Genomic DNA, 57,671 nt, shown 5'->3' with positions numbered 1-57,671 from the left:
AACCGTAAGTTTTCCGTTGGCTTCTACAATTCCCAGCTTTACCGTAGACAGATCAAAGATATCTTTTTCCCTGAGCATTTGCAGAATATTGTCTATAGAGTAACGTATTTGCTCAATATTCTTTAGAATAAGCACGCCGTTTTCTATAACTACCGTTGGTTCAAAAGTCATGAAATGACCGAACCAGCGTTTTTTTATGATGAAATAACTAACAATTCTCTGTAATAAAGCGATGACTAGAATCGCAACAATTGTATGTAGATGTTCGATATCTGGGTCAGCAATATCTGCCCCCGTGACGGAAGCCAAAGTAATGATAATCAGAAAATCAAATAAAGGAAGCTGTCCGATAGCCCGTTTTCCCATATACATAGTGACAATTAAAAGCAGGGGCAGAATAGTCAACACCCGCAGAATAATCCTGAAAAGTTCGTCCATCATGTCAGTGCTCACCTTTCTCAATAAAAGGAAACTAATAGAAGTAGTTTTAACAAAGAACTAAATTATATTCCGGAGAGAGACAAACTCTTCAGACATACTTGTACATTTTATGCATAGACTTGGCTTATAAAGAAGTATTGATGCCCTTTTTCCCGGGCATCCGCGGACCAGAATGGAGGAATAACATGAAATTGCCTGCACTTCTATCTATATGTATTATTCTGGCTATCTTTCCTTTTGGCTCAGAGGTATCAGCAGAACAGGTTTTTGATAAAGGCGTCTCAGCTCACGGAGCTGTACTCATGGAACAGGAAAGCGGGAGAATCCTGTTTGAAAAAGAATCCAGTACACCAATGAGGATTGCAAGTATTACAAAAATAATGACAGCTGTTTTAGCAATTGAATCTGGAAAGATGGAAGAAACCGTAACAGTATCCTCACGAGCCTTCGGAACAGAAGGGTCGTCTATCTATTTGACTGAGGGTGAACAAATCTCATTGGAAGATCTTGTCTACGGGCTGATGCTCCGGTCCGGAAATGACGCAGCTATTGCGATAGCCGAGCATGTAGGAGGCAGTGTTGAAGGGTTTGTATACATGATGAATGAAAAGGCCCGGGAAATCGGGATGGAAGAGACGCTGTTTGCAAACCCGCACGGGCTCGATGACCATGAAGACCATTATTCCACCGCTTATGATATGGCGCTTCTAACCCAATACGCTATGAAGAGTCCTCATTACAGGGAAATTTCTGCTTCTAAATCATACAGATCTGTCACAGCAGAAGACAGAATAAGGGTTTTTAATAATAAAAACAGACTTCTCACTCAATTATATAAACATTCGACAGGAGGTAAAACGGGTTATACAAAACGGGCTAAGCGGACTCTCGTTTCCACTGCTGAAAAGGATGGGATGGAATTAATAGCTGTAACAATCAATGCACCGAGTGACTGGCATGACCATATGAATTTGTTTGAATGGGGTTTTGACAGCTTTGAGATGAGTACCATTGTTAAGGAAGGAACAGTAACAAAAGTCGACGATCCCTTTTATAAAAACAAATTAAGGACAGAGTTCAGCTTCCAATATCCGCTCACAGATGAAGATTTCAAACATTTAAAACAGAGAGTGGTACTCCTTAAACCGAATGAAGAAAGATGGGAGCAAGAAGGCTATCCCTATCCTATTGGGACTGTTCAAATAGAACTGAAGGGTAATGTTATCGGGATCGTTCCATTAAAATATGTATATGAAAAAACGGAAGAGCCTTCTTTATTTAAAAAATGGCTGGGTCATTGGTTTAGAGTGAACGGAATGGTCCCAAATGGTTAATATCATCTGGGTGTTCCTTTTTTTAACAGGGTTTATTTTTGCTGCGGTTACCGGCAATATGGAAGCAGTAAATGAAGCGGTGTTCTCCGGAGCAAAAGAAGCAGTAGTCATATGTATAGGACTAATAAGCGTGTTAACTTTTTGGCTGGGTATAATGAAGATAGCTGAAAACGCCGGATTATTGAATATGGTCAGCCGCCTGATGTACCCGGTTATCTCGAAACTCTTTCCGGATATTCCAAAAGGCCATCCTGCATTAGGCTATATCGTTTCCAATATGACTGCTAATATGTTCGGATTAGGAAATGCTGCTACTCCAATGGGAATAAAGGCAATGAAAGAACTGAAAAAATTAAATAACGATAAAGATGAAGCCAGCAGGTCCATGATTACTCTGCTGGCTGTTAACACAGCAAGTATAACCCTGATTCCAACGACAGTAATCGCTCTCAGAATCGAATATGACTCTGCCGCCCCTACAGAAATTGTTATGACAACTATTTTAGCCACTGCCTGTTCGACTTTAGGAGCTATTTTAATAGACAGGTATTTTTATTATAAAAGAATGAATAAAGGACGTGGTATCTATTGAGCTGGATAACGACCATATCCGTCTGGTTGATCCCTTCCCTGATATTAACCATTTTATTAGTGGCTACTTGGAAAAGAGTTCCATCTTATGAGTCATTCGTTGACGGGGCAAAGGAAGGGGTAAATATGTCTTTTTCCATAGTCCCGTATTTAGTTGGTATGCTTGTCTCAATTAAAGTTTTCCGTGAGTCAGGAGCTATGGGGTTTTTTATAGACTTATTTAAGCCTCTCTTTTCTTTCTTTTATATACCGGCTGAAATTCTTCCTTTAGCAATGATCCGGCCATTATCCGGAACAGGAGCGTTAGGGATGACCAGTGATTTAATCGGAACATATGGACCAGACTCGTTTATTGGAAGACTGGCATCCACCATGCAAGGAAGCACGGATACGACTTTTTACGTTTTAACTGTATACTTTGGTGCTGTGGGAATTAAAAAAATGGGGGACGCACTTAAAGTGGGTCTCTCTGCCGACGTCATCGGTATAGTGGCTTCCATCATTATAGTAAGCCTTGTCTTTTTATAAGTTAGGGAGTTGTTCTTGCTTTTAGGCAGCACGTTTTCTCTCGGAAGAGGAGAGACCGCAGACAGTTTGGAGTCTTTTTCATCTTTTTTCTTAATAAAAGACATAGTTATATTATTTTCCCTTGAAGAGTTACCTTTAAGGGTTTTTTTATTTGTAAGTTTAACCGAAAAAAGATAAAATTAAAGTTTGAAACAAGGAACTTACAGTCAACACTAATGAAATGATTACAATCTAAGGTGGGAAATACATGGAGCGTTTACAAAAAGTTATTGCACAAGCAGGTGTGACTTCCAGAAGGAAAGCTGAGGGATTAATTACTGAAGGGAAAGTGTCTGTTAACGGAGTTAAGGTTACCGAACTAGGTACAAAAGTTGATCCTGAAAAAGATGATGTGGCAGTCAACGGTGTGCCTATTGATAAAGAACAGCCAGTCTATTTTTTACTATATAAACCGACAGGCGTTATTTCGAGTGTATCGGATGAGCACGGCCGTAAGGTAGTGACCGACTACATTCATTCTGAACAGAGGGTTTATCCAATCGGAAGACTGGATTCTGATACTTCAGGCCTTCTGCTTCTTACAAATGACGGGGATTTCGCCAACCTGCTCATGCACCCCAAATATAAAATTAAAAAAACATATATAGCTAAAGTAGAAGGGATGCCACTCCGGGAAACAGTTAAACAGCTTGAGAGAGGGGTCAAATTAGAAGATGGCAAGACGGCGCCGGCAAAAGTGAAAGTTAAAAAAACAGAGAAAAAGAAAAATACATCAGTCGTTGAAATAACTATACATGAAGGGAAAAACCGTCAAGTGCGCCGGATGTTTGAGCATGTGGGCCACCCTGTATTAAAATTAAAAAGGGAGACATATGGTTTTCTCACTTTGCACGGTCTGAATGCGGGGGAGAGCAGAGAATTAAAACCTCATGAAGTGAAACAGCTGAGAGAATTAGCTGTCACATAATGTTCATATTTTACAAACAAACGAGCTATTAACACTACACTGATAGTGTTAATATTATATTAGAAAAGATATAATCAGGGAGCAGCATAAAATCCTCCGGTTCAAAATTATAAACTTGATTGCTGGTTATAAGGCCTGCTGTAGGATAGACATTCTACAGCTGTTTTTCAGAAGACAGAGGGTTAGTGGATCGTTCCTCCTCAGAAGAAGGGAAGGTTTGATTTATCATTGTCCATTGGATCGTATATTCCTATACCAACACTTATGGTTTTTTCATTCTCCCGGATATATTTCAATATGAAAATGGACAAGGATTGACACACATAACACGGCTGGAACCAGAGGCTGCTGCTTTATTGAAATGAGTTAATTCCAGGGAATTAGTGGGGGATTATGATGGAGAAAGTAAAATGTGAATGCGGCCACGTGAATCCATACGGGACTTATTTATGTGAATCATGCGGAAAACCGCTTATAGAAGAAAAAGGTAAACTTGCAAATATGCGTTATGAAGGGGTAGCGAGGCGGTCCCAGACTTATACGCGAACATTCGTGGATAAAATATGGAACTTTTTTTCCTCGGTTAAAGTTGGGATTTGGATTATAGTGGTATTGCTTCTTACCTCATCTTTAGGGACGCTTTTTCCTCAGGAGATGTATATTCCGCCGGGTGAAAATGCGACTATTTATTATGAACAGGAGTATGGGACGCTAGGAAAACTTTATTATCAGCTGGGCTTCCATAATTTGTACAGCTCCTGGTGGTACATGCTGATTATTGCAGCTCTCGGAATCTCTCTTGTCATTTGCAGTCTGGACAGAGTGGTCCCATTACACAGGGCTCTTAAAACCCAGCGTGTCACCCGCCATGAAGCGTTCCTGAAACGGCAGCGTTTATTTTCTGAGACTGACAATGCTGAAAATATTGATGAAGATATGATTAAAGCGGAGAGTCTGTTGAAAGAAAAACGCTATAAGATCCGTAAAGAAAATGGTAATATTCTAGCTGAAAAAGGGCGGTTTTCCAGATGGGGCCCTTACGTCAACCATATTGGGTTGATCATATTCCTAATTGGCGGCATGCTCCGCTTCTTCCCGGAAATGTATTTAGACGAACATGTATGGGTCAGGGAAGGTGAACAGGAAGTGATCAGCGGGACAAATGGTGAATACTTTCTGAGAAATAATGAGTTTATGATCGAACTTTATGATGAAGAAGATGAAAAATACCAGCCTGCACTGGAAAGGGCTGGCGGTCCGGTTGTAAAAACGTATCAGACTTCTGCCACTTTACTTCGCCGGGAGGCCGGAGGGACAATTGGCAGTGAAACAGAGCTGGCAGAGGTTAAAGACCATGATATACGTGTGAATGACCCTCTTACATTCGAAGGATTTTCGTTGTATCAGGTAGATTATAAGCTGAATGAGCTGTCTTCTTTCACATTTACCCTTGAAAGTGAAGAAGAAAACACAGATTTAACAGACATTCAATTTGAAGTAGATTTAAACGATCCTGAGGATGTGTATGAGTTCGATAACGGTTACCGGATTGAAATAGTGGAGTATTTCCCGAACTTTGTAATAGATGACAATCGCGAACCGACTACGATTAACCGTATTCCTGATAATCCAAGAATAATTTTTGAAGTGTTTCCACCGGGAACAGATCATGAGGAAGAGCAAGGGGAACTCAGTTTAGTTGGCATCCAGGTGAATGAACCATTAAATGGGGAAAATGACTATGCCATACGCATGACTGACGTAGATATGGTAAATGTAACAGGCCTGACAATCAGAAAAGACAGAACTTTACCTATTATTTCGGTTGGCGGCTTCATTTTTATGATTGGTCTCGTTCAAGGGTCTTACTGGCATCACAGGCGTATTTGGATTCAAAACCGTAACGGGCGACTCGTATTGGCAGGCCATGCGAATAAAAACTGGCACGGGCTGAAAAAAGATTTTAAATATCTATCTGACGAGACGGCTTTTCCAATGCCTGTCGACCAGTCAGAGGAGTCCTCTGAAGAAGAGAATGAAGGAGTGAACGAAAGCCATGATCCAACTCAGCGCTAATATGCTATACGCAGCTTTCTTTTTGTATATTTTATCAGCTGTCCTGTTTGCTGTTTCAATAACAGGCGGCAAATTTAAAAACCGTAAAGGGGAAGAGGATAATAAGGCAGGATTATTCGGCTACATCACAGCAATTCTTGCTTTTGGAGCCTCGCTGACTTATTTTATTACAAGGTGGATCGCAGTCGGATATGCTCCGGTAAGTAATATGTTTGAGTATACAGCAGCTTTAGGAATCGCCCTGGGCCTGGCTTTTGTAATTATTCATCCTATCTACCGCAATAATTATTTAGGTTTATTTACAATGCCTGTAGTAATGCTTATTATTGCTTATGCATCTATGTTTCCAAGAGAAGTTCAGCCGCTGATCCCTGCCCTGCAGTCTCATTGGCTGACGATCCATGTTATTACCACCGTTATCGGCCAGGGGATTTTAGCAATTGGATTTGTAGCAGGGTTGTTATATTTAGTCCGGGTCATTGATTTTAAAAAGACTTCCAAAAAAGTAAAAGGTGTCGAATTTATCATTTACACACTTGTCGCAACAGTAGCTTATGTAGGGCTTGGTTTCGGATTTGGAGCAGCTGATTATGAGGCAAACTTTGCCTACATTAATGAGCAGGGCAATGAAGCTGAAGTCACTTATTTCCTTCCGCCGTTAATAGGGCCAAATGAAGGAGAATTAATTTCTGAACAAGGGATGTCTCCACTTGTTGAGGTACCAGCCTATATCAGAAGTGACGATCTTAATACGGTCGTTTGGTCAGTTCTTGCGGGACTGCTCCTGTACGGCTTGCTTCGGCTGGTGCTTCGTAAACCTGTTGGCGGGGCAATTCAGCCGGTTGTGAAAAATGTCAATCCGCAAACAGTAGACGAAATTAGCTACAGAGCGATTGCAATAGGATTCCCGATTTTCACTTTAGGAGGCCTCATTTTTGCGATGATCTGGGCTCAGATAGCCTGGACAAGGTTCTGGGGATGGGATCCGAAAGAAGTATGGGCGTTAATCACTTTCCTGTTTTATGCAGCTTACCTTCATTTACGTCTCTCGAGAGGGTGGCATGGTGAGAAAAGTGCCTGGCTTTGTGTTATAGGTTTTGCTCTTATTATGTTTAACTTGATATTTGTTAACCTTGTTATCGCAGGATTGCATTCTTATGCATAATAAAGCCGGCAGAAGCCCATTCTTTTAAGTAGAGTGGGCTTTTGGTATAGTAAAGTTACGGGTAATAGTGAAAGAGTATACACGTCAGGGCATCAATCTGTTACAATAAATTGTGAACAAAATAATAACTTTTTTTTTAAAACCTGACGTTTAAAATCACCTGTGCAGGTGAGCTCACTTAAGGGGGAAACGACTATGTCGGAAGAAGCAAAAATTTTAGTTGTAGATGACGAAGAACGAATCAGAAGATTGTTAAAAATGTATCTTGAGCGGGAAGAATATGACGTTGATGATGCTGAAAACGGGGAGAAAGCATTGAAAATGGCATTGGACGCCGATTATGATTTAATCGTTCTTGATTTAATGATGCCAGGCATAGATGGAATAGAAGTGTGTGAAGAAATCAGAAAGCATAAAGCTACGCCGATTATTATGCTTACTGCCAAAGGTGAAGAGGCAAACAGAGTACAAGGTTTCGAGGCAGGAACTGACGATTATATTGTAAAACCTTTCAGTCCAAGAGAAGTGGTTCTGAGAGTAAAAGCGCTCTTAAGAAGGTCCTCTTCTACTAAGTTTTTACAGACGGAAACGACTACTAAAGATGTCCTTGTGTTTCCGCATCTGACAATTGATAATGATGCTCACAGAGTGACAGCAGATGGCAAGCACATTAATTTAACACCTAAGGAATATGAGCTGCTCCATTATTTGGCCCAGGCACCAGATAAAGTTTTTGCAAGGGAGCAATTGTTAAAAGATGTCTGGAATTATGAATTCTTTGGTGACCTCCGTACAGTAGATACACATATTAAACGGCTGAGGGAAAAATTAAATAAAGTGTCCCCTGAAGCTGCCAATATGATCTCCACCGTATGGGGAGTCGGCTATAAATTCGAGGCAGTGAAGGAATAATGATGTTTTGGCGAAGTGTCGTAGGCAAACTCTGGTTTACGATTCTTCTACTGGTATCAGTGGTTTTGATCATTTTAACTATTCTGCTGCTTCAGTATTTTGAAAGGTTTCATACGGACCATGCGGAGAGCGAGTTAATGAATCATGCAAATTTAATCGTTTCTCTGCTTGAGGAAGAAGGAGCTGACGAAACGGCATTAGCAATGAGCAGAACGATCTCAGAAAATTATTCCACTGAGGCACTGATTATTTTTGATGAAGACCAGTTCTGGTATTCATCTGAAGACGGCGACCATGACCTTCCAATATATATTTTTTATGAGGATGAACTGTTATCCCGAGTGATTGAAGAGGGAGAAACTGTGGCGACTGAATCGGATTATACATTTCCTGTCAGTGGTGAACAGATCAGCCAGGAAATGATGGTAGTCGGACTTCCCGTGGAGTTTGCAGCAGGGGAAGAAGGAGCGCTGTTTTTATATCAGCCGCTTGATGTGGTAGAAGAAGCATCCAATCAAACAAAAAACATCATATATTTATCAGCAGGGATTGCTATCATCCTCACTACTGTATTTGCATTTTTCCTGACAACGAGAATTACAGCACCGTTAAGAAAAATGAGAAAAGCATCTTTAGAAGTAGCAAAAGGCAATTTTGACACTAAGGTTCCTATCTTAACCAATGATGAGATTGGCTTGCTCGCGATTGCATTTAACAGAATGGCGCGGGCACTGAATACAAATTTAAATGCTTTGAATCAAGAGAAAGAACAGCTCTCCCGTATTTTGAGTTCCATGGCTGATGGTGTTATTACTTTGGACCGGGACGGATCTGTAATGGTTACCAACCCGCCTGCAAATGAATTTATTGGAGCCTGGTTATATGAACAAGGATATGAGATTGAAGAGTCAGGCCAGTTACCTGAAGAGCTGCAGGAGTTATTTGAGAAAGTTGTTACAGAAGAAAGAGAACAGATGGGGGAAGTCGACGTCCAGGGGAGAAGCTGGGTGCTGTTAATGACGCCGCTATACGATCAGGAACATGTGCGTGGAGCAGTGGCCGTCCTCAGGGATATGACCGAAGAACGTCTTCATGATAAATTGAGAAAAGACTTTATCGCTAACGTTTCTCATGAGCTTAGGACACCGATTTCCATGCTGCAAGGCTACAGTGAGGCGATTATAGATGATATTGCCGGAAGTGAAGAAGAGAAAAAAGAACTCGCTCAGATTATTTATGATGAATCACTGCGAATGGGCAGACTGGTCAATGAATTGCTTGATCTGGCAAGAATGGAAGCAGGCCATATTCAGTTAAATACCGAACCGTTGGACCTTGAAGATTTCTCCGAAAGAATGATCCGGAAATTTCAAGGGGTGGCTAAAGATCATGCCGTCTCACTTAATGGAGATATTAATAAGATTGATAAACACGTATACGCCGATTCTGACAGAGTCGAACAGATTCTGACTAACTTAATTGATAATGCCATTCGGCATACTCCGGAAAATGGAACAGTTACCCTCCGGGCGGAGCCTTTCCATAACGGAGTTAAACTTGAAGTGGAGGACACAGGAGCCGGCATACCTGAAGAGGACTTACCCTTTGTTTTTGAAAGGTTTTATAAAGCTGATAAAGCAAGAACAAGAGGGCGATCGGGCACAGGTTTGGGGCTTGCCATAGTAAAAAATATTGTCGATGCCCATAATGGTAAAGTCTCCGCTCATAGTATCCTGGGTGAAGGAACGACATTTTCAGTGTTTTTACCATACGGTTCGCCTGAAAAATAAATAATCCCGAGAATAATCTTGTTTCATACGTAACAAAGCACTAAACAAACGGAATTTCTAAGCAGACCTGCATTCAAAGTAGCACCTGCATTCAAAGTAGCACCTACATTCAAAGTAGCACCTACATTTTTACAGTAGGTGCTACTTTAAATAGTGCTTCGTTTTATAAAACTGGTATTACTGCTGATCTTTGTAAATTTCCCGCATGACATGCGCGAGTTCAGGGATTATTAATTCTTTCATCGCGAGACGAACGGCCCCTGACGACCCCGGGGTTGAGAACACGGCTGTTGTTCCTCTGACGCCGGCAGTTGCGCGGCTGAGAATCGCTGCAGAACCGATATCTTTTTCAAAACTTAAATATCTGAACAGCTCCCCAAAGCCTGGAAGCTCTTTATCGAGCATACTGTTAACAGCTTCAAAAGTCGTGTCCCTGAATGTAATGCCTGTTCCCCCGTTAATCAGCAGAGCTTCAATTTCCTCATTCCTGTCTGCAAAGCGGATCCACTGCTGAATACCCGTCATCTCATCTTTAACAATTTCATGACGGATAATTGGGTGACCTGCTTCTTCAAGGAACTGTTTCATTAAACGGCCGCTTTTATCGGACTCGTAAGTTCTTGTATCAGAAACCGTAAGTATCATACAATTAACATTCTCCGGTGCTTCTTTTTTATGTTCATGGACGCTCATACTGTCTCCCTCCTTATCCTCTTATTTTACTAGGGCAGAGCTGGTGAAACAAACAGTAATTTCACGGGGATGCGTAAATCAGTCAATAGCTGTATAATGATTTTCAAATAGCTGCATAAATGATATAAACAATGGGGTCTGTTAAAGTCTTTTACAGCATGTAATTTCTGGACTCATAGGCACCATTCAGTAAAAACGGTCCAATTAGTATATTGAGGGCGGGTTTGCTGAAAAGGAAAGCAAGATGAGACAGGGAATTTCATGATTAAGGTTTAACAGGGCCAAACAATAATGGAGGGTTTTTAATGAAAATATATACAAAAAAAGGCGACCAGGGCATGACCCAGTTAATAGGGAAAAAAGTAAAGAAAACTCATGCCCGGGTAGAAGCTTACGGGACAGTGGACGAATTGAACAGTTTTGTTGGATTAACGAGTGTGTTATTACAGGAAGAGAAGCATGAGGATCTTGTGAAGGATCTGACAAAAATCCAACATGAATTATTTGACCTGGGCGGGGATCTAGCAAATGTCACAGAGAAACACGACTGGACGTTGTCAAATAAAGCTGTTGAGTTTCTTGAGGCAAAAATAGATCAATACTGGGAAGAGGCTCCCCCTATACGTACATTTATATTACCTGGAGGAGGAAAGGCATCAGCTAACCTTCATGTATGCAGGACAGTCGCAAGAAGGGCAGAGCGGCTGGTTGTCAATATACAGGAAGAAAGTGATGAGCTGCCCCCTGCGGCGATTAAATACTTAAACCGTTTGTCAGACTATTTTTTTGCGGCTGCAAGAGCAGTTAATGCAAGAAATGGAAGAGAAGACGTATTGTATGAGCGGGGGAAAGATGTATTTAAATAAAAGGTATTGATAGATGCGAAACCAAAAACAAAAAGAGCCCGGGACAAAACTAAATTAAATCCAGGATAACCGACCAATGAATTCACAATAGACCATAAGTTGAGGTGAGGTTCATAAATGCACTCGCTTGCCGCAGGCATCTCTTCAGCTCCTCGGCAAAAAGCGCCTGCGGGATCTTCAGAAGATGCTTTTCCTGCAGGCGTCTCGTGATTTTTGAACATCAACAATTTTCAGCTTATTTGATTAAAGGACAGAAGGCGGCGACGAAGGCTGAAGATCCAATTCAAAGAAGCTCCAGGCTGAGTTGATTTTAGTTAATCCTGTAGAAAAATCTTTCCGGTGAACGAAGGCGAGGACACCCGGAGGATAAGCGCAGTCTGAAAATCCACTTCCCCGAAGGCCTCCTTCGGGGAAGTTAGTTGAAGACAAGCCTCGGGTAAGCCTTCGCCGAGAGTGAACCCGCAGATTAAAAGTGCAAGCCCCTGGGCAAGCGTCCGCCTGGCGGACTGAAATGACTGCCATTACTATTTATCAGAGTTAAGTACAAAAGCGAAAAACCGAACAAAAATCATAAGATTTATTCGGCTTTCTTTATAATTACTATTCTTTTGTCCCGACCTCGACTTTTAGATTAGAGTGCAATCTCGATGTCAGCGTCATCTCTAAGCTGGGCAACATACTGCTGCTGCTTGACTTCTTCTTCTAATTCACTTTCCATGTCTTCAAAGTCTCCTATTTCAGGATTCTGCATAGCCATTTGATCGTAATAAGCTTGAACGTCTTCCTGGGACACTTCGATTTCATCGTCGTCTAAGTGGCTAAGAGTAAGAAGTTCCTGGACTCTTAAAGACTCTCTGATTTCATCGATTAATTCATCTTCGGTATAATTTTGTGAAGCAAGCGCTTCTTCGTATTGGTCTTCATCTTCAAATTGACCTCTGATTTGTTCCAGTTCAGCTTCTACTTCTTCATCAGAAACTTCAATGTCTTGTTCCTCTGCTTCCTGCAGAAGTACTGTCTGATTAATAAGTTCATCTAAAATACCTTGCTGAATTTGAACAAGAAGCTCGGCGTTTTCCTCATCTTCGAAATCAATGCCTTGCTGGGCAAACATTTGTTCATATTGCCCCATTTGCTCCTGCAAATCGCCCATTTGGATTTCTTCTCCGTTAACTACGGCTGCCGTCTCTTCAGGATCAGCGTCCATATCGGCTTCTCCACCTATGTTTTCTTCAGTGTTTTCATTACCGTCTAAAAGGCCCCCATCAGCCGCTTCTTCATTATTATTTTCAGCCGGGTCTGCTTCATTGGCACCCCCGTTTTCATTATTGCCATTCTCTTCATTCCCGTCACCGCAGGCAGCTAAAACTAACGCTGCAGATAGCGGAAGAGCTAAAAGAGATTTTTTGCTGAACCTTTTCATATTTGCTCATCAACCTTTCTGTGTCTTTTCTCATTATGTGAATTGCATTAGTTACCACTTTATCACACTAGAAGGAGTGAATACAAATTTAAAAATCTATAAAAGTATGGTTAAAAATACCTGTTATTTTAAGGTGGTTTCTTATATGTTAAGCAGAAAAAACAGCCCTTCAGAACTTGAAAGGCTGGCAAAAAAGGGACCTTTTTTTACAATTCTATACTTGAGACAGACACAATTTCGTCAATGCGGGCAAAAGCTTCAAGTACTGACTGATCACATTCTTTGTCTGTTGACAGAAGCATTATCGCTTTACCGCCTTCATTTTTTCTTCCGACTTGCATCGTCGCAATGTTAACGTCATGGGTGCCTAAAAGCTGGCCGACTTTCCCGATAACTCCAGGCTGATCATTGTGCTGGACATAGAGGGTATGTCTAGCCGGCTGGAAGTCGAGGGAAAACTCATTAATTTGTACAATACGGGGGCCAATCTCCCGGCTGAAGGTCCCATAAACTTCGAGAGTATCTTTTTCTCCAATGACAGTAGCTTTTACAAAGTTCGAATATCCCTGAGATTCATTTTCATGTTTTTCTGCGACTTGAACATCTCGTTCTTTTGCAATCCAGGAAGCGTTCACTTCATTAACATACCCGTCTATCCGATGGCGGAAAAAGCCAGCCAGAAAACTTCTGTTGAAAAGTCCTGTCTCCTGATGGGAAATTTCGCCGGCATAACTAAGTTCTATCTGCTGAACGGGAGCTCTGAAAAGCTGGGAAGACATTTCCCCTAATGTACGTGTTAATTTTGTAATAGGAGAAAACTTCTCAAACACATCGCCATCCAGATAAGGCAGGTTTAAAGCGTGAGGGGCGGGTTTTCCGTTTAAATAATTAAGCACTTCAATTGCCACTTGTTCGGCGACATTTTTTTGGGCTTCAGATGTAGAAGCGGCTATGTGAGGAGTAGTAATGACTTGATCAAGTGTCGTTAAAGGGTGGTTCATGGCAGGTTCTTCTTCAAATACATCTATTGCTGCCCCTTTAACATGTCTGCTTTCTATAGCCTCATATAAAGCTTTTTCATCAATAATACCGCCTCTTGCGCAATTTAAAATATATACGCCCTGTTTCGTCTTTTGCAGCGTTTCTTTATTAAGAAGCCCTTTCGTTTCTTTTGTCAAAGGGGTGTGTACGGAAATAAAATCGCTTTTTGAGAGGACTTCATCAAGTTCTACAGGTGTCACACGGTGTTTTTCAGCACGCGATTTTGTTAAAAAAGGATCGAAGGCAATAACATTCATACGAAAACCTCTCGCTCTTGCTGCAAGTTCTGCTCCAATTCTTCCAAAACCGATAACTCCAAGTGTTTTTCCGTACAGTTCGGCTCCCTGATAGGATTTACGGTCCCATTTCCCTTGTTTCATCGACTGGTTAGCCTGGGGAATATTACGTACTAAAGAAGCAAGCATAGCGAAAGTATGTTCAGCTGTGGAGATGGTATTTCCATCGGGAGCGTTTATAACTACTACGCCATTAGACGTAGCAGCATCCATATCGACATTATCGACACCTACTCCGGCACGGCCGATTATTTTTAATCTCGGCATCCTGTTAAGCAATTCCTCAGTTACTGTAGTTGCGCTCCGGATGAGGAGCGCGTCTATCTGCTCAAGAGGGACGCTTGTATCATGCACGGGCTGAAAAATTACGTTCACTAGTGAACTTTCGAGGACAGGTTTAAGCCCTTCTTTATCCATTTGATCTGATACCAGTACTGTAAACATGTCTTTGTCAGTATCAAGCGGCTGTTGCAACTGTACCATAAATTGTATCCTCCCCTGATAAATTTTTTAATTATTCTATATTAACATGATATTCAGTCAATAATCCACTGAGTCAGGCCTTTAATATAACTGTCGTGATCGTCAGCCGTTCTAATTCAAAGCAGTTGACTGGCAGATATTGAAAGATAATCTTTTTCCTATTACAATTTAATTAGCTATATAATAGGTATACCCCTTTTGGCAGACAGATATCATCCCGACAGCTTCTGGCATGACTGGACGGGGTGAAAGGAGAGAACGACTGTGATAAAACATGTAAGGACTAAAAAGATTTATGAAATAGTAGCAGAACAGCTCACGGAAATGATTAAGAACGGGGAATATGAAGCGGGGGACCGTCTTTCCTCTGTCCAGAAACTTGCAGAAGACTTTAATGTCGGAAGGTCTGCTATAAGAGAGGCATTAAGTGCTCTTAAAGCAATGGGGCTGATTGAAATCCGGCAAGGAGAAGGGACATTTGTTAAAAAAACGGATGTTGATTTGACAAATAAAATGATTCCTGCTGTGATGCTAAAAAAAGACCTGGAACAGCTTTTTGAAATCAGAAAGCTTAATGAAACCGGTGCTGCTGCTTTGGCAGCACGTAACAGGACAAACGAAGATCTGGATAAACTGTCAGCCATCCTTGAAGAAATGAAGCAGTCTGAAGGAAATGGCCTTGTTGGTGAAAAAGCTGATATTGAATTTCATATGACAATAATTAAAGCTACAAAGAATGACATGCTTTACCGTCTGATGAAAACTGTCTCTGATACAGTTAAAGAATCTATGAAAGAAGCGAGACAGCTGTTTCTTTATTCTAATGTGGAGAAAATGAATAAACTGTATGATGAACATATGCTTATTTACCAGGCAGTAAAAAATAAAGATTCAGAGGCGGCTTATCAGGCCATGCTCGACCATTTAGTTGGAGTCGAAAAAGAACTGTTTAAGGAAAGCGATTAAGCCGGAGTTTAACCCGGATCAGGGAGGGGCCTGCTATTAACAGTTGGATTAAACATTTACAAACATCTCCATTATTTGAAGGTTTGTCAGAAGAGGAACTGAAGCCAATAATTAATATGAGTAAAAAAATTAAATTAGAGGACAAAGACAGGTTATTTTGGGAAGGCGAACCAAGAAACTATTTTTATGTTTTAGGAAAAGGGACTGTTTTAATCAGTAAGTTAACCGAAAAAGGCGATGAAAGCTTAATAAATGTTTTAGGGGAAGGGGAGCTTTTCCCGCATACAGGCTTTTTCCGCAGGTCTCCATACCCGGGAACCGCCACAGCTAAAAGAAATGTGACCGTTTTAGCCATTCCAATTGAAGGCTTTGAATCATTTATTCTTGAGAAACCGGAACTGGCTTTTAAAATTATTCAAGTAATGAATGAAAAAATTGTCTATCTTCAGCGTAAATTAAATGAAGTGTTATCTCTTAATGTTGAATCCCGTTTAAAGTCCGCGTTTTCTTACCTTAGTGATATTCAGGGACAAGTTATACAATTGACTCATCAGGAAATTGGAAACATTATCGGTGCTTCCAGAGAAACAGTCAGCAGGCAGTTAAAGAAATGGGAACATGAAGGAAAGGTTGAAGTAAAAAAAGACCGAATTATTATAAAAGAGGATTTCGAGCCGCATTAAGAGTAAAAGGGAAAACCACCGAGTTAATCGGTGGTTTCTAAAAGTTGCTATTCAAATTTAAGTGCATCCCCGTCAAATGGCTCTTCTGCAATTTTGATGGAGTCTGTCGGACAGCCGTCCAGGGCGTCCTCCATATCTTCATAAAGTTCCTCAGGAACTTCTTTTGTACCTTGGTTATCATCAAGAATTACCCACGCGATACCATCATCGTCGTAGTCGTAAATGTCTGGAGCAGCAGCTCCACATGCACCGCAAGCAATGCAAGTGTCTTTGTCCACAATTGTGTACTTTGCCATAACAAAAAACCTCCCATTGAAATATAATTATAGCGACCCTCTATCTTTCTCTCTTTATATCTAAAGGGCGTAATTTCAAGAACATCTTCAGGCAGAAGTGTGTTCTTTCTAATCTTATTGTAAAGGTTCTCACAAGACATTTCAATAGAAAAAGTAATTGAGAATGCTTATCAGCCAAGGGATTCACCTGGATTACACGAAAGTAATAACCTATAATTATAAGTAGTATTTAACGAAAGGATTTAAAATATGAACACTCTTTCTTATCTCCTTTTAAACACAGTTTATAAGCTGCAGGGTGAACGGTCTGTTAACGGAGCCATCCATCTGTTAAGAGGGAAGAGGTCTGCACAAACAATTCAGGATATTCATTTGTTCAGTCTCGAAACCTATGCTGCCTCACTGAAACAGTGGCCGGAAGAGGATATTAATAAAATGGTCACTGCTTTATACAGGGAAGGTTTTTTATCTCAAAGTAACCAGACAACAATTCTGACGATGAAAGGAACTGACTGGCTGAAGGAAGCTGCGGATCATTGTGAACTTCCTTCAGCTTTCCACGGTTTTAAATACGAGTGGGACGGAAAAGCCGATTATTTCTGGGAAAGGCTGGTTTTAACCGTTCAGACTGTGTCCAATTTAGTAAACGCTACTCCGTCATTTATTCCCGTTTCTTATGACCGGTTGATTCAGAAGGACGTTAAATCTCTTCTAAAAGCTCATCCTGACAGAAGTAAACTGGGCAGGCAGCTTTATTCCGAATTGAAAAGTATATATGAACCATGGGATGAACAAGACGCAGCTCTCCTGGTTAAAAGATTTTCCTCAAACAAAAAAACTGGAAAAACAATTAGTCAACTTTCCGCTTTATTTAACCATGACCGTTTTTATACCTTTATTTATTGCAAATCTCTCATACATAAGATGCTTGATTCTATTTCCGGAACCCCGGATTTATTTCCGGTTCTATCACAGTTACTCCCGCGAATTGAGGGAGAACCATACGTTACTCAGACAGCCAGGCAAACTAAAGACCTGCTGAACAAAGGTTTTTCTTTGGAAGAGATTGCAGAAAAAAGAAAGCTTAAGTTAAGTACGATCGAAGACCATGTTATAGAAATAGCGATTTATGATCGTATCTTTAAGATCCATGAATTTCTACCGGAACAGGAAAGGTTAGATATCATCAAAGCCTCCGAAAGGCTAAACACAAACCGGTTAAAACCAATTAAAGAGTTATTCCAGGACAGGTATACTTATTTTCAAATCAGGTTAGCTCTTGCAACATCGAGAAAAGGAGGTAATTATGACACTGCTCGATGATACATTAAATAAGGAATTCGGGTATCCGGCATTCAGGAAAGGACAAAAGGAAATCATTCAGAGTGTGCTTGAGCAAAGAGATGTTATAGCGATTCTTCCTACAGGAGGAGGGAAATCGTTATGCTATCACCTTCCTGCTATAGTCTTAGGAGGGCTTACTCTTGTTATATCCCCTCTTGTCTCACTAATGGAAGATCAAGTTACTCAAATGAAAGCTGCTGGTCATAAGAAAGTGGCACACTTGAGCAGTTTATTAAGCAGAGAGGAAAAAACACACCTTCTGGAAAATTTAGAAGAGTATCAAATTGTTTTTGTCTCTCCCGAGATGATTGCACTGCCTTTTATTAGAGAAAGGTTTAAAAATCAGGATATTAAGCTGTTTGTAATAGACGAAGCCCATTGTATCTCCCAATGGGGACATGAATTCAGAACAGATTATTTAAGATTAAGTGAAGTAAGGCGGGATTTAGGAAATCCTCCTTGCCTGGCGCTGACAGCCACAGCAACTCCAGAGGTGGAAAAAGATATCCGTCTTCGTTTAGAAATGAAAAATGAAGCGGTATACCGTCTTCCGGTGAATAGAAGTAATATATTTATTGCATCAGATATTCAGAAAAATACTGCACAGAAAAATAAAAGGTTTTTTGAAGTGATTAACCGCATTGAGAAACCAGCCATCGTGTATACGGGGACAAGAAACAGTGCGGTGAATTACTCATTGCAGCTTCAAAAACACGGTTTTCCCAACACCGCTTTTTATCATGGGGGAATACCCAAAGAAGAAAGAATCCTTGTACAGCAGCAGTTTCTGCGTGACGAATTGGATATTATTTGCTGTACAAACGCGTTTGGTATGGGCATTAACAAATCTAATGTCAGATCAGTGGTCCATTTACACATCCCTTCGTCAGTCGAACAGTATGTACAGGAAATTGGAAGGGCAGGGAGGGATGAGAAGCAGAGTATGGCCTTACTTCTTTGCAGCGAGGAAGACAGGTTTTTACCTCTATCTCTTATAGAAAGTGAATTTCCGCAAGACTGGTGGATTACTAACTTCTTAATGGATGATTTAAGCGGCAAAAAAGTTGAAGAGATGGAAAGAATTTATCAGCCTGATGAGAAACAATGGAAAATGTTACTCTACTACTTAGAGAATCAACAAATTATTTCAGAGGGAAGCTTTACTATGTTGCAGAACCCTGAGAAAGTCATTCAGGAAATTAAGAACCACTTTGAAAAAAGAAAAAAAGAAAAGTTTATTCAGCTTGAAAAAATGAATCAAATGATTGCCTCGAGGTCATGCCTGAGAAAAGGTATCTCCAACTACTTTAAAGAAGAAACAGAAGAATCACCTGATTGTTGCTGCTCCAATTGCCAGTCTTTCGAGTCGTTTATTGAGAAAGTTAAAAAACAGAGCGCTCCTGAGAAAGAAACGGTTCAAAAACATTGGAAAATAGAATTGGAAGACATGCTCTTAAGGGATGCTGGAGGGGAAAAATGTGAATAAACAGGCTGAGATAGTAAAAAAATTAACAGACAGGGAATTGTTGTTAAATCTTTATGTGACTCAGCTCGTCTTTTTAGTCATTGCGTTGTTACTTAGCTGGTGGTGGTTCGGCAGTGTTTTTGCCTTTACCCAATTTATTGAGTTCAGGTACGATCATCTGCTGATTGGTTTAGGATTTGGACTCAGTATTGTCCTCATTGAAATTGTGTTATATAAACTATTACCCGAAAAGTGGTTCGATGACGGGGGAATAAACAAACGTGTTTTCTCAAACCGTCACCCTCTGCATATATTATTTATTTCCATTATCGTCGCTGTAAGTGAAGAGGTTATGTTTCGGGGAGTTATTCAAAGTCAATTCGGTATCTGGATCGCTTCTATCACATTTGCTCTCATCCATTTTCGTTATTTATCAAACTTGTTTTTATTCAGTTTTACAGTCTTTTTGAGTTTTTCACTCGGTTTATTATTCCTCTATACTGAAAACTTACTGACGGTTATTACAGCTCATGTTGTTATTGATTTTTTACTGGGGCTGCTGCTTCGTTATGACTCTGACAAGTCTCAGTAGGTGCCTCTGAAAAGGTATACAGCAAGTAAGGAACTAAACGCCTGGTATTAAACGTATTCGCTCTTTATCTTCTCCTTGTTAATTATAGTTATTTTTTCGCTATTAGCTTATATAGCTGTTTTTGCCGGCTGGCCATTTACCAGATGAAAAAAAGAGTCAAAGAACGGGCTCACACGGTTAGAAAGAATTTAATGCTTCTTCCCTAATGGATGAAAGAATGGTAAATTATACATAAACAGATAAATTAACCGATGATCATTCGCAGAGGAAGGTGGTTCCATTGTCTTACGAATTAAAAAATCAAGCTTCCGGGAAAGAACAATGGGATATTAAGACGGAAGAGCATCCCTATAGTAAACCTTCTGAGTTTCCTCCCAGAAAAGAACTACATAATAACCGCCAAAGGTTAAAATTAAGGAAAGACAAAAAAAGAAAACAAAAAAGGCTCAACTTTCCACTGGTCAGGGTCTGGCTTATCCTTTTTCTTTTTTTAGTCGGATTCGTTGCCACCTCTCCTTTATGGATGGCAAAATAAAAACGTGATCCTTCCACGTCCTTCTACTTTACATACCTAAATCTCTTCTTCACTGCATATGTTTTTAATGAAGGAGGTGGACAGGTTGGATGAAAGTAAAGGGGCGGACTTTAAAAAAGTTGATGAGTACTTAATTGAAGCGGTTATTAAAGCAAAGGAAAAGGAGACAGTTTCAGAAAAAAGAGTTATTCGGGCAGGGACTGCGGTTTTACTGTGTGCCGGTGTTCTCGTCATGTATGTGATTTATCAATGGTCCCGGATGACGCAAATGGAATCTGCTTTCTTATTGAATCTCATAGCCGATCCCATAGTTTTAATGTTTATGCTGATTATTGGACTGAGTTATGCCATTCTGCAAAATGAAAAATATAAATATGAAAAAGCTGAAAAAGATTATGACCTTTTAAAAGAAGATATTATTGACAGGGCATCCGAAATATGGTCATCCCCCGAAGCATGGGAAGAACGGGCTGAACTTTTCAGCGAATTAAAGCAAAAACATAATATAAACTTATACCATAAATAAATCGAGGTCATTTAGACCTCGATTTATTCTTATCCGAAAAAAATAACTTCCTCTCTCGCAAACTGGTTCCCGCTTACACGGGCATGATTTAAATCCCAGTTTTCCAAAAAACCAAACGCGACAGTTTTACATAAGACTGGACAGAAAACTTCAATCGGCAATCCCAATTTTTTTAACTCTAAAAAATCTTCATCAGTGACAAGAAACTGTTTTTTACATGTGATAATACTCAACAGTATCTCCACCTCCAAAAGACAGAATATTCTGATACATTTATTATATCGAATGGAGTAATTATTTTCAACGGGTTTTTCATAAACTCAGAAAAGTTTCTTCAACGAAAAGGACTCCCTTTCATATAATATGGAGACGAAGATGAGAGGTGATGGTGGTGGAAGATCTTAAAGGAACAAGACTGGACCCTATATTGACAGTGGTGCTGCTTGTTATTATAATATCGTTTATTTTGGGCATTGGAAACGGAATTGAAGAGGCTGGTATACCGGACGTTCTTTTACTTTCTTAAAAATTGTTTAATTTATTTAAGGTGTGGTTCTAGTGGGAAACTGGGAGAAAGGGATGAATACGGATAAAAAACAAGCTTTCAGAAAAAATACATTTATTAACGAGGAGATTAAGGCCTTAACACCACAGCAGATTGCAGTCATCATAGCTTTGCTTACAAAAGTTTTAAGAGTAAGAGCAGTAATTCTTGATGTTAACCAGACGGTTGAGGTTGTACTTGCGGGAGATTTGAAAAGTAAAGAAGTAAACGAACTTTTAAAAAAATTAGACAATGTCCCTGTAGATAAATGGCTTAATATGCTCCAAAAGTTCAACTAGACCGAAAATATCAGTATTTTCTTAAGCGCCTGATAAAAGGTGCTTTTTTATTGAAAAATATTTAAAAAATTTCACCTATTTTTAACGTTTTTATGAATAAAACTTCAACTATATTGAAAGCGTTTTCAACATCAGATTATAATGAAGGGAGCAGGAGAGGGGGAGATTATTTGGAGGAGAAGTGTTTAATTGTGACGGGGCATTACGGGAGCGGCAAAACAGAATTTGCCATAGAGAAATCAATTGAATTAAGCCGCAGGCTAAACCGCACGTTTTTATGTGATCTGGATATTATAAATCCCTATTTCCGGTCGAGGGATTATAAAGATAAATTAGCTGAGGAAGGGATCAGGCTTGTAGCACCGGATAACAAATTGATGAAAGCCGATTTGCCGATAGTAACCGGGGAAATAACTGCCAGGCTTAAAGACTATTCAGCTAACCTTATTTTAGATGTGGGCGGTGATGCCGACGGAGGTGCCGTACTGGGGCAGTTTTCTTCACTATTAAAAGAACGGGGCTATGATTTTTTATTTGTTGTTAACCTTAACAGACCGCATGTTTCTTCTGTAGAAGGGATTATTTCAGCTATCAGGGGAGTGGAAAGAAGTTCAAGGCTTAAAGTGACAGGCTTGATAAATAATACGCATTTAGGCGGGGGTGAAATGACTGCAGAGGACTATTTGCGGTCGGCCGCTGTTTGTAAAGAAGTCGGGCAGGAATTGGCTATTCCGCTGGTTTACAACATGCTCGAAAAAAAGGAGTATTGGTCTTTAAAAGAGAAATCATTATGTGAATCACTTAACAATGTTTTTCTGTTTAGCCGCAAACTCGTGCCACCTTGGCAGCAGTGATCTAAAAAGGAGGGGAAATTTAATGAGAGTAACTTTTAGAGAAGAAAGGTGCAAAGGATGCTCACTTTGTGTAAATGTATGCCCTCAGGAAATTATTAAGTTATCTGGAAAGGTTAATAAAAAAGGGTATCAGCCTGCTGAAGCAGTTGACCAGGAAGCATGCACCAGCTGCTCTGCCTGTGCGATTATTTGTCCTGATGCAGTAATAACAATAAAACGTCCTGAGCGAAAAAAAAGAAAAGCATCATAAATGAGAGAAGGGGATCTTATGGGGAAAGTATTAATGAAAGGAAATGAAGTGATTGGTGAAGCGGCTATACATGCCGGGTGCGTTTATTTTTTTGGCTATCCCATTACACCTCAAAGTGAACTGGTCGCATATATGGCAAAAAGGCTTCCTGAAGTCAATGGCCTTTTCCTGCAGGCTGAGAGTGAAGTGGCTGCTATCAATATGGTTTATGGGGCGGCATCTGCCGGTGTCAGAGTAATGACGTCTTCATCCAGTCCAGGATTCAGTTTAAAGCAGGAAGGAATCTCTTACCTGGCAGGGGCTGAATTGCCGGCGGTGATTGTAAATATCGGAAGAGGCGGGCCAGGCCTTGGAAATATTCAGCCTGCTCAATCTGATTACTTTCAGGTGACTAAAGGAGGCGGCCACGGTGATTATTATACACCTGTTCTGGCGCCAAGTACGCTTCAGGAAATTATTGAACTGACCTCTGAAGCATTTAGAATAGCAGACGACTATAGAACTCCGGTTATTCTGCTCGGTGACGGTATGCTTGGGCAAATGATGGAACCGGTAGAATTCAGAGACATAAAAGAAAAGGAATTTAAAGAGAAAGAGTGGGCAACTTCCGGTACAGAAGGAGACGGTCCTCCAAGAGTGATTACCTCATTAGATTTGAGTGATATTAAACTTGAAGAGAGAAATAATCGGCTTCAGGAAAAATACAGCAAGATAAAAAAGCAGGAAATTAAGGTGGAATCATTATATACAGAAGATGCGGAACACATCGTTATAGCCTATGGAACAGTTGCCAGAATGGTGCAAAGCGCCATTGAAAAAGCGAGGGAAGAAGGAATGAAAATCGGCCTTATCCGCCCGGTCACTTTATGGCCTTTTCCCAGTGAAGTAATTTCCCGTATAAGTGAAGACGTTAAAGGAATTCTTGCTGTGGAAATGAGTGCAGGGCAGATGGTAGAAGATGTCAGGCTTGCAGTTGAAGGCAAAACCCCGGTAAGCTTCTACGGAAGAACAGGAGGCGTCATCCCTTCAGTGGAAGAGATTTATGAAGCTATTAAGAAGCTTGGAAAAGGAGTGACTGCCTGATGAAAACTGTCTTTGAAAGAACAGAAGGTTTAAAAGACAATGAAACCCACTATTGTCCCGGGTGTACTCACGGGATTATTCACAGGCTTGTGGCTGAAACGCTTGAGGAACTCGGGGCATTGGAGAGAACCGTAGGAGTCGCATCGGTAGGCTGTTCAGTATTGGCTTATGACTATTTTAATTGTGACATGACTCAGGCCGCTCACGGACGGGCCCCAGCAGTAGCTACTGGGATTAAAAGGGTTCTGCCGGATGACCGGCTGGTCTTTACGTATCAGGGAGACGGAGATCTTGCTTCTATAGGCATGGGAGAGATTGTGCACAGCGCCGCACGAAGCGAGAACATAACTGTAATTTTTGTTAATAATGCTATTTACGGAATGACAGGGGGGCAAATGGCTCCAACTTCATTAATAGGGCAAAAAACAGCTACTTCTCCGGGGGGCAGAACGCCTCGTGCCCAAGGGCTTCCTATAAGGGTCTCCGAAATGCTGGCTACTCTTGATGGCAGCACTTATATAGAAAGAGTTTCTACTCATAATGTTCCTCATATCATTAAAGCAAAAAAAGCTATTCGTAAAGCTTTTGAAACACAGGAAAAACAGCAAGGGTTTTCTTTAATAGAAGTTTTATCGACTTGTCCAACTAATTGGGGCCTTACCCCCGAAGAATCTTTAGATTGGGTGCGGGATGAAATGATCCCATATTATCCATTAGGGATTTATAAAGATATCCGGAAGGAAAGGGAGGGGGTATAATGAAACAGGAATTAATTATCGCTGGGTTTGGAGGGCAGGGAGTCATGTCAATGGGGCAGCTGCTTGCCTACGCTGCCATGAAAGAAGGGAAAGAGGTTTCCTGGCTCCCTTCCTACGGACCTGAACAAAGGGGCGGAACGGCAAATGTGTCAGTTGTTATAAGTGACAGTAAATTCGGTTCCCCGGTGATTGACAGGCCGACATCACTCATTGCCCTGAATAATCCTTCATTCCAAAAGTTTGAGCCTTCAGTAAAAGAAGGAGGAGAAATTTTTATTAATGAAGATCTTGTAACCGTGCAGAGCGGGAGAAAAGATATAACTGTTCACCTGATACCAGCCTTGACTGTAGCAAATGAATTAAATGAACAGAGGACTGCAGGGATGGTGATTCTCGGTGCTTTTATAACTAAAACGGGTATTTTAAAAGCTGAAAGTCTTTTGTCTGCTTTAACCTATCTGCTCGGCACGAAAAAAGACCATTTAATTCCAGTCAACAGACAAGCAATATTAAGAGGAGAAAAAATAATAAGGAAAGCGCTTTCTTCTATAAATTGATAAAAGATGTTAAAATATCTCATGTACTTAAATGTACTTTAAAAGCAGATAGAGGAGTGATGACATGGGTCAGGATGTTAAATCCGATATTGAAATTGCACAAGCAAGCAGCATGGTAAAAGTTAAAGAACTGGTAAGTGACCTTCGCTTAAAAGAGGATGAATGGGAACCTTACGGCCATTATAAGGCTAAACTTTCTTTATCAGTTATGGACAGATTAAAGGATGAGCCTGATGGAAAAGTAATTCTTGTAACAGCAATTAACCCGACACCGGCAGGGGAAGGGAAATCAACAGTTACGGTAGGATTGGGCCAGGCTTTAAATAAAATTAACAAGAAAACGATGATTGCTTTAAGAGAACCATCTCTTGGCCCCACTATGGGAATTAAAGGCGGTGCTGCCGGCGGTGGTTATTCCCAGGTTGTCCCTATGGAAGATATCAATCTTCATTTTACCGGAGATATTCATGCCATTACTACAGCACATAACGCTTTGGCTGCTATGCTTGATAATCATGTTCACCGGGGAAATGAACTTAACATCGATGTCAGAAGAGTGGTTTGGAAACGGGTTCTCGATATGAATGACCGAGCGCTCCGTCAGGTAGTCGTAGGACTGGGCGGTCCTTTACAAGGCGTTCCCAGGGAGTCAGGGTTCGATATTACAGTCGCATCTGAAATTATGGCCATTTTATGCCTTGCTACAAGCCTTAAGGATCTGAAAGAACGGCTGGCTAAAATTGTAGTTGCTTATACTGAAAAAGATGAGCCGGTTACTGCGAAAGATTTAAAAGCTGAAGGTGCTTTAACGTTATTATTAAAAGATGCTATGAAACCTAACCTCGTTCAAACGCTGGAGAACACCCCTGCTTTAATACACGGTGGGCCTTTCGCTAATATAGCACATGGGTGCAACAGTGTTATAGCGACAAAAATGGCCTCTAAACTGGGCGATTATGTGGTAACTGAAGCAGGTTTCGGAGCCGATTTAGGAGCAGAGAAGTTTCTTGATATAAAAACGAGGGCAGGGGAGATAGATCCGAGCCTTGTCGTTATAGTAGCAACTATCAGAGCATTGAAGATGCACGGCGGTGTTCCTAAAGACAATTTAAAAGAAGAAAATGTTCAGGCACTTAAAAAGGGCCTTGCTAATTTAAAGAAGCATGTAGAAACAATCCGCTCGTTCGGTTTGCCGCATGTGGTAGCTATAAACCGTTTCATCCACGATACGGATGCTGAAATTGATGCCTTAAAATCCTGGTGCGAGGACCAAGGCATTAATGTAGAGCTTGCTGATGTATGGGCAAAAGGCGGAGAAGGGGGAATAGCCCTGGCTGAGCGAGTTGTAAAAGAAATTGATGAGGGTGAAAAGGACTTTACCCACATGTATGAGCTGAATACGTCCATCGAAGAAAAAGTCGAATCTATTGCTAAAAGGGTGTATGGCGCTAAGGGTGTAGAATTTTCTCCGCAAGCAAGAAAACAAATGAAAATTTATGAAGATAATGGTTGGGGGAAGTACCCTGTCTGTATGGCTAAAACGCAGTATTCATTATCAGACGACCCTAAAAAGCTGGGAAGACCTGAGGACTTTATTATATCCGTCCGAGAATTAAAACCTTCAGTAGGAGCCGGCTTTATAGTAGCACTTACTGGAAATGTTATGACAATGCCGGGGCTGCCAAAAGAACCAGCAGCGGTTAAAATGGATGTAGATGAAAGTGGAAAAGCTCTCGGTTTATTTTAGCAGGACTGTTAAACAGGAAAGAAAAAGGTGCTCCTTTTTTGATCAGAGGCAGGACAAAAGAATAGTAATCATAAAGAAAGCCGGACAAAATTTTCGAATTTTGTCCGGCTGTTTTTTTGAAAAAGAAGTGATTGCAGGCCGCCAGGCGGGCGCTTACCCACGCCTTATCAAATGTCTGAATAGAATGATTGGCCGTCTTACAAACCTGGCTTTAGTTTTGTCCCAGGCTCGTTTTTATATCTAACAGTCTGCTTCTGCCATGCAGGAAAATTAGACTTTCACTACAGTTCAGGATAAAGCTTTTCAAATGATTGTCGTTTAAAACATTTTAAGATATACTGAATCAAATTCGTTAAGATCAGACTTGCAGTAAAAAAAGGAGCTGCTCATGTTTATAGTTGTTTTTTTAGTGACAGTTTTAATTTTGATTTTTATTTATTCCTATTATCAAGCAAAAGGTTTAGTGATTACTGAAGAGGAAATTATGCTTCCAGGTATAGAACATACACAAAAACTGCTTTTTATTACTGATTTACATAAACGGCTTATAAAAGAAGACATGTTTTCTAAACTTCCGCCTGTTGATTTTGTTATTATTGGAGGCGATGCAGTTGAAAAAGGAGTTCCTGAAGAAATTATCAGCCAGAATTTATCCTTTCTCTCATCTTTAGGAACAGCTTTCTTTGTATGGGGGAATAATGATTACGAATTTGGGGAAAAAAAGTTAAAACAATTATTGGATAAGTATAATATTCACCAGCTTAATAATTCTTCTTATTATATTGATCACCCGGGGGCGAAATGGACACTTGCTGGAGTTGAAGATTTAGGAACACTTCATGCTGACATAAACCAGGCACTGCAAGATGCAAACGAACCAGTCATCCTTGTCAGTCATAACCCGGAAACAGCAAACCTTTTATTCAATTCTAACCGGAAAGTGGAAGCTGTACTGTCTGGCCACACACATGGAGGACAAATCAGGCTTGGACCATTGGCAGCGGGAGAAAAAGGCGGATGGAAAGTGAAAAACAATATTCCTGTATTTATCAGCAACGGGTTTGGGACAACAGGAATACCTTTCCGTCTAGGTGCCAAACCACAGATACATCTTTTCACCTTGAAAAAGCGGCCCCCTCATAATATAAACAGTGAAGAAAGCGGTTTTTAGTACAGCTATATGCCGGCCGGAACTCTTTTAGTAAAACTGGCTCACTGCCAGGGGGCCTTTCTTTCATATGTGTTGCTGCCTCTTTTCACCCGGGGAGGCTCTTAAACATTTTTCTCCTTTAGAATGTATAATGAGTTTATAAATGTTGAACAATTGTTGCACAATACCTCAAATAGACTATAATAAGCTTAGAAGTATAAAATGAAGAAGTAGGTGACGCGTATGCCTGACCATCAGGGGAAATATAATATTAAAGCTATTTCAACTATGCTTGGTATTCATCCCGGCACACTTAGAGCGTGGGAACGACGATATAAATTAATTGAGCCTATAAGAAATGATGCGGGACACCGCCTTTATACAGATGAGCAGTTAAACGTATTAAAATGGATTGTGAATAAAGTTAACCACGGGTTTACTATCGGACAAGCTGTGGAATTACTTGATAAACAAGATGTGATTGAAACGGTAAAAGATGAAACGGCAAACAACAATCAGATGGAAAATATAAAAGAAGATATTCTTCATTCGTTACTTAAATTTGAAGAGAGAAAAGCAAACGAATTACTCGATTACGCATTTAATGTTTTTTCTATTGAAAAAGTTGTTATCCATATACTAGGAAGTATCCTTATTGAAGTTGGTGATAAATGGGAAAAAAACGAAATTACTATTGCTCATGAGCATTTTTCCACCTCTTTCCTTCGGACAAGAATTGGAATGGTTTTTCAGCATTTGCCTGTAAATGGTTTACTTCCAAAAGTTGTGACTGTTTGCGGACCTAATGAGCAGCATGAAATTGGTTTATTAATTTTTAACTTTTATTTACGGAGAAGAGGTTATGAAACAGTGTATTTAGGTGCCGGTATACCTGGTAACGATGTAATTGACGCAGTGAAAGAAATAACTCCGAAAATGGTCATTATTTCCTGTACACTTACGGAACATTTGACTGATACATTAAAACTTACTGACGGGTTAACAGAAGTATTTCCTGATTTGGTTATCGGACTCGGAGGAGAAGCAGTAAAAAACATACCTCAATCTAGCAAAAAGTTTTATGAACCTTTATTAGTTGGAGATAATGAAGAAGAGTGGATGAAATGGCTGAAAAACCGATTATAAGAGATGAAACTTGGGCTTTATAGCGCACCTTTTTAAGTTAGCCGTCATATTTTACATTAAACACTGTCACCGGAAAGGGAGAAAATCTCTTTCATTAACGCTGGCATGAATGAGGGAGGAACGTATATGCGCCTCGAAAGACTGGCTTATGATAAGATGAAGATATTTTTAACATATGAAGATCTCGAAAAACGCGGTATAACCACAGATAAAACTTGGGCGGAAGTGCCTGTCATAGATGAAATGTTTCAAGACATGATTACTGAAGCCAGTGAGGAACTTAATTTTGATCCCGAAGGCCCTGTAGTCGTTGAAGTCTTCTCCATACCTGCCCAAGGATTGGTCATAATAGTGACCAAAACTGAAGACTCGTTAGATGATTTTGAAGAACCCGTCATTGAATGGCAGATTGGATTGGAGCAGCATGAAGGAGCTTTGATTTTCGAATTCAATGATATAGAACATGTCATCCAGCTTTCGAAAGTTCTTCACTCCCGGGAAATTTCCGAAGGAGCTCTTTATCATTTTAAAGGTTCGTATTTCTTGAAATTTGAAAAAGAAAACTTCGAACCTGAGACCAGAAAAATCATCACTTCTGTTATACGGGAATTTGCGAGCCAAACTGACATTTCGCCTCACGTACTGGAAGAATACGGTAAAGTCATTATTGCCTCTATGGCGGTAAAACACCTTCATAATTACTTTTCTTAAGAAGCCTTTTCATTAAAGGCTTCTTAATTTTATATTGATTTTAAAAATGAAGATAGAGAAGTGACAAATTAATCAGGAAAAATAAAAAGACAGTGGAAAAAAAGTGCTGACTTCTTTATAGTAATAGATAGAAGAGAACATTTATTATTTTAATTATATATATAAATTCAGGGGTGAAACCAATGAAAGAAAGTGAAAAGGCTGAAACAAAAGCAAACAATCAAAACTCAAGCCAGAACGTGCTTGAGTCGACTCAAACGGTTGTTCATAAAGCATTAGGAAAACTGGGTTATCCTGATGAAGTATATGAGTTAATGAAGGAACCTTTGCGAATGATGACCGTTCGTATTCCTGTAAGAATGGATAACGGGTCTATTAAAATATTTACAGGCTACAGAGCCCAGCATAATGATGCAGTAGGCCCGACAAAAGGGGGAGTACGTTTTCACCCTGACGTATCAGAGACAGAAGTGAAAGCGTTATCAATTTGGATGAGCCTAAAAGCGGGAATTGTTGACTTGCCTTATGGCGGAGGTAAAGGCGGCATAGTGTGTGACCCAAGAGAAATGTCATTTCCTGAAATAGAACGCTTAAGCCGTGGCTATGTCCGGGCCATCAGTCAAATTGTAGGCCCTACAAAAGACATTCCGGCTCCGGATGTATTTACTAACTCTCAAATAATGGCCTGGATGATGGATGAGTACAGCCGCATGAAAGAATTTGATTCACCAGGCTTTATTACAGGTAAACCTCTTGTACTTGGAGGCTCCCATGGCCGGGAGTCTGCTACAGCAAAGGGCGTTACTATTTGCATCCGTGAAGCAGCCAAGAAAAAAGGAATTAATCTAGAAGGGGCCAGAATTGTTATCCAAGGATTTGGTAATGCAGGAAGCTTCCTTGCTAAATTTATGTATGACGCGGGAGCTAAAGTAGTAGGGATTTCTGATGTTTATGGAGGTCTGCATGATCCAGAAGGGCTTGATATAGACTATTTGCTTGATAGAAGGGACAGTTTCGGTACGGTATCTAAACTGTTTAAAGACACGATCTCCAATGAGGAACTTCTTGAGTTGGATTGTGATATTCTTGTTCCTGCTGCTATTGAGAATCAAATTACCGAAAAGAATGTAAACCGTATAAAAGCTAACATTATTGTAGAAGCGGCGAACGGTCCGACGACAATTGAGGCTACAAAGCAGCTGAGTGAGCGGGAGGTACTGCTCGTACCTGATGTTCTCGCCAGTGCGGGAGGCGTAACAGTATCCTATTTTGAATGGGTCCAGAATAATCAAGGTTTTTACTGGGAAGAGGAAGAAGTTGAGAAGAGGCTTGAAAAAGTGATGGTGACAGCTTTTGATAATGTCTACCGTGTGTCTTCCACGCGTAAAGTGGACATGAGACTCGCAGCATATATGGTGGGCGTGCGAAAAATGGCAGAGGCGAGCAGGTTCCGCGGCTGGATTTAAATATTAATTTTCGTTAAGATATATGTATTAGGTGAATCCCTTTACTCGTTTAAAGGGGTTCTTTTTGATTTTTCTAGCGAGGTGGAAAGAATGCAAAAGGAAGATATTATTATAGTAGGTGCAGGGCCTTGCGGCTTATCGGCTGCTATTGAGCTGCAAAATGAAGGATATACCCCTTTAGTAATTGAAAAAGGGAACATTGTTCATTCTTTATATAACTATCCAACCCATCAGCAATTTTTCAGTTCAAGTGAAAAGCTTTCAATTGGCGGAGTTCCTTTTTACAGTACTGAAAGGAAACCTAAAAGAAATGAAGCACTGGTTTATTACCGGGAAGTTGTTAGAGAGAAACAAATCAGAATCAATGCTTTTGAAGAAGTTAAAAAAGTAGACCCGGTAAATGATGAAAAGTTCTATCTTGAAACGTTGCGTAAGACAGGCGAAAGCAAAACTTATGAGGCAAAGAATATTGTCATCGCAACTGGCTACTATGATTCGCCTAACTACATGGGAATAGAAGGAGAAAATCAGTCTCATGTGTTTCATTATTTTCATGAAGCTCACTCATTTTTCAATCAGAATGTCGCTGTTATAGGCGGGAAGAATTCAGCGGTTGATGCAGCACTGGAATTGGAGAAAGCCGGCGCTAATGTCACGGTTTTTTACAGGGGCGACACTTATTCTTCAAGTGTAAAACCGTGGATTCTTCCGGAATTTGACGCATTAGTAAGAAACGGCGCTATACAAATGCATTTTGGGACTGCAGTCAGTGAGATAAAAAAAGATGAAATTGTAGTTGAAAAGAATGGGGAAAGAAAATCTTACCCGGCAGACTTTGTTTTTGCCATGACGGGTTACCACCCTGACCATACATTTATAAAAGGAATGGGCGTTCCCATAGAAAGTGAAACAGGACGACCATACTTTAATCCTCAGACAATGGAAACCAATGTGGAGAATATTTATATTGCAGGGGTCATTGCTGCGGGGAATAACGCAAATGAGATATTTATTGAAAATGGCAGACATCACGGATCTTTGATTGCAAAACATATCACAGAGAAATAGAAGCTGCCGCCAACGAATAGTCTTAAAAAACACCGGAACAGCCCTTGTAAATTTATTGTTGTTCCGGTGTTCTTTGTAAATAGAAGCTGGGATTTCAGCCCGCGGGGCGAATGCTTGCTCAGGGGCTTGTCTTATGCTGGCTTTCCATAGCTACTGCTGAAAAAGATGCTGAAGCTGGTTTATATCTGTTGTTTTTTCTAATGCCACCATCAATTTGATCCGCGCTTTTTGGCCGTTTAATCCATTTGTAAAAATAACTCCAAAATTTTTGAGTTGTCTGCCCCCTCCTTCATATCCGTAAATATCCTGAACAATTCCGTTAAAGCACCTCGATACCAGCACTACAGGAATCCCTCTGGCTACAAGTTCTTTAATCGGCTTAACTGTTGAAGGAGGCATATTTCCCTGGCCGAGTGCTTCAATAACAAGTCCATCCATTTGTATATTGCACACGGCGTCCAGTATTTCCTTTTCCATGCCTGCTACAGCTTTTATAAGCAGAACTTTTTTTGAAAGAGAATTAATTTTGAATTTTTCCCTTGCGGTAGGGGCGTGGTGGAAATGGACACGTCTTTTAGTCACTATTCCGATAGGCCCGTACTGCGGACTTTGAAAAGTAGCTATATTACTGGTATGTGTCTTTGTTGCATTTTTGGCTGTATGGATTTCATCGTTTAATACAACTAAAACTCCTTTATTTTTAGCTCCGTCACTCATCGCTGTTCTGATAGCGGATAATAAATTTGGCGGCCCGTCTGAACCAAGTTCATTACTTGAACGCATAGCGCCTGTTACGACTACCGGACAAGTATTTTTAAGAATAAGATCTAAAAGGTAAGCTGTTTCTTCCAGTGTATCTGTGCCGTGAGTAATTACCACGCCATCAAGGGATTTTTCAGATACCCGCCTGTCGATCGTATTTGCTAAATCGACCATATGATTAGTTGTCATATGCGGAGAAGGGATATTAAGAAAGTCCTCAATATAAAATTGGACACCTTCCAGGCTGTTTAATGTTAAATGTAAAGGATTTTCAGTATTAGGTTTTACTTCTCCTGTGTTTTTATCTTCGCTCATTGCAATAGTGCCGCCAGTATGTATGATAAGTATTTTTTTCACAAATGGATCCTCCTGATTTTTTAATTGCATTTAAGTTTCACATTTTTTAGTATATAAGTAACACCTTAAATCCGGTGAGAAAGGAAAGGTGTCTGATGGTTTCAATTATAACAGCGGCATTTACTCCGGCCATAGCACTTTTAATTTTTTTTTATTTAAAAGATGAATTTGAACAGGAACCCTTGACAATGGTCATACGCTGTTTTATTTTTGGAACGCTGCTCGTATTTCCTGTCATGTTTATTCAGTTTGTTTTACAAAACGAAGCCCGTTTTACTTCGCCTTTTATAGAAACTTTTTTACAGGTAGCGCTCACCGAAGAATTTTTTAAATGGTTTATAGTGCTGGTTACAGTATTTTATCATGTCCATTTTAGTCAGCGGTATGATGGCATTGTTTACGCAACCGCTGTGGCTTTAGGATTTGCCTCAGTGGAAAATCTTTTATATATTATAGCCCATGGGCTCGATACAGCTTTTATTAGAGCTGTTTTTCCAGTAACCAGCCATGCCTTATTTGGTGTAGTAATGGGGTACTATTTTGGAAAGGCTAAGTTTCAAAAGCAAAAGAGGTACAGATACTTATTTATGGCTTTTTTAATTCCTTATTTGCTTCACAGTCTCTATAATTTGATCCTCTTATCGATGAACCAGTGGATCTACGTCTTAATTCCTTTTATGGTTTTTCTATGGGTGTTCGCCTTAAAAAAAGTAAAGAAAGCAAATCAGCTTCAGGCAGTCCATTTAGTTAAACGGGAGACAGGATAAGAAGTGCTTTTGTTGAACAGCATCGTTGTTCATTGTATAGTAATGGCAAATGGTTGTATAATTTCATAAACATAATCGGTAAAAGGAGTGATCTTTTTGTCTGAAATAAAACAAAGATACAAAGTCATCATTCGCTGCCAGCAATGCGGGGAGAAGTATATCCTGCGTGGCCGCCCTAAAGAAACAGGAGGGTATGATACAGGCTTCAAGCGTTGTGTGTGCGGCAATGAAGCACAGTTTGATATGGACGTGTCACCTGAATAATATTTCTATTATTTACAAGATAAGAAAAAGGTGCGGATTCTAATTCCGTACCTTTTTTTTTATCTTGTTTTTCTTTATGGAATAAATTCAAAGCAATGGATAAAACTATGGTTATTCGCACCTGATATTACGATCAGCATGTTAAAAGGAGGATTACTATGAATGGGAAACATTTCAGGATTTTTAGACAGTTTACGATATTAATGACCTTAATATGTTTCAGCATCCTTATTGTTCCGGACGAGGCGGAAGCTTTTACACAACAGGTTATTCAGAAAGGTGCCACCGGTGATGATGTGGTAGAGCTTCAGGCAAGAATGCAGTACAACGGTTATTATGACGGAACCATTGACGGGGTGTTTGGATGGCAGACATACTGGTCTGTCCGCGAATTTCAGGAGCAGTTTGGCCTGGAGGTTGACGGGCTGGTAGGAGAAGACATGAAAGATAGGTTAGTAAGAGCTACGGAATATGATAAGGAATTTGTTCACAGAATGCTTAGGGAAGGAAGAGAATTTACGCACTACGGCGGTGTGGACAAACATATTCAGAAAGGCCCAAAAGGAAGCAGGGATGGGGCAGGGCAGACTGGACAACCGGAAAGAGACGGAAGAGAACAAGCGCCGCCTGACCAGCCTCGCGCCGAAGAACCGGCAAGAGAACCAGCGCCTGAACCTGAACCTGAAAGACCTGCTGAAGAAGAGGTTCCCGCTCCAGCGGAGGAGGAACCAGTCCCTCAGGACGATGAGCCAAATATTCAAAAAGCAATGAATGTTCCAGACGGCTTTTCGGATAACGATATCCGGATAATGGCGCAGGCTGTTTACGGAGAAGCAAGAGGAGAACCATACGAAGGGCAGGTGGCAGTTGCAGCGGTAATTTTAAATCGTATTAACAGCCCGATTTTTCCTAATACGGTCTCAGATGTGATCTTTGAACCTAGAGCCTTTACAGCAGTCGCTGACGGGCAGATTTGGATGGATCCGGATGAAGAAGCAAGGAAGGCTGTACTTGATGCCATAAACGGCCAGGATCCTTCAGGAGATGCTTTATACTATTTTAATCCGCAGACAGCTACCTCCGGGTGGATTTGGACGAGGCCTCAAATCAAACAAATTGGAAAACATATTTTCTGTGAATAAACTTTGGAGGTGAACCGTATGATGAGAAATATAGTAATAGGTGTCCTGGCAGTGGCCTTAATCGGAACGGGCATGTGGGGCTTTAGGGAACAGGAAGAAAAAAACACAGTATTGATGCAATCTGAAAATAATTATCAACGCGCTTTTCACGATTTAACATACCAAATCGATCTGCTTCATGATGAGATCGGTGCTACCTTGGCGATGAATTCAAAAGAGCGGCTGTCTCCTTCATTAGCTGATGTCTGGCGGATTACTTCTGAAGCGCAGAATGAGTTAGGTCAACTGCCTTTAGGGTTAATGCCGTTTACTAAAACTGAGGAGTTTTTATATAAAGTGGGAAACTTCTCTTACCGGCATGCTATTAGAGATCTTGATCAGGATCCTTTAACTGAAGAAAATTATGATGACTTAAAACAATTATATTCACAAGCAGGAGAAATCCAGAAGGAATTGCGCAAAGTCCAGTCAATGGTTCTTAAAGACAACTTGCGCTGGACCGATGTGGAGCTTGACTTAGTAGCTCAAGAGGAGCCTTTGAACAATGCAGTAGTCAACGGTTTTCACATTATAGATGAAAAAGTCGGGGGCTTTTCAGAAGTTAATTTTGATAACGAGTCTAATAAAGTGACCGGAAACGATGAAGAGATTGAAGAAAATATAAAGAATGAAGACCGAATAGATGAAAATGAAGCGATAGATACAGCAAGAGATTTTCTTAATCAGGATTCACTGGGAGATGTGCAAATAACTGAAACAGGCGAAGGGCTTGCATATGAAGCATACAGCCTCGTCATTGCTGACGGCGAGCATGGGACAAACATTACTATGGATATAACCAAAAAGGGTGGTCACCCTGTATGGATGCTGAATGAAAGAGAAGTCCAGCAGGAGAAAATAAGCTTGAATGAAGCATCTGAGAAAGCTGAAGACTTCCTTGAAAGAAACGGTTACGACAATATGCAGCTAGTAGACAGTAAACAATACGAAAATATAGGCGTCTTTCAATTTGTAAAGCTGGATGATGATGTAAGAATTTATACTGATGAAATTGTTGTGGATGTTGCTTTAGATGAAGGGGACATTACAGGTTTTGAAAGCTTTGCTTATTTAGCAAACAACAAAGAAGACCGGGAAACAAAGCTGGAATTATCAGAGGAAGAAGCGCAAGAACGCTTAAATCCTAACCTGGATGTAAAAGAACACCATGTGGCAGTGATAGAAAATCAATTGGAGGAAGAGGTGCTGTGCCACGAATTTTATGGGACAATAGATAATGATACCTACAGAATATTTATTAATGCGAAGAATGGAAGAGAAGAGCAGGTTGAGAAGCTCGATAATCCCGAACCGGTTTACCAGTAAATGAAAAGAACGAAGAGCCTTGACGGGGCTCTTCGTTCTTTTCATAATAAAGGAAGACGGGCAGGGTCAAAAGAAGGAGATTTTTAACTTACATAGAATCACTTAGGGTAGAGAGTAGTGTATTTAAAGGAGGGGCCTTTTGATTAAAATAGGAAGTACGATTCATATGGAAATGACAGATAAAAAAGATAATAGAAGATTCAGGAGCAAAATCCTTGATTTGGAGTCAGGTTATATTTTTATTGATTTTCCTGTAGATGATCTAAACCGCAGACCTGGTTTCTTTTTAGAAGGCACCCAATTTAAAATATGGTTTATAGGTGGGGATCAGGCTATTTATTTATTCGAATGTGAAGTGAAGGGAATAGCTGAGCGGGAAATCCCGATGTTAGTATTAACAGGTCCTTTAGATAATAACTATATACGTATTCAACGCCGCCAATATGTAAGAGTGGAGACAATGGCTGATGCTGCTGTGTACTCTGAGGAAGGAAAATTCACTCCATTTACAACTGTCACTTCTGATTTAAGCGGGGGAGGCCTGTCCCTTCATTTGCCGGATGACCTTTCTATAGCGGGGGGAGAAGGCTTCAAAGTATATTTGGCGCTGCCCTTCCAGTCCGGAGAAACGGTTTATATTGAGGCTGGTGCTGAATTTATCAGATCAAAATCCATAAAGGGAAAGGCCATAGGGTCTGGAGAGTTTAAGAAAATTGAAGATGCAGACAGGCAAAAAATAGTCCGCTATTGTTATGAAAGACAGCTTATAATAAATAAAAAAGAAAAGAAGCATCATAGCAGGCCGGTGCAATTTGAATAATTACAAATGATTCTGAAAAAATAGACCGTTCATGTATAATTATGATAATATATGGAGTGTAAACGCAATAACTATTAGATTTTTTCTTAGAAAGGGTTGCAGCATGAAAACAGAAATGAATATTGCAATTGATGGGCCGGCTGGTGCAGGGAAAAGTACCGTCGCGAAATTGCTTGCAGAAAAATTATCCTTTGTTTACGTTGACACGGGAGCCATGTACCGTGCTTTAACCTGGTACGCCCTTGAAAATAATGTAGACGTAAATAACGAGGATATCTTAAATGAATTGCTTAAAGAAAGTGATATAGAGTTAGTGAATGATGCCGGTTCACTTAAAATTAAAATGAATCAGAGGGATATTACTGAAGACATCCGTTCTTCAGAAGTGACAAATAACGTATCCTATGTGGCTAAACATGAAAAGATAAGAAAGGAAATGGTAAGAAAACAGCAGGAGCTCGCACAAAGAGGCGGAGTGGTTATGGATGGCAGAGATATAGGTACAGCAGTTCTGCCGGCTGCAGAAGTAAAAGTATTTCTGACAGCGTCTGTAGAAGAAAGGGCTAAAAGGCGGCATGAAGAACATTTATCAAAAGGCCTTCCTTCTGATTTAACTTCATTAAAAGAAGAAATCGCCAAAAGGGATCAAATTGACTCAGAAAGAGAGTTTGCTCCGCTTAAAAAAGCTGAGGACGCAATTGAATTAGATTCGACGTCGATGACTATACACGAAGTAGTTGACCGAATCTATGCTATTGCAGCTGAAAGGGATGGGGCAGTTGAGTAAGTTATACTCCTTAGGACAATTTATTTGCAGAACTTATTTTCGTATCTTTTACCGTGTGAAAATAGAAGGAAAAGAGAATATCCCTTCTGATACCGGGGTACTCCTTTGCAGTAATCATATACATTTACTTGATCCTCCCCTCGTAGGGGCCTTTCTAAAGCGTCAAACGAGGTTTATGGCTAAAGCTGAACTTTTTCAAGCTCCCATTCTAAAACAGCTGCTGCCTAAGTTAGGGGCTTTTCCAATAAGGAGAGGGATGAGCGACCGGCAGGCAATGAGGACAGGTTTGAAGCTGCTGAAAGAATCGGAAGTAGTAGGTTTATTTCCAGAAGGCACCAGAAGTAAGACAGGTAAATTAGGAAAAGGCCTTACAGGTGTCGGTTTTTTTGCTCTACGCTCGAACGCAGCTGTCATTCCTTGTGCAGTTATAGGAAGCTACAAATGGTTTTCTACCCTGAAAGTGGTGTATGGCCCTCCGGTTGATATGGAAACCCTGCGCGAACGTAAAGCTTCTCCTGAAGAAGCCACACAACTGATTATGCAGGGCATACAGCAGCTGCTGAACGAAAACAGCAAGGGTGAGAATCAGGATTAAGGGAATATCTTTCAAATTGAAAGATGATATAAATAATCAGTATTCATGTATCCCGGCATCAAACCGGGACTTAGGGAGGTAACGTCAATGGTAGAAGAAATGAATAACGAAATGGCCGAATTTAATTCATTGTCAGTAGGTGATCTGACAAAAGGTACGGTCTCTAAAGTGGAGGAAAAACAAGCTTTTGTGAATGTCGGCTACAAAATGGATGGAGTATTGCCTATAAGTGAGCTGTCCAGCCTTCATGTTGAGAAAGTGGATGATGTGTTAAAAGAAGGAGAAGAACACGAATTTAAGGTTATTAAATTAACCGAGGATGAGCTTGTTTTATCAAAAAAAGCTGTTGTGGCTGAACAAGCATGGAATGATATGGAACAAAAGCTTGATTCAAAAGAAACCTTTGAAGCGGCCGTAGCAGACGTTGTGAAAGGCGGGCTTGTGGTAGATGTTGGTGTAAGAGGGTTTATTCCCGCTTCTTTAGTTGAGCGCCATTATGTAGAAGACTTTTCAGATTACAAAGGAAAAAGCCTGCGCTTAAAAGTGGTAGAAATGGACCGTGAACGAAACAAACTGATTCTTTCTCAAAGAGCTGTTTTAGATGAAGAAGTTAACGAGAAAAAGAAAGAAACTTTATCTTCTGTCAAAGAAGGAGAAGTAATTGAAGGGCAAGTCCAGCGTTTAACTAGCTTTGGAGTATTTGTAGATATTGGAGGAGTAGACGGACTTGTACATATCTCTCAATTGGCTCACCATCATGTTGAAAAGCCTTCCGATATTGTGAGTGAAGGAGATACTGTTAAGGTTAAAGTGTTAGGTGTAGACCCTGACAATGAGCGAATTTCACTTTCCATTAAAGATACACTCCCTGGGCCTTGGGAACTTCTGGAGGGACAGGTCAAGCCAGGTGATGTCATCCAGGGCACGGTAAGAAGGCTTGTTTCTTTCGGAGCATTTATAGAAGTAGCTCCCGGAGTTGAAGGCCTTGTCCATATTTCCCAAATTGCCAACAGACATATTGGTACTCCAGGCGAGGTATTGAAAGAAGGAGAGACCGTTTCAGTCAAAGTACTGGATGTAAATACGAAGGATAAAAGGATTTCTTTAAGTATCCGTGCACTGGAAGAGGAAAGAGAAACTAAAGCTGAAAACGAAGCTAAACAGGAATACCAAAAAGAAGATGACCATGCCGGCTTTTCTTTAGGTGACGTAATCGGGGATCAACTTAAGAAATATAAGAATTAATTTATAAACAAGGGTTTTAGAGGTGATAAATTGAGCCGTGCAAAAAGAAAGTTAGATCATATTGAACATGCATTAGAAACAGGACAATCAAGAGCATCAGGGTTTGATGACATTCAATTTATTCACCGGACCTTTCCTGATATAAGCGTAAAAGGAGTGTCACTTTTAACTGACATCGGCGGACTTAATTTTAGTTCGCCGATTTTTATCAATGCCATGACAGGAGGCGGCGGTAAAGACACGGAAGTCATTAACCGTCAGCTTGCTCAAATTGCAAATGTTTTTAACATTCCAATGGCCGTTGGTTCTCAAATGTCTGCTCTTAAAGATAAGAACGAAATGAATTCTTATAAAGTTGTCCGACAGTACCATCCCAAAGGGCTGGTTTTTGCAAATGTAGGAAGTGAAGCAACAACGGACCAGGCTAAACTCTGCGTGAATATGCTTGAAGCGGATGCCCTTCAAATCCATATGAATGTTATTCAAGAGCTGGTCATGCCTGAAGGAGACCGGGACTTTACCGGGGCGCTGACAAGGATTGAACAAATTGTAAAGAGTAGTGAAGTTCCTGTGATTGTAAAAGAAGTTGGTTTTGGAATGAGCCGGGAAACGGTTTACCAGCTAAAAGAGATAGGTGTTAACTACGTCGATATTGGAGGGTTTGGAGGCACAAACTTTTCACTAATTGAAAATGCACGCAGAGAGAGAAGCATGGCATTTTTTAACCAGTGGGGGATCCCTACAGCAGCTGCGATTGCCGAAGCAAAGTCAGTTTCCGGTCCTGTTCATGTGTTGGCTACAGGAGGAATCCAAAATGCTTTTGATATTTCAAAGGCGTTAGCCCTGGGAGCAGAGGCCGCAGGTATGGCGGGCCGAGTCCTGAAATGGCTGAATGAAGAGGGGGAAGAGCAGACCATCCAGCATATAAATGATCTCCTGGAAGATCTCACTATGATTATGGCTGCTCTTGGCGCCAGGAATATAAAAGAACTTCAAAAAGTTCCTTTCATACTGACTGGCGGCACAAAAAATTGGTTAACTGAGAGGCACATTGATACGGCGTTATTTGCAAACCGTCATATTTGAGTTTTTTAAAGAGGCTGAAACAAAAGAATAGTAATCATAAAGAGATCCGAACAGAATTTTCGAATTCTGTTCGGATGTTCTTTTTGAGAAAAGCGGTAATGTCAGTCGCCAAGTGGACGCTTGCCCAGGGGCTTGTCTTGAGCTGGATTCAATTTAGCTTGGGGCTTCATTAAATTAAATATTCAGGCATCTTTCAGGTTCTTAAGGTATGAATTGTAAACTAAAAGGTGAAACTGCTTATAAAAAGGGAGCTGGCTTTTTTTACAAGTGCTGTTGTATGGCAGTCCCCTTAATAAAGGAAGGATCGAAGAAATGGAAGGTGTTATTTTTCACTGGATAGCCTGGATGTCTGTGATTAGTATTTATTTTTTTATGGGAGCTTCCTCTTATAGAACTCAGTTATTAATATTCACCTTTGCAACGATAATTTTCTCCTCTGTTAAACAGACTTTTTATTTCATAGAATGGAATCTGGCATGGGTTTGCTTTATTCTTCTATGTTTATTCACGATGAGAAATCTGACAAATAAAGAGCTTGTTAAAGGTTATTTTGTCAGTATTATAATTGCTAATTGTTTTTTTATGATTCATCGGGCAGCCTATTTAGAACCTGTCTGGCTTTTATATTCTCCTCAATGGATGATTGTCGGAGCAAGCATGCCTTTATTGCTTATTTTCCTGCAAGGGATTTACAGCAGAATGTACAGTCTGATTCTGGGAATGTTTCAGGGAATGGGGCTCTCAAAACTGACCCTGGCTTTTTCGTCTGGCATGGAGACAGTTGGAGAAACTAACAGTATGTTTATTTTAGACGTCATTTCATTGCTCGCCGGATTGACTCTTGTCTGGTCTTTTCTTGAGTATATTTCCTTAAAGCTCACGGAACTGACTGTTAAAACGAGAGGGGGACCGGTCACTCTCAAATCAAAAATGAATGCTTAATAATCTGGCTCTATTAATGATATAAAGTTAACTTTTAGAAAAACACTCACTTGCCTGTTTAAAATTAAGCTGTTTTTTCCATTGGGATACCTTCATTAGTTAAATTAAACTTTATCCGCCGGCAGAACGAGCCGGGTGGGATATATGCTTGATGTTCAGGGGTTTGCAGCTGCCTCCGGAGAACGATAAAATTAATATTAAGCATATGAAATATAAGAGTGACGATAAAAAATCATTAGATAAACCTGCATTTCCTTAATGCAAGGTTTCTTTCCAATGGACTTCAACGTATAATGGTAAAGTGTGAATTTAGAGATGAAAGCGAGGAGAATACTGTGCCAAAACCAGTATTAGCCATTGTTGGTCGACCAAATGTAGGAAAATCAACAATTTTTAACCGTATAGTAGGAGAAAGAATTGCAATTGTCGAAGATAAACCGGGAGTTACGCGTGACCGTATATACAGTTCAGGTGAGTGGCTGCAGCATGAATTTTATATTATCGACACAGGAGGAATTGAAATCAGCGATGAACCATTATTGGAACAGATGCGTTATCAGGCCGAACTGGCTATTGAAGAAGCGGATGTCATCTGTTTTACAGTTAATGGAAGAGAAGGGTTAACTGCGGCGGATGAAGAGGTTGTCCAAATTCTTCACCGCTCTAAAAAGCCTGTAGTTGTCGCTGTTAACAAAATGGACGACCCTTCTATGCATGAAAAGCTTTATGAATTTTACAGCCTTGGAATAGGAGATGTTTTTCCGGTATCAGGTTCCCATGGTCTCGGGCTTGGAGATCTGCTCGACCAAATAGCATCTTACTTTCCAGCAGATGAAGAAGATCCTTACGATGAAGATACTATTCGTATGAGTCTCATCGGAAGACCAAACGTAGGAAAATCATCCCTTGTAAATGCTATTCTTGGTGAAGAGCGGGTGATTGTCAGTAATATCCCGGGTACAACGAGGGATGCGATAGACACGCCGTTTACGAAAGATGATCAGGACTATGTGGTAATAGATACCGCCGGGATGAGGAAACGCGGGAAAGTTTATGAATCAACTGAAAAATACAGTGTGCTGCGGGCATTGAAAGCTATTGAGCGGTCAGATGTGGTACTTGCTGTTATAAATGCGGAAGAAGGAATAATTGAACAGGATAAAAAAATTGCCGGGTATGCTCATGAGGCCGGCAGAGCTATTGTCATTGTCGTGAACAAATGGGATGCCGTTGAAAAAGATGATAAAACCATGAAAGAGTTTGAAGAGAAGATAAGGGATGAGTTCCAGTATCTCGACTACGCGCCCGTTATCTTTCTGTCTGCAAAAACAAAAAGAAGAATACAGCACTTGTTACCGGCTGTTAAAGAAGTGAGCGAATCTCATAATATGCGTGTGAAAACCCATGTACTGAATGATGTTATTGTTGATGCTGTAACAATGAACCCTACCCCGACTGACCATGGGGGACGAAGGCTTCGAATCAATTACGCTACACAGGTATCAGTCGCGCCGCCAACCTTTGTGCTGTTTGTCAATGATCCTGATTTACTGCATTTTTCCTATAGAAGGTATTTAGAAAATAAAATAAGAGCGGCGTTTGGATTCGCAGGAACTCCAATTCATATTATTGCGAGGAAGAAAAGCGATTAAATAAATGAAAGGTTGAATGAAGGGGGGGATCACATGTCAGTCATTGCGATCATTTTATCTTATTTAACTGGAGCAGTGAGTTTCAGCTATGTTATCGGAAAACGCTATAAAAATCTTGATATACGCGAGCATGGAAGTGGAAACGCCGGTGCCACAAATACTTTAAGGGTAATGGGAGTCGCCCCTGCCATTACCGTCCTTCTTTTAGACTGCGGTAAGGGGATAGCTTCTGTCTGGATAGGGTATTTACTGTCCGGAGGAGACCCCCTCATAGCCGCCTTCTGCGGCCTTGCAGCTATTCTGGGACATAATTGGCCCGTATATTACGGCTTTAGAGGTGGTAAAGGAGTAGCTACAACCATCGGGGTTCTCGCTACTTTAGTTTTTACTGCTGCATTAATATCAGGTATTGTTGCTATATTGGCTATTATATTTACCCGTTTTGTATCGCTTGGTTCTTTATTGTTTGTAGCTGGCACCACACTTACCACCTCTGTATTTTTTCAACAATTTGGTTATCCTGTTTATTTCATTTACTTTTTACTTATTATTACGGGATTATCGTTTTGGAAACATAGAACAAATATCCAAAGATTAATTAAAGGTACAGAGAGTAAATTAGGAGAAAAATCACCTGCAAATTAAGAGGAGGTAGTCTAATGGCGAAAGTAGCGGTATTAGGATCAGGAAGCTGGGGGACAGCTCTATCAATAGTATTGTCCGATAATGGACACGAGGTCTCTCTGTGGGGAAGGTCGGAAAACCAGGTTAATGCCATAAATGAAGAAAGAATCAATACACGGTACCTGCCAGATATAGAGCTGCCGGAGAATATTACAGCTTACACCCGTATCGGAGATGCTCTTCATAAAGCTGACGTCATACTCGCCGTTGTTCCGACAAAAGCGATGAGAGAAGTTTTGAAAACTGCAAGAGAGCATCTTGAAAAGCCATTATTATTTATTCATGCCAGTAAAGGGATTGAGCCGGAAAGCCACATGCGTATCTCGGAGATCATTGAAGAAGAGATTCCTGAATCATTGCGGACGGGGGTCGTTGCTCTGTCCGGGCCAAGTCACGCAGAAGAGGTCTGCCGCCGCCAACCCACCACCGTTACAAGCTCTTCTTTAAGTATGGAGCATGCAGAGCAGGTGCAGGATCTGTTTATGAACCAGCATTTCAGGGTGTATACCAATCCTGACTTAATCGGAGTGGAGATCGGTGGAGCCTTAAAGAATATTATTGCTATAGGTACAGGGATGACTTATGGCCTTGGTTTCGGAGACAATGCCAAAGCCGCTTTAATGACCAGGGGACTGGCTGAAATTGCACGTTTAGGATTAAAACTCGGAGCTACTCCACTCACATTTGCAGGTCTATCAGGGTTAGGAGATTTGATTGTGACATGTACAAGTATACATAGCCGTAATTGGAGAGCGGGAAACATGCTTGGAAAAGGTAAATCTGTAGATGAAGTTGAAGCCGAAATGGGGATGGTTGTTGAAGGTATCCGGACAACTAAAGCAGCATACCAGGTAGCAAAAGCGACCGGAGTTGAAATGCCTATCACAGAGGAACTGTACCACGTTCTGTTCGATAATAAGCCTGCAAAAGAGGCTGTAACTGAACTGATGGGCCGTGTTAAAAAACATGAAGTGGAAGATTTAAAACTTGGAGACCAGGATCCTTTAAACCACTTTGAACCGTAAAAAATTTTTTCAAACCTTCACTAATTCCTATCTTATGCATACTATATGAGCACATATTAGTATGAGGAGGGATGACGTGTGGAAAGAAAAAACAATTCATTTTTTGATGACCTGGAGAAAAAAACAAATGTGAAACACCAGGATTTATTTAAATTAGCCCAGTCTGTCAATCAAACTGATCTTAGCAATGAAAAAAATGTAAGGCAGTTAATTCACCAGGTAGCTCAAATGGCTAATGTCTCGGTTTCGAAACAAAAGGAAGATGAACTGGTAAAAGCGATCACCTCAAACCAGATTCCAATGGATTTCGGGACGTTAGCAAAAATGTTTCAAAAATCTAAGTGATTTTAGGCTTTTTTATGAGTCATCGACATGAAAGCCCGCATAAATATACTAGAGACAGATGCATGGCTGTCATATCATTACAGGCAGTGTTTAGTCATATTAACCGGAGAAAGGGCCCTTTTTCTCCGGTCTTTTTCTTTGTTTAATTAAAAGGCTGTGCTATAATAATTCAGGATTTCAAATTAATTATGTTAGTTATAGTTTTATTATGTCGAATAGTATTCGGGAGGAAAAGAAAATGTTTGAAGATCCAATGACAAAAATGTGGGTGTCATTTATAGGAATGGGCTTAATGTTTTTTTCAGTGATACTTACTATTTTTACTAAAGAAAAACTCTCTGGAATTCTTCGTTATATTTTACTGACTATCTCTTTTATCAGTATAATGATAGCGGGATTAATTATTTTCCTCGTAGTTTTTACAGGCCCTGTCCCGGACTAAGAAAGAGTTTAACGTAAGGTTGGGATATTATGGTTAAATATAAAATTTTGAAACTTACCTTGTTAGCAGGCGCTTTAATTTTTTTAGCAGGCTGCCTCTATCCTGAAGAACAGCGCAGGGAAAATCAGCCTGTCTATGAAGAACAGCTCCAGTCTGTCCAGAGTGCGGTTATGAGGTACCAGGAGAATACAGGAGTGCTTCCAATTAAGACGAGGGATGCAGACACACCGGTTTTCCGTAAATATCCGATAAATTTCTCTCAGCTGGTACCTGCCTATCTTGAATCTCCTCCCGGAAATTCTTTTGAAAGCGGCGGAACCTTCCAGTATGTTCTGGTGACTCCTGAAGAAACACCGGAAGTAAAACTGATTGATTTAAGAACAGTGCGTGTTATTCAGGATCTGGAAAGAAGGATTTTCCAGTATCGCAGCGAGCATCGTTATGCACCCGTGAAAGAAGTGGCAGGGAACGAACTGCTCAAGCTGGATTACGAGAAGCTGAATTACGACGAAGAACCTGTAGTTGAAAGTCCTTTTCATCCTGATCACCGGCTTCCTTTGCTGCTGCAGACAGACGGCAGCATCGTCATAGATTACTCTCTAGATATTAAATATTATTTGGACGAGCATGGGGAAGACAGTTATGAAGAGGGCGATGACTTACGGTGGCTGTTAGTGGAACATTCACCTTTTGTACCTGCTTACTCTATTCCTCAAACAGCAGAAGATGGAGAAGTTGTATTCAAAACAGCTGAGTGAGCAGACAACCTGTTTCCTGCTGCTGTGAATACAGCTTTCCAATTGAGCTGGCAGAGGAAGAGACTGGCAGCGGGGGATTTCCCCCTTGAGCCCTGTTCTCTAAAAGGGCCTGCGAGGAGATGAAGTATAAAGTAATACTTTTGTGGATCTTAGACGTTAAGATGTTGAGACAAATGATGAAACATCCGAACAAATTCCTTAGAATTGTTTGGATGTTTTTTTGATTTCATTATCCGGAAGGACGATTAGGGGAAGTGAATTTTCAGCCTCCAGCAAACCAATTTTCCCTTATGGCTATAAGCAAAGTCACGGCTCATTCAACAAAGGATTGCCGTTCTAATCTTTCTTCATGAGGCATATGTATTCAAGTAGACGAGAATGAAAGTTTAAAATCTTTTAACACACTAGTCATAAACGATGGACAACATCATAGAGTAATAGAGACAAAGACTTGAATTCAATCATGTCCGCATGAATGAGTTTACTTAGAAACTGAGCAGGAGGCGATTTTGTGGAAAAGGTGGATATCTTTAAAGATATTGCAGAACGAACAGGTGGTGACATTTATCTAGGGGTGGTAGGCTCAGTAAGAACTGGAAAATCAACTTTTATTAAAAAGTTTATGGAGCTTGCTGTTATACCAAACATTGAATCCGACTCAGACCGCGCCAGGGCCCAGGATGAACTGCCCCAGAGTGCAGCAGGCAAACAAATAATGACGACAGAACCTAAATTTGTACCTAATCAGGCGGTTTCTATTCATGTGGACGAAGGGCTGGACGTAAATATCAGAGTTGTTGACTGTGTAGGGTATGCCGTACCAGGTGCCAAAGGTTATGAGGATGAAGACGGACCGAGAATGATTCACACGCCATGGTACGAAGACGCTATACCGTTTCAGGAAGCAGCAGAGATTGGTACAAGAAAAGTGATTCAGGAGCATTCTACTCTGGGAGTGGTAGTCACCACAGATGGTTCTATAGGTGAAATTCCCCGAAGTGATTATATTGAGTCAGAAGAAAGAGTTATTGACGAACTTAAAGAAGTAGGCAAACCGTTCATTGTACTGGTAAACTCTGTCCACCCGACCCATCCTCAAACAGAAGGGCTTAGAGCTGAACTTGAGGAGAAACACGATGTACCGGTCTTGGCAATGAATATTGAAGGTATGACCGACCAGGATATTCACACGGTAATGAGAGAAGTTCTCTTTGAATTCCCTGTTCATGAAGTTAATGTTAATCTTCCTAGCTGGGTGATGGTTTTAAAGGAACAGCACTGGTTAAGGGAAAACTATGAACACTCAGTTCGGGAAACAGTGAAAGATATTAAGCGGCTGAGAGACGTAGACCGTGTAGTCGGACAATTTTTCGAGTATGATTTTATTGAAAGAGCGACACTGGCCGGCATTGAAATGGGGCAAGGTGTGGCTGAAATAGATCTAAAAGCTCCTGAAGATTTGTATGACCAGATTCTCATGGAAGTCGTGGGAGTGGAAATCAGGGGAAAAGACCACTTATTAGAACTTATGCAGGATTTAGCATTTGCTAAATCAGAATACGATCAGGTAGCAGAAGCACTGAAAATGGTCAGGCAGACAGGATATGGCATTGCAGCACCGACCATTCATGATATGAGCCTCGATGAGCCTGAGATTATCCGACAGGGCTCCAGGTTTGGTGTCAGGCTTAAAGCCGTCGCTCCATCGATTCATATGATTAAAGTAGATGTTGAATCCGAATTCGCGCCGATTATAGGAACTGAAAAACAAAGTGAGGAACTTGTCCGTTATTTAATGCAGGACTTTGAAGAAAACCCGCTCTCAATTTGGAATTCTGATATATTTGGCCGGTCGCTGAATTCAATTGTAAGAGAAGGGATTTCAGCCAAACTTTCATTAATGCCTGAAAATGCAAGATATAAATTAAAAGAAACGCTGGAAAGAATAATTAACGAAGGATCAGGTGGATTGATTGCCATTATATTATAGCTCTCCTTTAAGGAGGGCTTATTTTTTTATTTTTATGCTTGAAATTATGTGCTTTTATAAGTTATTTTTATGGAAAGTCCATATTTAAAATATCCAGCCTTGGAAAGCGTTGCGAGAGTAGAGTTGATAAGTATTATCCAATTTTTAGGTGTTTTTTTGCTTTTTCTTGCCATCTTAGGTAAAAAAATAATAAAAAAACCAAGAAATACGCAAAAAATGTTGAATTATTAAGCTTTTTCGTTTAACATAAGCCTTGTTATCCCATGAATTGCAGGGAAACAAGTATAAAATGCTTATGATTGTGAAAGAAAAGGAATAGCACAACTATAAGTTTGGGAGGAGGTGAATGGTATGAATAAGACAGAACTTATCAATGCAGTTGCTGAAAAAACAGATCTTTCAAAGAAAGATGCTACAAGTGCAGTTGATGCAGTTTTTGACGTCATCACTGGTTCACTTCAAGAAGGCGATAAAGTTCAATTAATTGGCTTTGGTAACTTTGAAGTGCGTGAGCGTGCGGCTAGAAAAGGCCGTAACCCGCAAACTGGAGAAGAAATCGAAATTCCTGCAAGCAACGTACCGGCTTTCAAGCCAGGTAAAGCCCTTAAAGATGCAGTTAAGTAATTACATATAGGGCTTAAAGGTTTATGAAAAGAGTTCCCGCAGTTAGCTGACGGGAACTCTTTTTGTTTCTGCGAATTCTAAGCATCCAGTGAAACAGGCCGTTTTCTTGTTTTTGTTTCATTTGATGTGCTAGAATTTTAACGACCTGTCCATCTAAAATAAGAAACGGAGGCCGTTTTAATGAGTGAAGTCAATCATGCTAAAATAGAAGAAGCCGTAACGATGATCCTGGAAGCTATTGGTGAAGATCCTTCCAGAGAAGGTCTGTTAGATACTCCAAAACGCGTGGCAAGAATGTACGAAGAAGTTTTTCAAGGGATTTCCCAAGATCCTAAAGAACATTTTAAGACGGTTTTTGGAGAAGATCACGAAGAATTAGTACTAGTAAAAGATATTCCCTTTTATTCAATGTGTGAACATCATCTCGTTCCTTTTTTTGGTAAAGTACATATTGGTTACATACCAAAAGGAGGTAAGGTAACAGGACTCAGTAAACTGGCTCGCGCTGTTGAAGCGGTCACACGCAGACCTCAGCTTCAGGAAAGGATTACTTCTACAATAGCTGACTCAATTGTAGACACGCTAACACCAAGAGGGGTTATTGTTGTAATTGAAGCAGAACATATGTGCATGACTATGAGGGGAGTCAGGAAACCGGGATCAAAGACAGTGACTTCCGCTGTAAGAGGTGCATTCGAGAGAAGTGACGCAGCAAGGGCTGAAGTGCTTTCCCTTATTAAAGAATAAATAACCTGTTCCGGAGCACGATAGTTAAGGGGTGTAACGGAATGAAGAACAATGAAAAAAATGAACTGCTGAGCTGGCTGTTGCCTGTCGGAGTTGTACTGGCTGCTGTTTATATTGCATACTTACTGTTAATTTAGTCAAAATGGGGAGGAGAGAGTATATTATGGCAGATTCAAATGATTATATTGTAATTAAAGCAGACGAAGACGGCGTTAACGTTATTGGGTTAACGAGGGGAACGGATACACGCTTTCATCACTCAGAAAAACTGGATAAGAATGAAATGATGATTGCTCAATTTACTGAACATACTTCCGCTATTAAAATCCGGGGCAAGGCAACTCTTCAAACAGCCCATGGAGAAATGAAAAACGGTGAATAAAAGCAGGTATTTTTCCTGCTTTTATTTTTTGACAGCGCTTTCTTTTCGGGGCTTTACGCCTGAAAAGGGGGGCTGTTTTTCGTACTTGTTTCACATATACATAACCTGAGTTTTTATAAAAGGATTGCTTATCGGTGTGAAACAATTGTGATATACTAGACATGTGTGGAATCGAACGTATATTTTGGACAGACTTTGACGCTGGGGGATTTCAGATGAGGGCATTCGATAATTACAACAAGGAATTAAACAGGGTGTTCGACAGTTTTTATACTCGTGTGAACCATCCTTATATAAAAAGATTTTTAGAAGACCCGGTGGTTGATGCCGATCAAGCCGCTGTTCTTTTCTATATGCTTAAAGATAAAGGTTACTCGCGCCAGTACATACATGACTGTATTTTAACTGCCATGTTTGTCCAGGCTGCACTTGACACTCATGAAACTGTCAATGTCCACGGACTGGGCACGGAAACGTTAAAAACAAAACGCCAGCTTACCGTTCTTGCTGGAGATTATTACAGCAGCTTATATTATTATGTGCTGGCACAATTGGGAGATGTGCCATTAATCAGAGTTATGGCAAAATCGATTCAGGATATTAATGAATCTAAAATGAGCATTTATAAACAGCATAAGAAAAAATACAAGCCTGGTATTCGGGAACTTAAGAACGTTTACACGTCGCTTCTTAAAAACATTGCCGTATTCACAGGTTCGGCAGACAGAGTTGCTCTGATTGAAGAATTCTTCTTATTTAAATCACTTCTTGCAGAAAGAGATCTTTTTCTCGATCACGGGTACTGTGGAAAAGCCTTAAATCTTTTTTGCGGCTCATCTGAAATTAAACTTAATAGTCTCAATGAAAAATTTATAATAGACCAGTTTAATATTTATATCGAAGCTTCAATGATTGAACTGGAGAAATTATTACGGCATAATAATGGTTCGGCAGATTTTATACAATTAAGATATGATGAATTAATACAGAAATACCGGCTTAAAGAACAGTGCGCTGTGGAGGAAGGGTAAAAGTATGGCTCGAACAAAAGAAGAACGTGTACATGACGTATTTGAATCTATTTCAGGACAATATGACAAGATGAACAGTATTATAAGTTTTCAGCGTCATGTCGCCTGGAGAAAAGACACGATGAAAAAGATGAAGGTATTCCCGGGCGCCTCTGCGCTTGATGTCTGTTGCGGAACGGCAGATTGGACAATTCACCTGGCTGAGGCCTCAGGGGCTGACAGTAGAATTATAGGGCTTGATTTCAGCGAAAATATGCTGTCTGTAGGGAAAGAGAAAGTAAAAGAAAAAGAGCTTCCCCAAATTGAACTCATCCATGGGAACGCCATGGAGCTTCCCTTTGCGGATAACCAATTTGATTATGTCACCATCGGATTCGGCTTGAGGAATGTCCCTGATTATTTACAAGTGCTTAAAGAAATGAAGAGAGTTTTAAAGCCAGGCGGGATGGCTGTATGCCTGGAAACGTCACAGCCTACGATGCCGGGGTTTAAACATGTGTATTGGGGTTATTTTAAATACATCATGCCGGTTTTTGGGAAAATTTTTGCGAAAAGCTATAAAGAATACTCATGGCTTCAGGAATCCAGTCAGAGTTTTCCTGGTAAGAAAGAATTAAAACAGCTGTTTTATGAAGCGGGATTTTCTCATGTGAAATATAAATCTTATTCCGGCGGCGCTGTTGCGTCCCATTTTGCAACAAAATAATAAAATTACTTTCCAGACTTACTTAATTAATGAGAATTTTTCGGCATGCACAAAAAGGGGTTCCAGAATGAAAAAAATAAAAATAATATTAGAAATGATAAAATTTGAACATACTGTTTTCGCTTTGCCATTTGCATTTATTGGCGCAGTATTAGGCAGTTTGCTAATAGAGGGGAATTGGCCCACTTTAGCGGAGTGGATATGGATTACGTTAGCAATGGTGGGTGCGAGAAGCGCAGCCATGTCACTGAACAGGCTGATTGACGCAAAAATAGATAAAGCTAATCCGCGGACAAAAGACAGAGCAATACCAGCAGGCTTATTATCTAAAATAGAAACTGTAGCCTTTATTACTGGTTCGTTCGCTTTACTGTTTTTTGCTGCTTTCCAGTTAAATATGCTAGCTGTTTATTTACTGCCGGTGGCAGTCTTTTTCCTTGTATTTTATTCGTATACTAAAAGATTTACGTGGTTATGCCATGTTTTTCTCGGAATAACCATTGGCATTGCGCCTCTTGGCGGATGGGTAGGCGCGACCGGTACCTTAACATGGGAAGCTTTTATGCTTTTCGTTGCAGTAGCTTTGTGGACTGCAGGATTTGATGTAATCTATGCGACTCAGGATGCCTCGTATGATAAAGAGGTAAATTTATATTCTATTCCAAGTTATTTTGGTATTGCCAATGCTCTCTTATTTGCTAAAGGCTTTCATATTATCAGTTTCGCTGCGATGCTTTCATTGTTTTTTATTACACCACTGGGATGGATTTTTCTTTCGGGGATTCTTATCGTAGGTGCTATTATGGTTTATGAGCATTCACTGGTGTCTCCGGACGATCTTTCAAAAGTGAATGTAGCTTTCTTTACCATGAACGGAATCATTAGTATTGTTATGCTTGCTTTTACGATCGGAGATTTGATGATATGACAAAAACGGCTCAGAAAAAAGTATTTACAGTAGCAATGACTGGGGCAAGCGGAGCAATATACGGAGTTAAACTGGTTCAGGCGTTATTAAAAGAAGGACACACTGTTCATTTTTTGCTGACAGGTGCAGCTTGGCAGGTTCTCTACTATGAATTAAACATGGACATTAGTGATAAAGAAAAATGTTTGACGGATCTTTTTGGAGGCCATTCGAATTTTCATTACCATACCCAGCAGGATTTCTCTGCCCCTATTGCCAGCGGATCAGCTAAAAGCGATGGGATGATTATTATTCCTTGTTCTATGGGGACGCTTGCAAAGATCTCCCAAGGGATTTCCAGCAACTTGCTTGAACGTGCGGCGGATGTCGTCTTAAAAGAAAGAAGAAAACTCGTCATTGTACCCCGGGAAACACCGCTCAGTTCGATTCATCTTGAAAATATGAAACGGATAAGTGATCTTGGCGGTATAGTGGTTCCAGCTATGCCGGGTTTTTACCATAATCCTGAATCTATGGACGAGCTGGTCATTTTCATGGTGGGAAAAGTGCTTGATCAAATAGGTGTCTCACATGATTTGTTTAAAAGATGGGGAGGGAGCACATCATGAGCCTAATAATAGGTGAAATCTCTTACACGAATATACGGCCCATGTTTTATTATGCTGATCGGGAAAGCCTTAAACAAGCAGGGTGTGAATTTGTGCCGGCCATCCCGTCTAAACTGAACAAAGATATGGAAAGAGGTCTCGTCGATGTAGGAGGGATTTCCTCCTTCTCCTATGGTGAACATAGCGAGGAGTATAAAATTCTGCCTGATTTATCTGTTTCTTCCACTAAGGAAGTAGGGTCCATTTTCTTATTTTCTAAACATCCTATAGACAAATTAGATGGTAAATCTATAGCATTAACATCCAGTTCCGCAACCTCAGTAAATTTATTAAAAATTATTCTTCAAAAATTCTATCAGCTGAATGTTGGTTATCAAACAACTTTCCCTGATTATTCCCAAATGATGACTGAGCACGATGGCTGTTTGCTGATTGGGGACGATGCGATACTGGCGAAATTTTCATTGGCTCCTGAAGTCTATTGTTATGACCTCGGGGAGTTATGGAGGCATTTTACAGGTCTGCCGATGACTTATGCTGTTTTTGCGGTGCGGGAGGAAGCATGGAAAAACCAGCCCCTTCTCCTCGCTGATGTACACCGTGAATTTCTTAATAGTAAGCAGCAATGTCTCGAGAGCGGCTTTGAGGAAATGATTCAATCTATACAATTTCAATTAGGCGGTTCTTTCCGTTTTTGGAAGGATTATTTTTCAAATTTAAATTATGAGCTTTCAGAAAAACATCTGGAAGGTTTACACCGTTTTTATGAATTATCATTTGAATTAAACCTTTTGAAGAAAAAGGTGCAAAATATCTCTATCTGGAATCCTGCCGGATATTTTCACTCTGTTTAGCAAGGTGGACAAAAATGAAACTAACTGACATCTATTGGTATTTACGACCAGATATCATTAAAATAGAAAAAGAAATAGAAAAGAATATTGATGCCCGGCATCCAGTTTTAGAGGAAGCTTCTTCTCATTTATTAAAAGCAGGAGGAAAGAGAATACGTCCTGTATTTGTCCTGCTTGCAGCCCAATTTGGAAATTATGACCTGAACACTATTAAGCATGTAGCGGTCCCTTTAGAGCTTATTCATATGGGGTCGCTCGTCCATGACGATGTCATAGATGACGCTGAACTGAGGCGGGGTAAAAAAACGATTAAGTCTAAATGGGATAACCGCGTAGCTATGTATACCGGCGATTATATTTTTGCTAAAGCTATTGAGCTTGCTACATACAGCGATGATCCCAAACTGCATCATATTTTGGCAGATGCTATGGTAGAGATGTGTATTGGGGAAGTTGAACAAATTCGAGACCAGTTTAACTGGCAGCAGAATCTCAGGATATATTTGCGTCGTATCCGAAGAAAAACGGCTCTTTTAATATCTGTGAGCTGTCATCTTGGAGCTGTTGTGGCCGGAGCCACCCCCGAGGTACAAAGACAGCTTAAAAGATACGGCTATTATGTAGGGATGGCTTTTCAGATTACCGATGACATCCTTGATTTTGTCGGTACAGAAAAAGAACTCGGAAAGCCTGCCGGGAGCGATCTTGCCCAAGGTAATGTGACATTGCCTGCCCTTTATGCAATGGAGAGAGACAGGCACCTTAATTATAAGATTGTGTCTTTTTTACAGCAAAGCGGGACGGAAGCTATTGACATGAAATCGGTTATTCATCAAATTAAACAAACTGGGGCTATCCATTATTCTAAGAAAGTAGCAGATATGTATTTAAATAAAGCACTCTCTGCTCTTGAACCACTTCCGGAAAGCCAGGCAAAAGAAGCTTTAACCCAAATAGCTAAATATATTGGTGACAGAAAATTTTAGACAGACGGGCTCTTATAACAGAGCTCGTTTTTTATTTGTCAGGGTCTCTTAAAATGTTTTTTGCCTGATCCTGTCATCTGGGAGGATAGGCAGATAAAACAGAATTTAAAAAAGTTTAGCGACACTAACCAAAAATTAAACTGGGAAAATTGTGTATTCTCGGAAATTTTGCTATAATCAAAAAGGTTTGTTATCACACTACATACTTGGGGGTTTTAAACATGGAACGTACATTTTTAATGGTTAAGCCTGATGGCGTGCAGCGCAATTTAATCGGGGAAGTTGTTTCACGATTTGAAATGAAAGGGTTTACATTAGCAGGGGCAAAAATTATGCAAATATCCAAAGACCTTGCTGAGACTCATTACGGGGAACATAAAGAGCGGCCTTTTTTTGGGGAGTTAGTTGACTTTATTACTTCAGGCCCTGTATTTGCAATGGTATGGGAAGGTGACGGGGTAATTGCTGAAGCACGAAAGATGATGGGTAAAACTAATCCTAAAGAAGCTGACCCGGGCACTATCCGTGGAGATTTCGGCGTACAGGTCTCTATGAATATTATTCATGGATCTGATTCGGAAGAAAGTGCTAAAAGAGAAATAAACCTGTTTTTCAACGACGAGGAATTAGTCTCATACGGAAAAACACTTAATAAATGGATTTAAAGGGGCGGGTGTCCCGACATGTATCCACACTTTAAAGCTGCCTGTAAGGCAGCCAGGCTGTTGAGAAAGTCTTCTCAACAGCCTTTTTTAAAAGCAAAGTAAGATATCTCACGATCTCATCACTACCGGCGGAGGCTTTCCGTGGGGCTTGTCTTCAACTAATTCTGACTCAGCGAAGCATCGTCAGAATGGATTTTCAGACTGCGCTAGTCCCACAGGAGTCGCCGCCTTTCGTTCTTCAATCATCGTTCCTATCACTTTTCATTAAAGTAAGTTAAAAAGAAACCCGCATTTTTATAAAAAGTGGGTTCTTCGACAATCTGAAGCTGCCTGTAAGGCAGCTTTATTATTACGTCTTTTTAAACCACAGGCTCTGCCTGTGTGAAAATTAACCTTTAAGGGTGGTAACAGAAAAAACTCCTCTCGTTATAATAGAAGATGGCCGCCAAACCAACTTCTAATAATG

At 40.4% G+C, this 57,671-nt stretch carries 62 protein-coding genes (1 of these 62 running past the window's edge); 55 read left to right on the top strand and 7 right to left on the bottom strand.

The window, feature by feature from the left end; all coding sequences use genetic code 11:
* Positions 1 to 441: the 5' portion of a DUF421 domain-containing protein gene (locus K8O68_RS01385; RefSeq protein ID WP_370640464.1), read on the bottom strand. Its footprint begins 273 nt before the window's first position; only the first 441 of its 714 coding nucleotides appear in the window; its start codon is at positions 439 to 441; its stop codon lies beyond the left edge, outside the window.
* A 185-nt stretch (positions 442 to 626) separates the two neighbouring features.
* Between K8O68_RS01385 and K8O68_RS01380 the strand changes: the two genes are divergently transcribed.
* The 8 genes from K8O68_RS01380 to K8O68_RS01345 all read left to right on the top strand — a co-directional run bounded on the left by K8O68_RS01380 (position 627) and on the right by K8O68_RS01345 (position 9,804).
* Complete coding sequence (locus K8O68_RS01380; RefSeq protein ID WP_230895145.1) at positions 627 to 1,775, top strand: D-alanyl-D-alanine carboxypeptidase family protein; 1,149 nt, start codon at positions 627 to 629, stop codon at positions 1,773 to 1,775.
* Entirely contained in the window at positions 1,768 to 2,367 is a 600-nt protein-coding gene (locus K8O68_RS01375; RefSeq protein ID WP_230895144.1) for a nucleoside recognition domain-containing protein, read from the top strand. The genes K8O68_RS01380 and K8O68_RS01375 overlap by 8 nt, the downstream gene beginning before the upstream one ends.
* The gene (locus K8O68_RS01370; RefSeq protein WP_230895143.1) at positions 2,364 to 2,894 is read left to right on the top strand and encodes a spore maturation protein; all 531 of its coding nucleotides are present in this window, start codon (positions 2,364 to 2,366) and stop codon (positions 2,892 to 2,894) included. Before K8O68_RS01375 ends, K8O68_RS01370 begins: the two co-directional genes overlap by 4 nt.
* A gap of 247 nt (positions 2,895 to 3,141) precedes the next feature.
* Positions 3,142 to 3,861: a pseudouridine synthase gene (locus tag K8O68_RS01365; RefSeq protein WP_230895142.1), complete on the top strand. Its 720-nt coding sequence runs from the start codon at positions 3,142 to 3,144 to the stop codon at positions 3,859 to 3,861.
* A 396-nt stretch (positions 3,862 to 4,257) separates the two neighbouring features.
* The gene (resB, locus tag K8O68_RS01360; protein ID WP_230895141.1) at positions 4,258 to 5,937 is read left to right on the top strand and encodes a cytochrome c biogenesis protein ResB; all 1,680 of its coding nucleotides are present in this window, start codon (positions 4,258 to 4,260) and stop codon (positions 5,935 to 5,937) included.
* On the top strand, positions 5,918 to 7,102 hold the full coding sequence (gene ccsB, locus K8O68_RS01355; RefSeq protein ID WP_230895140.1) for a c-type cytochrome biogenesis protein CcsB: 1,185 nt from the start codon (positions 5,918 to 5,920) through the stop codon (positions 7,100 to 7,102). The genes resB and ccsB overlap by 20 nt, the downstream gene beginning before the upstream one ends.
* Positions 7,103 to 7,297: 195 nt before the next feature.
* On the top strand, positions 7,298 to 8,014 hold the full coding sequence (locus K8O68_RS01350; protein ID WP_230895139.1) for a response regulator transcription factor: 717 nt from the start codon (positions 7,298 to 7,300) through the stop codon (positions 8,012 to 8,014).
* A complete protein-coding gene (locus K8O68_RS01345; protein WP_230895138.1) occupies positions 8,014 to 9,804 on the top strand; it encodes an ATP-binding protein in 1,791 nt (596 codons plus the stop codon). The genes K8O68_RS01350 and K8O68_RS01345 overlap by 1 nt, the downstream gene beginning before the upstream one ends.
* Before the next feature lie 177 nt (positions 9,805 to 9,981).
* Here K8O68_RS01345 and K8O68_RS01340 read toward each other — a convergent pair whose 3' ends face one another.
* The gene (locus K8O68_RS01340; RefSeq protein WP_230895137.1) at positions 9,982 to 10,497 is read right to left on the bottom strand and encodes a MogA/MoaB family molybdenum cofactor biosynthesis protein; all 516 of its coding nucleotides are present in this window, start codon (positions 10,495 to 10,497) and stop codon (positions 9,982 to 9,984) included.
* A 305-nt stretch (positions 10,498 to 10,802) separates the two neighbouring features.
* On the opposite strand from K8O68_RS01340, the gene K8O68_RS01335 reads away from it, so the two are divergent.
* Positions 10,803 to 11,363 carry a cob(I)yrinic acid a,c-diamide adenosyltransferase gene (locus tag K8O68_RS01335; RefSeq protein WP_230895136.1) on the top strand — a complete coding sequence of 187 codons (561 nt, stop codon included), beginning with the start codon at positions 10,803 to 10,805 and terminating at the stop codon, positions 11,361 to 11,363.
* A gap of 631 nt (positions 11,364 to 11,994) precedes the next feature.
* On the opposite strand, the gene K8O68_RS01330 is transcribed toward K8O68_RS01335, so the two are convergent.
* Both K8O68_RS01330 and serA read right to left on the bottom strand, forming a co-directional pair.
* Positions 11,995 to 12,786 (bottom strand): SurA N-terminal domain-containing protein, encoded by a 792-nt coding sequence (locus K8O68_RS01330; RefSeq protein WP_230895135.1) that lies wholly within the window; start codon positions 12,784 to 12,786, stop codon positions 11,995 to 11,997.
* A gap of 206 nt (positions 12,787 to 12,992) precedes the next feature.
* Positions 12,993 to 14,567 carry a phosphoglycerate dehydrogenase gene (gene serA / locus K8O68_RS01325; RefSeq protein ID WP_230895172.1) on the bottom strand — a complete coding sequence of 525 codons (1,575 nt, stop codon included), beginning with the start codon at positions 14,565 to 14,567 and terminating at the stop codon, positions 12,993 to 12,995.
* A gap of 303 nt (positions 14,568 to 14,870) precedes the next feature.
* Between serA and K8O68_RS01320 the strand changes: the two genes are divergently transcribed.
* Both K8O68_RS01320 and K8O68_RS01315 read left to right on the top strand, forming a co-directional pair.
* Complete coding sequence (locus tag K8O68_RS01320) at positions 14,871 to 15,572, top strand: FadR/GntR family transcriptional regulator (protein WP_370640463.1); 702 nt, start codon at positions 14,871 to 14,873, stop codon at positions 15,570 to 15,572.
* 116 nt (positions 15,573 to 15,688) lie between these two features.
* On the top strand, positions 15,689 to 16,255 hold the full coding sequence (locus tag K8O68_RS01315) for a Crp/Fnr family transcriptional regulator (protein ID WP_230895134.1): 567 nt from the start codon (positions 15,689 to 15,691) through the stop codon (positions 16,253 to 16,255).
* Between the two features lie 47 nt (positions 16,256 to 16,302).
* Here the strand turns inward: K8O68_RS01315 and K8O68_RS01310 are convergent, their stop codons facing one another.
* Positions 16,303 to 16,551: a ferredoxin gene (locus K8O68_RS01310; RefSeq protein ID WP_230895133.1), complete on the bottom strand. Its 249-nt coding sequence runs from the start codon at positions 16,549 to 16,551 to the stop codon at positions 16,303 to 16,305.
* A gap of 249 nt (positions 16,552 to 16,800) precedes the next feature.
* Here K8O68_RS01310 and K8O68_RS01305 point away from each other — a divergent pair, with 249 nt between their 5' ends.
* The 4 genes from K8O68_RS01305 (at position 16,801) to K8O68_RS01290 (ending at position 21,013) form a co-directional block, all read left to right on the top strand.
* Positions 16,801 to 17,874, top strand: a complete 1,074-nt coding sequence (locus tag K8O68_RS01305; protein WP_230895132.1) for a YpbB family protein — start codon at positions 16,801 to 16,803, stop codon at positions 17,872 to 17,874.
* Positions 17,858 to 19,381, top strand: coding sequence for a RecQ family ATP-dependent DNA helicase (locus K8O68_RS01300; protein WP_230895131.1), 1,524 nt, complete (start codon positions 17,858 to 17,860; stop codon positions 19,379 to 19,381). Before K8O68_RS01305 ends, K8O68_RS01300 begins: the two co-directional genes overlap by 17 nt.
* Positions 19,374 to 19,952 carry a CPBP family intramembrane glutamic endopeptidase gene (locus tag K8O68_RS01295; protein WP_230895130.1) on the top strand — a complete coding sequence of 193 codons (579 nt, stop codon included), beginning with the start codon at positions 19,374 to 19,376 and terminating at the stop codon, positions 19,950 to 19,952. Before K8O68_RS01300 ends, K8O68_RS01295 begins: the two co-directional genes overlap by 8 nt.
* 620 nt (positions 19,953 to 20,572) lie before the next feature.
* Complete coding sequence (locus K8O68_RS01290) at positions 20,573 to 21,013, top strand: DUF2663 family protein (protein ID WP_230895129.1); 441 nt, start codon at positions 20,573 to 20,575, stop codon at positions 21,011 to 21,013.
* A gap of 29 nt (positions 21,014 to 21,042) precedes the next feature.
* Here the strand turns inward: K8O68_RS01290 and K8O68_RS01285 are convergent, their stop codons facing one another.
* Positions 21,043 to 21,246, bottom strand: a complete 204-nt coding sequence (locus K8O68_RS01285; RefSeq protein WP_230895128.1) for a hypothetical protein — start codon at positions 21,244 to 21,246, stop codon at positions 21,043 to 21,045.
* Positions 21,247 to 21,404: 158 nt separating this feature from the next.
* On the opposite strand from K8O68_RS01285, the gene K8O68_RS21375 reads away from it, so the two are divergent.
* The 13 genes from K8O68_RS21375 to K8O68_RS01225 all read left to right on the top strand — a co-directional run bounded on the left by K8O68_RS21375 (position 21,405) and on the right by K8O68_RS01225 (position 32,646).
* The gene (locus tag K8O68_RS21375; protein WP_255716930.1) at positions 21,405 to 21,539 is read left to right on the top strand and encodes a hypothetical protein; all 135 of its coding nucleotides are present in this window, start codon (positions 21,405 to 21,407) and stop codon (positions 21,537 to 21,539) included.
* Positions 21,540 to 21,592: 53 nt separating this feature from the next.
* The gene (locus K8O68_RS01280; RefSeq protein WP_230895127.1) at positions 21,593 to 21,856 is read left to right on the top strand and encodes a hypothetical protein; all 264 of its coding nucleotides are present in this window, start codon (positions 21,593 to 21,595) and stop codon (positions 21,854 to 21,856) included.
* Between the two features lie 170 nt (positions 21,857 to 22,026).
* Positions 22,027 to 22,710 carry a hypothetical protein gene (locus K8O68_RS01275; protein WP_230895126.1) on the top strand — a complete coding sequence of 228 codons (684 nt, stop codon included), beginning with the start codon at positions 22,027 to 22,029 and terminating at the stop codon, positions 22,708 to 22,710.
* 22 nt (positions 22,711 to 22,732) lie between these two features.
* Entirely contained in the window at positions 22,733 to 22,960 is a 228-nt protein-coding gene (locus K8O68_RS01270) for a 4Fe-4S dicluster domain-containing protein (protein WP_230895125.1), read from the top strand.
* A gap of 18 nt (positions 22,961 to 22,978) precedes the next feature.
* Complete coding sequence (locus K8O68_RS01265; protein ID WP_230895124.1) at positions 22,979 to 24,043, top strand: 3-methyl-2-oxobutanoate dehydrogenase subunit VorB; 1,065 nt, start codon at positions 22,979 to 22,981, stop codon at positions 24,041 to 24,043.
* Positions 24,043 to 24,801 carry a thiamine pyrophosphate-dependent enzyme gene (locus K8O68_RS01260; RefSeq protein ID WP_230895123.1) on the top strand — a complete coding sequence of 253 codons (759 nt, stop codon included), beginning with the start codon at positions 24,043 to 24,045 and terminating at the stop codon, positions 24,799 to 24,801. Before K8O68_RS01265 ends, K8O68_RS01260 begins: the two co-directional genes overlap by 1 nt.
* On the top strand, positions 24,801 to 25,358 hold the full coding sequence (locus tag K8O68_RS01255; protein ID WP_230895122.1) for a 2-oxoacid:ferredoxin oxidoreductase subunit gamma family protein: 558 nt from the start codon (positions 24,801 to 24,803) through the stop codon (positions 25,356 to 25,358). The genes K8O68_RS01260 and K8O68_RS01255 overlap by 1 nt, the downstream gene beginning before the upstream one ends.
* Positions 25,359 to 25,422: 64 nt before the next feature.
* Complete coding sequence (locus K8O68_RS01250) at positions 25,423 to 27,105, top strand: formate--tetrahydrofolate ligase (RefSeq protein ID WP_230895121.1); 1,683 nt, start codon at positions 25,423 to 25,425, stop codon at positions 27,103 to 27,105.
* A gap of 388 nt (positions 27,106 to 27,493) precedes the next feature.
* Positions 27,494 to 28,276 (top strand): metallophosphoesterase, encoded by a 783-nt coding sequence (locus K8O68_RS01245; RefSeq protein ID WP_230895120.1) that lies wholly within the window; start codon positions 27,494 to 27,496, stop codon positions 28,274 to 28,276.
* A gap of 222 nt (positions 28,277 to 28,498) precedes the next feature.
* Entirely contained in the window at positions 28,499 to 29,401 is a 903-nt protein-coding gene (locus tag K8O68_RS01240; protein ID WP_230895119.1) for a MerR family transcriptional regulator, read from the top strand.
* 126 nt (positions 29,402 to 29,527) lie between these two features.
* Positions 29,528 to 30,112, top strand: coding sequence for an adaptor protein MecA (locus K8O68_RS01235; protein WP_230895118.1), 585 nt, complete (start codon positions 29,528 to 29,530; stop codon positions 30,110 to 30,112).
* 182 nt (positions 30,113 to 30,294) lie between these two features.
* Complete coding sequence (locus tag K8O68_RS01230; protein ID WP_230895117.1) at positions 30,295 to 31,578, top strand: Glu/Leu/Phe/Val family dehydrogenase; 1,284 nt, start codon at positions 30,295 to 30,297, stop codon at positions 31,576 to 31,578.
* A gap of 90 nt (positions 31,579 to 31,668) precedes the next feature.
* Positions 31,669 to 32,646: a YpdA family putative bacillithiol disulfide reductase gene (locus K8O68_RS01225; protein ID WP_230895116.1), complete on the top strand. Its 978-nt coding sequence runs from the start codon at positions 31,669 to 31,671 to the stop codon at positions 32,644 to 32,646.
* A gap of 150 nt (positions 32,647 to 32,796) precedes the next feature.
* Here K8O68_RS01225 and K8O68_RS01220 read toward each other — a convergent pair whose 3' ends face one another.
* On the bottom strand, positions 32,797 to 33,765 hold the full coding sequence (locus tag K8O68_RS01220) for an asparaginase (protein WP_230895115.1): 969 nt from the start codon (positions 33,763 to 33,765) through the stop codon (positions 32,797 to 32,799).
* Between the two features lie 95 nt (positions 33,766 to 33,860).
* Here K8O68_RS01220 and prsW point away from each other — a divergent pair, with 95 nt between their 5' ends.
* The 27 genes from prsW (at position 33,861) to ndk (ending at position 57,205) form a co-directional block, all read left to right on the top strand.
* Positions 33,861 to 34,532 (top strand): glutamic-type intramembrane protease PrsW, encoded by a 672-nt coding sequence (gene prsW, locus K8O68_RS01215; RefSeq protein ID WP_230895114.1) that lies wholly within the window; start codon positions 33,861 to 33,863, stop codon positions 34,530 to 34,532.
* Between the two features lie 96 nt (positions 34,533 to 34,628).
* Complete coding sequence (locus tag K8O68_RS01210) at positions 34,629 to 34,796, top strand: hypothetical protein (RefSeq protein ID WP_177174141.1); 168 nt, start codon at positions 34,629 to 34,631, stop codon at positions 34,794 to 34,796.
* A 158-nt stretch (positions 34,797 to 34,954) separates the two neighbouring features.
* Positions 34,955 to 35,938 carry a spore cortex-lytic enzyme gene (sleB, locus tag K8O68_RS01205; RefSeq protein WP_483314038.1) on the top strand — a complete coding sequence of 328 codons (984 nt, stop codon included), beginning with the start codon at positions 34,955 to 34,957 and terminating at the stop codon, positions 35,936 to 35,938.
* 18 nt (positions 35,939 to 35,956) lie between these two features.
* On the top strand, positions 35,957 to 37,303 hold the full coding sequence (gene ypeB / locus K8O68_RS01200; RefSeq protein WP_230895113.1) for a germination protein YpeB: 1,347 nt from the start codon (positions 35,957 to 35,959) through the stop codon (positions 37,301 to 37,303).
* Positions 37,304 to 37,442: 139 nt separating this feature from the next.
* Positions 37,443 to 38,123, top strand: a complete 681-nt coding sequence (locus K8O68_RS01195; protein WP_230895112.1) for a flagellar brake protein — start codon at positions 37,443 to 37,445, stop codon at positions 38,121 to 38,123.
* A gap of 103 nt (positions 38,124 to 38,226) precedes the next feature.
* A complete protein-coding gene (gene cmk / locus K8O68_RS01190; protein WP_230895111.1) occupies positions 38,227 to 38,910 on the top strand; it encodes a (d)CMP kinase in 684 nt (227 codons plus the stop codon).
* A 22-nt stretch (positions 38,911 to 38,932) separates the two neighbouring features.
* Positions 38,933 to 39,505: a lysophospholipid acyltransferase family protein gene (locus K8O68_RS01185; protein ID WP_370640466.1), complete on the top strand. Its 573-nt coding sequence runs from the start codon at positions 38,933 to 38,935 to the stop codon at positions 39,503 to 39,505.
* An 87-nt stretch (positions 39,506 to 39,592) separates the two neighbouring features.
* On the top strand, positions 39,593 to 40,750 hold the full coding sequence (gene rpsA, locus K8O68_RS01180) for a 30S ribosomal protein S1 (RefSeq protein WP_230895109.1): 1,158 nt from the start codon (positions 39,593 to 39,595) through the stop codon (positions 40,748 to 40,750).
* 30 nt (positions 40,751 to 40,780) lie between these two features.
* A complete protein-coding gene (gene fni / locus K8O68_RS01175; protein ID WP_230895108.1) occupies positions 40,781 to 41,836 on the top strand; it encodes a type 2 isopentenyl-diphosphate Delta-isomerase in 1,056 nt (351 codons plus the stop codon).
* A 312-nt stretch (positions 41,837 to 42,148) separates the two neighbouring features.
* Entirely contained in the window at positions 42,149 to 42,778 is a 630-nt protein-coding gene (locus K8O68_RS01170; protein ID WP_483314037.1) for a YphA family membrane protein, read from the top strand.
* Between the two features lie 335 nt (positions 42,779 to 43,113).
* Positions 43,114 to 44,430, top strand: coding sequence for a ribosome biogenesis GTPase Der (gene der / locus K8O68_RS01165; RefSeq protein ID WP_230895106.1), 1,317 nt, complete (start codon positions 43,114 to 43,116; stop codon positions 44,428 to 44,430).
* Positions 44,431 to 44,463: 33 nt separating this feature from the next.
* Positions 44,464 to 45,075, top strand: a complete 612-nt coding sequence (plsY, locus tag K8O68_RS01160; protein ID WP_230895105.1) for a glycerol-3-phosphate 1-O-acyltransferase PlsY — start codon at positions 44,464 to 44,466, stop codon at positions 45,073 to 45,075.
* Between the two features lie 14 nt (positions 45,076 to 45,089).
* Positions 45,090 to 46,139, top strand: a complete 1,050-nt coding sequence (locus tag K8O68_RS01155) for an NAD(P)H-dependent glycerol-3-phosphate dehydrogenase (protein WP_230895104.1) — start codon at positions 45,090 to 45,092, stop codon at positions 46,137 to 46,139.
* Positions 46,140 to 46,217: 78 nt separating this feature from the next.
* On the top strand, positions 46,218 to 46,484 hold the full coding sequence (locus K8O68_RS01150) for a stage VI sporulation protein F (RefSeq protein WP_230895103.1): 267 nt from the start codon (positions 46,218 to 46,220) through the stop codon (positions 46,482 to 46,484).
* Between the two features lie 238 nt (positions 46,485 to 46,722).
* On the top strand, positions 46,723 to 46,926 hold the full coding sequence (locus tag K8O68_RS01145) for a DUF2768 domain-containing protein (protein ID WP_093047142.1): 204 nt from the start codon (positions 46,723 to 46,725) through the stop codon (positions 46,924 to 46,926).
* A 29-nt stretch (positions 46,927 to 46,955) separates the two neighbouring features.
* On the top strand, positions 46,956 to 47,684 hold the full coding sequence (locus K8O68_RS01140; protein WP_230895102.1) for a hypothetical protein: 729 nt from the start codon (positions 46,956 to 46,958) through the stop codon (positions 47,682 to 47,684).
* A gap of 511 nt (positions 47,685 to 48,195) precedes the next feature.
* Positions 48,196 to 49,674 (top strand): stage IV sporulation protein A, encoded by a 1,479-nt coding sequence (gene spoIVA, locus K8O68_RS01135; protein WP_093047140.1) that lies wholly within the window; start codon positions 48,196 to 48,198, stop codon positions 49,672 to 49,674.
* A 351-nt stretch (positions 49,675 to 50,025) separates the two neighbouring features.
* On the top strand, positions 50,026 to 50,298 hold the full coding sequence (locus K8O68_RS01130; RefSeq protein ID WP_093047139.1) for an HU family DNA-binding protein: 273 nt from the start codon (positions 50,026 to 50,028) through the stop codon (positions 50,296 to 50,298).
* Between the two features lie 180 nt (positions 50,299 to 50,478).
* A complete protein-coding gene (folE, locus tag K8O68_RS01125; RefSeq protein ID WP_093047138.1) occupies positions 50,479 to 51,045 on the top strand; it encodes a GTP cyclohydrolase I FolE in 567 nt (188 codons plus the stop codon).
* A gap of 163 nt (positions 51,046 to 51,208) precedes the next feature.
* On the top strand, positions 51,209 to 51,427 hold the full coding sequence (gene mtrB, locus K8O68_RS01120) for a trp RNA-binding attenuation protein MtrB (protein ID WP_230895101.1): 219 nt from the start codon (positions 51,209 to 51,211) through the stop codon (positions 51,425 to 51,427).
* 215 nt (positions 51,428 to 51,642) lie between these two features.
* Positions 51,643 to 52,458: a heptaprenyl diphosphate synthase component 1 gene (locus tag K8O68_RS01115; RefSeq protein WP_230895100.1), complete on the top strand. Its 816-nt coding sequence runs from the start codon at positions 51,643 to 51,645 to the stop codon at positions 52,456 to 52,458.
* Positions 52,459 to 52,462: 4 nt separating this feature from the next.
* A complete protein-coding gene (locus K8O68_RS01110) occupies positions 52,463 to 53,164 on the top strand; it encodes a demethylmenaquinone methyltransferase (RefSeq protein WP_230895099.1) in 702 nt (233 codons plus the stop codon).
* A gap of 67 nt (positions 53,165 to 53,231) precedes the next feature.
* Positions 53,232 to 54,092 carry a UbiA-like polyprenyltransferase gene (locus K8O68_RS01105; protein ID WP_230895098.1) on the top strand — a complete coding sequence of 287 codons (861 nt, stop codon included), beginning with the start codon at positions 53,232 to 53,234 and terminating at the stop codon, positions 54,090 to 54,092.
* On the top strand, positions 54,089 to 54,700 hold the full coding sequence (locus K8O68_RS01100) for a UbiX family flavin prenyltransferase (RefSeq protein WP_230895097.1): 612 nt from the start codon (positions 54,089 to 54,091) through the stop codon (positions 54,698 to 54,700). The genes K8O68_RS01105 and K8O68_RS01100 overlap by 4 nt, the downstream gene beginning before the upstream one ends.
* Positions 54,697 to 55,554 carry a menaquinone biosynthesis protein gene (locus tag K8O68_RS01095; RefSeq protein WP_230895096.1) on the top strand — a complete coding sequence of 286 codons (858 nt, stop codon included), beginning with the start codon at positions 54,697 to 54,699 and terminating at the stop codon, positions 55,552 to 55,554. Before K8O68_RS01100 ends, K8O68_RS01095 begins: the two co-directional genes overlap by 4 nt.
* A 14-nt stretch (positions 55,555 to 55,568) precedes the next feature.
* Entirely contained in the window at positions 55,569 to 56,540 is a 972-nt protein-coding gene (gene hepT, locus K8O68_RS01090) for a heptaprenyl diphosphate synthase component II (RefSeq protein ID WP_230895095.1), read from the top strand.
* Positions 56,541 to 56,761: 221 nt separating this feature from the next.
* Positions 56,762 to 57,205, top strand: coding sequence for a nucleoside-diphosphate kinase (gene ndk / locus K8O68_RS01085; protein ID WP_230895094.1), 444 nt, complete (start codon positions 56,762 to 56,764; stop codon positions 57,203 to 57,205).
* The last annotated feature ends 466 nt before the right edge of the window (positions 57,206 to 57,671 follow it).

The organism is Salipaludibacillus sp. CUR1 (genome assembly GCF_021028955.1).
Taxonomy (GTDB): domain Bacteria; phylum Bacillota; class Bacilli; order Bacillales; family Salisediminibacteriaceae; genus Salipaludibacillus.
The sequence above is the reverse complement of the archived record's forward strand: the minus strand, read 5'-3'. Positions and strand labels throughout refer to the sequence as shown.

Coding starts and splice junctions, on each gene's coding strand:
- K8O68_RS01315 (WP_230895134.1), top strand. CDS start 15,689: ATGAGTAAAAAAATTAAATTAGAGGACAAAGACAGGTTATTTTGGGAA.
- ndk (WP_230895094.1), top strand. CDS start 56,762: ATGGAACGTACATTTTTAATGGTTAAGCCTGATGGCGTGCAGCGCAAT.
- K8O68_RS01240 (WP_230895119.1), top strand. CDS start 28,499: ATGCCTGACCATCAGGGGAAATATAATATTAAAGCTATTTCAACTATG.
- K8O68_RS01270 (WP_230895125.1), top strand. CDS start 22,733: ATGAGAGTAACTTTTAGAGAAGAAAGGTGCAAAGGATGCTCACTTTGT.
- K8O68_RS01245 (WP_230895120.1), top strand. CDS start 27,494: ATGTTTATAGTTGTTTTTTTAGTGACAGTTTTAATTTTGATTTTTATT.
- K8O68_RS01115 (WP_230895100.1), top strand. CDS start 51,643: ATGAGGGCATTCGATAATTACAACAAGGAATTAAACAGGGTGTTCGAC.
- K8O68_RS01340 (WP_230895137.1), bottom strand. CDS start 10,497: ATGAGCGTCCATGAACATAAAAAAGAAGCACCGGAGAATGTTAATTGT.
- K8O68_RS01375 (WP_230895144.1), top strand. CDS start 1,768: ATGGTTAATATCATCTGGGTGTTCCTTTTTTTAACAGGGTTTATTTTT.
- folE (WP_093047138.1), top strand. CDS start 50,479: ATGAGTGAAGTCAATCATGCTAAAATAGAAGAAGCCGTAACGATGATC.
- hepT (WP_230895095.1), top strand. CDS start 55,569: ATGAAACTAACTGACATCTATTGGTATTTACGACCAGATATCATTAAA.
- serA (WP_230895172.1), bottom strand. CDS start 14,567: ATGTTTACAGTACTGGTATCAGATCAAATGGATAAAGAAGGGCTTAAA.
- K8O68_RS01365 (WP_230895142.1), top strand. CDS start 3,142: ATGGAGCGTTTACAAAAAGTTATTGCACAAGCAGGTGTGACTTCCAGA.
- K8O68_RS01110 (WP_230895099.1), top strand. CDS start 52,463: ATGGCTCGAACAAAAGAAGAACGTGTACATGACGTATTTGAATCTATT.
- K8O68_RS01280 (WP_230895127.1), top strand. CDS start 21,593: ATGAATACGGATAAAAAACAAGCTTTCAGAAAAAATACATTTATTAAC.
- K8O68_RS01250 (WP_230895121.1), top strand. CDS start 25,423: ATGGGTCAGGATGTTAAATCCGATATTGAAATTGCACAAGCAAGCAGC.
- prsW (WP_230895114.1), top strand. CDS start 33,861: ATGGTTTCAATTATAACAGCGGCATTTACTCCGGCCATAGCACTTTTA.
- K8O68_RS01235 (WP_230895118.1), top strand. CDS start 29,528: ATGCGCCTCGAAAGACTGGCTTATGATAAGATGAAGATATTTTTAACA.
- K8O68_RS01255 (WP_230895122.1), top strand. CDS start 24,801: ATGAAACAGGAATTAATTATCGCTGGGTTTGGAGGGCAGGGAGTCATG.
- K8O68_RS01310 (WP_230895133.1), bottom strand. CDS start 16,551: ATGGCAAAGTACACAATTGTGGACAAAGACACTTGCATTGCTTGCGGT.
- K8O68_RS01345 (WP_230895138.1), top strand. CDS start 8,014: ATGATGTTTTGGCGAAGTGTCGTAGGCAAACTCTGGTTTACGATTCTT.
- K8O68_RS01265 (WP_230895124.1), top strand. CDS start 22,979: ATGGGGAAAGTATTAATGAAAGGAAATGAAGTGATTGGTGAAGCGGCT.
- K8O68_RS01300 (WP_230895131.1), top strand. CDS start 17,858: ATGACACTGCTCGATGATACATTAAATAAGGAATTCGGGTATCCGGCA.
- rpsA (WP_230895109.1), top strand. CDS start 39,593: ATGGTAGAAGAAATGAATAACGAAATGGCCGAATTTAATTCATTGTCA.
- ypeB (WP_230895113.1), top strand. CDS start 35,957: ATGATGAGAAATATAGTAATAGGTGTCCTGGCAGTGGCCTTAATCGGA.
- K8O68_RS01105 (WP_230895098.1), top strand. CDS start 53,232: ATGAAAAAAATAAAAATAATATTAGAAATGATAAAATTTGAACATACT.
- plsY (WP_230895105.1), top strand. CDS start 44,464: ATGTCAGTCATTGCGATCATTTTATCTTATTTAACTGGAGCAGTGAGT.
- cmk (WP_230895111.1), top strand. CDS start 38,227: ATGAAAACAGAAATGAATATTGCAATTGATGGGCCGGCTGGTGCAGGG.
- K8O68_RS01225 (WP_230895116.1), top strand. CDS start 31,669: ATGCAAAAGGAAGATATTATTATAGTAGGTGCAGGGCCTTGCGGCTTA.
- K8O68_RS01330 (WP_230895135.1), bottom strand. CDS start 12,786: ATGAAAAGGTTCAGCAAAAAATCTCTTTTAGCTCTTCCGCTATCTGCA.
- K8O68_RS01155 (WP_230895104.1), top strand. CDS start 45,090: ATGGCGAAAGTAGCGGTATTAGGATCAGGAAGCTGGGGGACAGCTCTA.
- K8O68_RS01095 (WP_230895096.1), top strand. CDS start 54,697: ATGAGCCTAATAATAGGTGAAATCTCTTACACGAATATACGGCCCATG.
- K8O68_RS01260 (WP_230895123.1), top strand. CDS start 24,043: ATGAAAACTGTCTTTGAAAGAACAGAAGGTTTAAAAGACAATGAAACC.
- K8O68_RS01335 (WP_230895136.1), top strand. CDS start 10,803: ATGAAAATATATACAAAAAAAGGCGACCAGGGCATGACCCAGTTAATA.
- K8O68_RS01130 (WP_093047139.1), top strand. CDS start 50,026: ATGAATAAGACAGAACTTATCAATGCAGTTGCTGAAAAAACAGATCTT.
- sleB (WP_483314038.1), top strand. CDS start 34,955: ATGAATGGGAAACATTTCAGGATTTTTAGACAGTTTACGATATTAATG.
- K8O68_RS01380 (WP_230895145.1), top strand. CDS start 627: ATGAAATTGCCTGCACTTCTATCTATATGTATTATTCTGGCTATCTTT.
- K8O68_RS01140 (WP_230895102.1), top strand. CDS start 46,956: ATGGTTAAATATAAAATTTTGAAACTTACCTTGTTAGCAGGCGCTTTA.
- K8O68_RS01170 (WP_483314037.1), top strand. CDS start 42,149: ATGGAAGGTGTTATTTTTCACTGGATAGCCTGGATGTCTGTGATTAGT.
- K8O68_RS01145 (WP_093047142.1), top strand. CDS start 46,723: ATGTTTGAAGATCCAATGACAAAAATGTGGGTGTCATTTATAGGAATG.
- ccsB (WP_230895140.1), top strand. CDS start 5,918: ATGATCCAACTCAGCGCTAATATGCTATACGCAGCTTTCTTTTTGTAT.
- resB (WP_230895141.1), top strand. CDS start 4,258: ATGGAGAAAGTAAAATGTGAATGCGGCCACGTGAATCCATACGGGACT.
- K8O68_RS01350 (WP_230895139.1), top strand. CDS start 7,298: ATGTCGGAAGAAGCAAAAATTTTAGTTGTAGATGACGAAGAACGAATC.
- mtrB (WP_230895101.1), top strand. CDS start 51,209: ATGGCAGATTCAAATGATTATATTGTAATTAAAGCAGACGAAGACGGC.
- K8O68_RS01230 (WP_230895117.1), top strand. CDS start 30,295: ATGAAAGAAAGTGAAAAGGCTGAAACAAAAGCAAACAATCAAAACTCA.
- K8O68_RS01100 (WP_230895097.1), top strand. CDS start 54,089: ATGACAAAAACGGCTCAGAAAAAAGTATTTACAGTAGCAATGACTGGG.
- K8O68_RS01305 (WP_230895132.1), top strand. CDS start 16,801: ATGAACACTCTTTCTTATCTCCTTTTAAACACAGTTTATAAGCTGCAG.